The sequence below is a fragment of the Lentzea sp. NPDC037011 genome (assembly GCF_055607425.1).
In genome coordinates this window covers 1-57,221 of sequence record NZ_JBVJRT010000019.1, presented here as the reverse complement: position 1 = coordinate 57,221, position 57,221 = coordinate 1, and the positions used below count along the sequence as shown (strand labels likewise).

Sequence of the window (57,221 nt, the reverse complement as noted above, 5' to 3'; positions counted from 1 at the left end):
CTGCGCGCGAGGTCGGCCAGCGCCCGCGATGGCTGCCCGTATGCCGGCGCCGAACTCGCGACTACGCGTGGCGGAGAACCTCTTTGACATGCCTAGGTGTCTGCCTAATCTCCCTGAAAGACGTGGCGCAAATCCAGCTACACCGCACCTGACAACAAACGCGTTGAGCTTGCTGTCGGCAAGGCGGAAACCGCGATACGGGACAGCGAGGATCCCGACGCCAACACGTTCATCGTCAGCGCGAGCGCCTGTGCGAGGTTCCTCGCCCGCACCAAGTAGGGTGGCTTCCTGCGCCGAGCTGGCGCACGCAGCTTCGTGCGTGAGCTGGGAGAGATCTGCCCGATCGATCACCGCACTGTTGCCTTGTTATCAGCAACAGTGCACAGAGCTAAATTCTTCTTCGAAGAGATTATTGAGCGAGAGTGGAAACTGCTTACGATCACGTGAATCCCCGCCTGACGAGAGAATTCAGCTCAAGCCCGCCAGCGTGCTGCTGTTCATGACGCACTCATCAGCCGTCTGTTCATCGAACAGTCTCCTACCGACTCTGGCTCTCGCAGGGTGCTGGTTTGTACAGAGCCGCATATGAAGGCTATGCCTGATGCTCGCCCCAGGGGAGTTCCCGAACAGTGCCCACTGTCAGATGTCGGCAACGAATTCTGTCATCCAACGACGCCGTAGTGCTTGGAGCGTCGAGCACCCTAAGGAGTTGCTCGCATTCTTCAACGGTACCGGATCTCGGCGTGGCGACAATTAGATGATTATCGACCGCAATAGCGGACTTTCCGACTATCAAAACGCCGCCAGATCGAGCGCCAGAATTTCCTGCCGGGCGAGAAGTTCGCCGAATGGCAACGAACGGAGGAGTGAAAACTCGACCACTGAACCGTCGACGACGCTTAGGGGTAGTACTGGTTCCTGACGCTGGAAGATCGCGAGCAACCAGGAAAGGGTAGTTTCTGCCTTCAAGTGGGTCGCGATTGTCTACAACCGTGCCGACGCGTACATCGAACTTATCCGAGACGGTGACACTGTGATCGACCTTAGGCCACCACTCCACGCTCTTGCCGTTCGGGCCATGCGGCCGAACCTGCAAAACCAGCAGAAAAACATCAATGTCCGTATGTTGATCGAACTGTCCACTGTTTTTAACCAGCTTCACGTCGGCCTTCGCCTCCACGGTTGCGCGCCATTTTGAGAAGTTAGTTCCGCTTCTCAAAGAGTCAGGCAGAATAGCGACGACATGTCCGCCATTGTCGAGGTAGTCGACTGCATCAAGGAGAAACACGGCCGCGCTTGATGTGCTTCCGCTGGCCCACGAGATGTCTGACCTCTGCACTGGAACCCGCACATATGGTGGATTCAAAAGCACGACATCGTGCTTACCGCTCGCGACATGAAGGTTTTTGCTTGCGTCACCGATCTGGACTTGCGTCAAAAAACTGTCGTAATTCGAAGTCTTCCATCGCGCAGAGCCCGTAACGAGAAGATGGCGCCTGGCAGCATTTAGGACGATCCTTCGCTGGGCGGTTTGTATGAATTCCTTATGAAGATCCCAGCCGGCCAAGTGTGAGTTCCACTTAGCAATCGTTTCTCGAAGGGTTCTTCTAATCGGGAGATGGTCTGCCGCAGCAAGGAGAAGGTCGCCTGCTCCGCAAGTCGGGTCCAGGTAATTTTTGCCTGGAATATCACGCAGAATCGCGCTAACCTCCGCGCGAAGCGTGCTGGGCGTGAAGAACGCGCCAACACTGCGGCGAAAATCGAGGGACAACAGACGCCTCGCCTCGGCAGCTGCGTGACCATCGAGGCCGAGGTCGATCAGCTCTGCTCCAATCGGGTGGCCTTGGAGGATGCCTCGAAGCAGTTCATCGAGCCAAACACGGTGCTCAGCGAATGCCGAACTACCAGAGGCGACTGCCACAGACTGCTCCCGAGGTTGTCGAAGCACAGCACGAACCGGCTATGTAACAGTACTGTTGTTCGACGCGCTATCACATGGTGACGCACCGAACGCGGTGCGTCGTGCGAGGCAGGAGGGGGCCATGCACGAAGCAACCCTACGGTTCGCCCCTGACATCCTGCGACGCCTCGGGGAGGAGCTGGTACCCCATCCGGACCTCGGAGTCATCGAGCTCGTTCGGAACGCCTACGACGCTGATGCCACCACTTGCGTAGTCGAGCTGCAGGACGTCGACCAGCCTGGCGGGACTGTGGTCGTCACCGATGACGGTGACGGGATGACCCTCGATGAGATCATCAGCGGCTGGCTGCTCCTTGGTAAGTCGCCGAAAGCTGAGGCTACTCACAGTCGAACTCTCCGAAGAAAAGTAGGCGAAAAGGGGCTCGGGCGGCTAGCTGCACTTCGTCTTGGACGACAGGTCACGTTGACGACGCGTCCTCGGGAGAAACCCGGCGTCGAGCACACTCTGAAGATTGATTGGGACGCTTTCGACGCGGTCGATGCAGTCGAAGAAGTCCAGCTAAACATTGATACATCGGAGACCGATCGCCGCCCGGGAACGCGAATCGAAGTAACAAACCTCGTTTCAACGTTCGAGGAGCGAGATGTCGAGCGCCTCGCGCGTGCTCTTGTTTTGCTTACGGGTCCGTTCTCTGCTCCCGATGTATTCTCTGTACGCCTCGAAGCCCCTGAGTTTCGCAAGCTCGAAAAACTGGTGCAACTCAAATACTTCGATGAGGCCGAGTATATAATTCGAGCGACTTTGGATGAGAACGGTCAAGCAAGCGCCAGCCTTCACGACTGGCGTGGCGTCGAACTGGCTACTGGTGACCATTTCAAAGTTAGTTCTGCAAGTCCAGCCTCACGAGGCGAGCCGACTTTTCGATACTTTGCTCCTGCGGCTGAGTTCGAGCTATGGACCTTCAATCTGAGCGCTGAGTCCTTCGTGGTGCGAAACTCGCGACGCAAGGTCAGCGAGGTGCGTTCTTGGCTTAAAGCTGTCGGCGGAGTACACCTCTACCATAGGTCGCTCCGCGTTCACCCCTACGGTGACGAAGGCCATGACTGGCTGGAGATGAACTTGCGGCGGGTGCGCAGTCCTGAAGTTCGGCCGGGTACCAATACGGCAGTTGGACGTATTTCGCTCGACGACGATGAACAGCAACTCAAGCCCAAGACCGACCGTATGGGATTCTTGGAAAATTCAGCATTTCTTGAGCTGGTCAAGTTTGGTCAGAATGTTCTTGACTGGGCCGCTTTCGAGCGTCTGAAGATCCGAGAGAATCGCCGGAAAGAGGAAAAAGATAAAGCCGGGTCGGAGACTAAGGCTGCATGGGCAAAAGTTGAGGACACAATCCGCACGCTGCCGGCACCGCAACAGCGGGTAGTGCGCGAGGTTACAGATCAACTTCGTCGGGCTTACGACGACAAGGTTCAGACAGTCGAGAACGATTTGCTCCTCTATCGCACGCTTGCGACCGTCGGGACGACTGCAGCTGTATTTGCCCATGAGACGAAGAATCCTGTTGATCTGATCCAGGTTGCTTCACGGGCGATCGATCGGCGAGCCAGGCGACTGCTTACCGAGGATATATTCAAGGCTCAGCTGGCCGAGCCAGTCTGTACGATTGAAGAAGCAGCAGCTTCGCTTCGGACCTACGCTGATATACCGCTCCGCTTGTTGCATCGAAGGAAGCGTCGAGCGCAAATAGTCGGAATTAACCCGGTCATCGAGGATCTAGCCGCTATGTTCGCACCGCATCTAGAAATCGCGAACATTCGGACTGAGCTTCAGCTAGCTAAAGACGGCCCTGCAGTTCGAACCACCGTGGCCTCCATAGAGGCGATCCTTGCAAATCTCCTCGCCAACGCTGTATATGCTTTTACGCATCCACACGAGAATGGTACCGATGAGCGAGTTATTGTCGTGCGCACGGAAACTTTGGATGAGACCATAGTTCTCTCGGTTCTCGACAACGGACCGGGTATTGACGTCTCTCGAATGGCGCTCGACGAAATCTGGCTTCCGGGTAGGACGACTCGTGAAGATGGCACCGGTCTAGGCTTGACGATCGTCAAAGATATTGCGAGAGATATGCAAGGCGAAGTTCATGCCAAGGCGCGGGGTGAACTAGGCGGGGCTGAGTTCATCATTGAGCTACCGCGGACTATTGATTCGAACTAGCCTGGATTCCATCGATGCGAATAACAAGTCGAGGTGGTCATTTTGCCGGTCTTAGATAGGCCATTGCAGAGTGGCGATCGCGTAGCGGTTGTTGACGATAACCCGATGGCGGCGAACGCCCTACGTTGGTTAGTGGATGAAGCCGGTTTCGATCCGGTTCTTATCGCACCGAATCCTCGTGGCGTTGAGGAAATGGTTAAAGAGATCGCAGACAAGGCGACCGCAGCGATCAGTGACCATCGACTGGGGCAGGCCCGGGCTATCTCTTATTCCGGTGCTGAGGTTGTGGCGCGAGCAAATGTAGTCAATATTCCCGCGGTCCTAATTACCAGCTACGCAAACAGTGACGAGAACACCACGATTCGACAATGGCGTGCAGGCATTCCGCAAATGCTGAATCGCGGTTCGGAAGGCAACAGTCCAGATCTAATCACCCAGGCTCTCACTATTGCGGATGGGGAACGTCGTGGAATCTATCTTCCTCAGCGGAAAGCATATCGCACTGTAGTTCGAGTTGAAGACACTCGCCCAGGTCCGGCTGGACTTATTGCCGAGGTTGTCGTTACGGCGTGGCGTCCGCAACAAACGGTCTCCATCCCAACATCCCTTATAGGGGATTTGATCAAAGGTATTACGCCGCACATGCTTAAGAGGCGCAGATTTATGGCTGAAGTCAATATCTATGCAGATACCCCCGGTGAACTCTTCTTCCGTCACTTTGAGTTGGCGCCTGAGGTTCCTTCAGATTGGCTGCCGACAGCATGACAGAAGAGGCGCCATTAGAACTGGCGATCTTGGACGTCGGCCACGGTAACTGCGCTGTCATCCGGGACGGTGTCCGCAGTGTGGTCGTGGATGTTCCTCGTACGCCGCGTGTCGCCGCCGCGCTAGTGAGCAATGGTTGCAGCGACGTAGTTCATCTTCTGCTGTCGCACGCAGATGACGATCATATCGGCGGCGCCGCAAGACTTATCAGCAACAATGACGTTCAAGTTGGAACCATATGGGCGAACCCCAACTCAATTCAAGACTCTGATACATACATAGACCTGCTTACGATCGTACGAGACAAGTTTGATCGAGGGGAGATCGCATTCAAAAGCAATCTCAACGTCGGCGCCAACGGAGATCTCGACTTTGATAGGATCAAGGTAGAGATTATTCATCCGGATGTCTTTTATGCCGGAATCGGGCCAACATCGGGGAAACATAAGCTCGGCTCAATTAGCAGCAATCGGATGTCGGCCGTTCTGAGGGTACATCTTGATGGGCTGCCAGCGGCTTTATTGCCCGGCGATATTGACAGTAAGGCGTTCGAATCGATCCTTGGTCGAGATGTCGACATACGCGCACCTATTCTTGTGTTTCCGCATCATGGTGGCGGCGCCAATACACGAGACGAGCGCGAATTTGCTCGTAGACTGTGTGAGAAAGTTGCCCCAGAGCTGGTGATCTTTTCCCTAGGGCGGACTAAGTTCAAGAATCCGCTGCCGGATATTATTGCGGGTGTTCGTGACGCTGTGCCCGGTGCACACATTGCGTGCACGCAGCTGAGTACGCGCTGTCATCCTAGAACAGATCTGTCCAATGAGCACGGACACTTGCTGAAAAGCTGGCCATCTTCGGCGACAAATGGTGGATCATGCTGTGCGGGCACGGTGGTCGCCGAGTGGCAAAATGGTGCGCTCTCGTATCGGCCAACTCGTACCGATCACTTACCATTTATTTCAGCGAAAGTCAGTGCACCCCAATGCTTGACGAACAACTAATCAGTTGTCCACCGACCTTCCGTCGCTGAAGCATCTTATAGCCATAGTTGTTTGTTCTTGCGGCGCAATCGGATCCGCCTCCACTTGCCCATTGCCTGCGGGTGCATTGCGTCTGCAAGTAGCTCACGTCTAATTTTCGGCGGTCGATTGAAAGATGGAATCTGTGTCTGGACTGTCCGCGAGACGAACCAAAAGCTCGCTCTCGATCTCGTTACCGGTCTTGGTTGAACTATCGGGTTGACGCGTTTGAGCGAGTGGCTCAGCAGTTCGACGGCGAGTAGCAGGGCTAGAAGCTGGTAGGCAGCAACCGTAACCGTAAACGGCGTTAATTCGAGAGCCATGCAATGATGGCGCACAGCGACAGCAAGATGCCGAACCCATGGCAACCACGCCTTCCTGCGAGAGCTGGCGTTACTCTTCCACGGCCCGGCCATCGCGGTGGTGAGCAACCCGGCCACGATCAGCGGCCAAGTCGCAGCTGCTGTTGCATCAGCGCCGTACCGAAAGCGCGAACTCCGGCCATGGCCATACGACGCGTACGCCGCGCCGAGTGCAACCAGCCCCGGCGCAGGCGCATTGGAGCCACAGTAGCCAGTCCGGGCACCCCATCGAGCACCACCGCTACGGCGCCGACAGCGACGCGTGGTCGGAACAGTGGCGAATATCTGCAGTTCACGGTCCATGCGGGTCGAAAATTTAGGGCGCACCATGTCGTGGACAGCAACCCTCACCGGATGACCACCGATGTCACCCAGGTCTTCGACCTGAGCGGATCCACGCCATGCTCCGCATCCCAATCCAATTGATCGCTGATCGCCACTTTGAGTGCGCCACGCGCTGGTGGTGATCACCAGGAACGCCAAGTGCGAGATACAGGTCACTGCATAGGGTTGCCTCCGCTTGTAAGGTCAGCCAACAGAGGTCTGATGACCACAACGATGGACCTTCAGCGCACCGACCGGAACCGGTATTCGGCGGATAACAGCTAGCCTGACGTGGCGAGGGGTGCCGTTCCAGGCCGTCGGCCGGAGGTACCTCGGCTGAGAAGAACTCTCCGACGAGGGGCAGGTGGCCGTGGACGAGGCGCACATCGGTCGGCGGGTACGTGAGATCCGCTCGTTCCGGGGAATGAGTCTGACCGCGACAGCACAGCTCGCGGGCATGGCACCGAGCTACCTAAGCATGATTGAGCGGGGCCTGCGGCCAGTGAACCAGCGGGCCACGCTGGAAGCGCTGGCCAACGCGCTACGCGTGTCGCCGGCCGAGCTGACCGGCAAGCCCTACGCACCGACCGATGCAGCCTCCGAAGAGGCACACGGCCACATCTTCGAGGTCGAAGACGCCATGACCGCATGGCGGATCGGCGAGGTGCCCGACGCACCAGCACGACCGTGGCAGCAGGTGAGCGCTGAACTGGACCTGCTCAACCTCACGCTGCGGCCCAACGCCGACTACGCCGCTCAAGGCGCATTGCTGCCTTCGCTGATCCGGGACCTGCTCGTCGCCGCGAACGACCCGAAGCAGCGTACGGCTGCCCTGGTCGGGCTCATCGCGACCTACAAGGCGGTGGCCTACTTCGCCCACGACCTCGGCGTGGCCGGGCTGCCCGTGCTGGCCGTGGAACGGATGCGTGAGGCCGCCGAGGAGCTCGACGACCCGGTCTGGCTGTCGTATGCCGCCTACCAGCGTGCCCAGCTGATCAGCGGCACCAACCGGTCTCGCCAGTACGACCTCGCCGTGCAGACTGCACAGCTTCCTGGTGCGCGCGTCGAGGTTCACGGCCTTGCGCACCTCACCGCGGCCCTGGCGTGCGCATCGCGGGGAGACGCCGACGCCGCCCAGACCCACCTGGCAGAGGCCACCGCGCTCGCGGATCGGATCGAGCCGGACGTCAGCCCGTGGATGCAGACCAACTTCGGCCGCACCAACGTCGGCATCTGGAAGGTCTCCATCGGTCTGGAGCTCGGCGCGGGCGCGAAGGTCCGCGAGATCGCCTCCACCGTGCGACCAGCCGGTGTGTCCAAGTCCCGTCAAGCCCAGTTCTGGATCGACGTCGGCCGCGGCCTGCTGACCGAGCGCAAGCACCGCGATCAGGGCCTCGCCGCACTTTTGGAAGCGGAGAAGCTTGCTCCGCAGAAGGTTCGCAACAACGTCTTCGTCCGCGAGTCGGTGGCAGGCTTGCTCGCTCAGGCCAGGCGCGAGGCTGGCGGCCGCGACCTTCGCGGCCTGGCCTACAGGGTCGGTGTAGCCCCATCCGGGTGATCCACGCCGCCCGTTCACAAGTTGTGAAATAGCGATCCAGCGTCCCACCTAGCGTCACTTTCCAGATACGGGAGGTGACGCCAGGTGGGATCTTTGCTGTTGATGACCTTGCGGCATCAGCTCGCGCGGGTCTTCACCTTCCGTTCGCATACTGCGGTGTCACGGCCGGTTGCTCCCCGACGCTCTGGCCGTGACACCGCGTCCACCGCATCCTGCGCCCTTCTCGACGCCGACACCGTGCTGATCTGGTCGGCCCTTCCGGCGCAGAGCCCTACGCGCAGCGACCCGCATTCCTCTTCCTCGGGAATGCGGGTGGCGCCGTACGTGAACGGAGACGCCGACCATGTCCTTGCCCAACGCCGATCCCACTCGATCGCCCGGTGGCAGCGGGGCACTCGAATCGCTCGCCACCGATCCGGGCTGGCTGGCCGCTCGTGACCGGCTCACCGCGTCGATCCGCGCAACCAGCCTGCCGACCTACGGCGGGAAGGCTCGCCTTCGCGTTGCTGCGCGCCAGGAAAACCGGTGAGCGGCCACGTCTGGTGGACCTCGCCGCTGGACAACCTGACCCACGCGATCGGGGACAGCGCCGGCCCTGGCGACGGCACGGTGGACACCGAGTGCGGCCGGGTGCTCGACATCGCGAAGGCGGGCAAATCGCCGAGCGGCAGCTTCTGCGACGACTGCCTGCAGAAGGTCGGGTCGAAGGTGGACGACAGCAGCCGCTGGCGGTGAGCGCCGTGGCAGCTCAGCACGCCTACCGCGAGGGCAACCAATGCGGCATGACGGTTCCCGAACTGCTGGAGAACGCCGTCGCCGAAGGACGACCGCTATACCTTGAGTGGAGCAAGGACGGCACCACGTGGGACTGGCCGGGCAACGACTTCGACACCATCGAGATGCCCGTCATCACCCCCGAAATGCTCGCGGCCACAACACCAGAACTGGCGCCCGACACGGACGCCGACACCGAGGAACTGGCCACCGCGACTGACGTACTGCAGGTCGACCAGAGCTGGTGGTTCACCGGCCCAGCGGGGCCGCAACGACTTCCGGGTGCTCGCCCATGAGTTCACCCGGCAAGCCCTGACTCGAATGTCGTTGCGCCACAACGCTTTCAGTCAGGTTGATGTCGAACCGACGAACAAACAGGGATGCCAATGTCATTGATCATGCTCGACGAGCCCACCGCCGCAGACGACCTGTTCGCCTTGGAGCACTTGGAGTTCATCACCGATGTCCCGGCTGACGCCGCGATGAACCCCTGCACCAACGGAACCGACGACGGCTGCGACCCGACCTGCGCGTCAGCGTGTGTGACCGGAGGGGTGTGACACCAGAAGTTCCCGATGCGCCTCGGGGGCCAGACGGTTCTGGTCCCCGAGGCAGTCATTCTCGTTGTCACATCTGGAGGAACGGATGCGTCACGCTGACCACAAGCCGCTGTATCGGCACACTGGGGTCGCACTGCTGCGAGCCTCGGCTACACCGCTGACCAGTGCTCCCGACCAGTGGCCCGACCTGACCGACATCGCTTCCTGCCGGGCATGGCTGGACCGAATGTGGGCACGCGATGACTTGGCTGCGGCTGTGCGGCAGGCCAGCCCGTCGCTGGCCGACCGCGTCGACGACATCCGCGCCGGGCAAGCGATGTCCGACAAACAGGTTCGCAGCGCCACCGTGTCCGCCGTGCGCTACGTGCTGCGCAGCATCGGACGGCCCACGCCCTTCGGGCTGTTCGCCGGCGTTGCTCCTGTGACGTTGGCCGCGGTCGGGCGTGTCGAGCTACGAGCGGGGCACCGGGCCGCGGCACGAGTCGACGCGCAGTGGCTGGCCGACATCATCACGCGAGCCGAAGCCTGCCCACAGCTGCTGGAACGACTGCACGTCACGGTCAATGACCTCGCGGTGCGCCGAGGTGACCGGCTGGAGCTCCCACAGGGAACGGATCGGGCAAGGGTGCTGTGCACCTCCGCGATCCTCGCCGCGTGGCAGGCCGCCGCGACTCCGATGCGCTTCGGCGACCTCATCGACAAGCTGGCCAACGACTTCACCACCGACCGCCTCAAGGTCCGCGACAGCATCACCGCTCTACTCGTGCGTCCGGGATTCCTGCTGACCAGCCTCCGCGCGCCGTTCACCATCACCGACCCGTTCACCCATGTGCTGACCGTCTTGCACGACGCAGACGCCGCCGAAGTGCCCGAGATCGCAGACCTGCTGCGCGAGCTTGACGCGGTGCACGCCAAGCTGCGGCACCACAACGCCCCCACGACCTCGGGTGCTGAGCAGCACGAGGCCCGCGCAGCATTGATTAGCCACATGCGCAAGCTATCCGCAGCAGGACGAACGCCCATCGCCGCGGATCTGTTGCTGGATAACACAGTCGAACTGCCGATCAAGGTCGCGCAGGAGATGGCAGCAGCCGCGAGCGCACTACTGCGCACCACCCGCCACCCCGCTGGTGACCCGGCCTGGCGCGAGTATCAGGCCGAGTTCACTGACCGTTACGGCGTTGGCACGCTGGTGCCGCTGCTCGAGGTCGTGTCGCCCGATGCCGGCCTCGGGTATCCGGCACGCTTCCACGGCAGCCTGCGCTCCGCTCCCGCCATTGCGCTCGGGCAACGCGACGAACGGCTGCTGGCAATGGCATGGCAGGCGATAGCCAACGGCAGCCACGAGATTGTCCTGTCCCGCAACGACCTCGCTGCGCTCACCGACCCGGACTTGGACGAGCGCTACATCCCGCCGCACGTCGAGCTCGCCGCGCGCGTGCACTGCGCCAGCGTGGACGCGCTGAACCGGGGTGAGTTCACGCTCACCGTCGCACCCGCCCGCTCAGCCGGAACCCTCACCAGTCGGTTCACCCCGATGGCCACCGGCTCCGGTCTCGCCGGGGCCTACCGGGCACTTCCAGCCGCGACCGAGGGCGCACTGCGCGCGCAACTGAGCTTCGGCCCGAAGTTCGTGCCCGCAGAGAACGTCTGCCGGGTGCCCGCCTACCTCGATCACGTGATCCCGTTGGGTGAGCACCGCGGCCACGACGACCCCTCGACCTTGATCCCGTTGGAAGACCTTGTTGTCTGCGCGACCCGTGACCGGCTCTACCTGGTCAGTCGCTCACGGCGCCGGGTGGTCGAGCCGCAGGTGTTCCACGCCCTCGCCCTGGACAAGCAGCCGCATCCGCTGGCGCGGTTCTTGGCCGAGCTGCCGCGCGCGTTCAGCGCCTCCTGGTACCAGTTCGACTGGGGTTCGCACGTGACCCTGTCGGCGCTACCTCGGGTGCGCTACGGCCGCACAGTGCTGTCCCCGGCGCAGTGGCGGCTGTCCACCAACGACCTGCCGCCAGAGGGAGCAGGCCCGCAGAGCTGGCCCGATCAGCTCGCCGCCTGGCGGACGCGCTGGAACTGCCCGGACGTGGTGGAGTTGCGCGACGCCGACCGCACACTGCGGCTGAGTCTCGACGAGCCCGGCCATGCCACGCTCCTGCACAACCACCTCGTCAAGCACGGCCAGGCCATCCTCTACGAAGCCACCGATGCGGCCGACCACGGCTGGATCGGCGGCCACGCCCATGAGATCGCGCTGCCGCTGATCACCACCCGCCCAGCCGCCCTTTCCCCGTTGCGCGGTCTGCTACCCGAGGTAACCAACCAGCACGGACAACTCCCCGGCGATCCCGGCGCCACCTGGCTCACCGCGAAGATCCACACCCACCCGGAGCGCATCAACGGCCTCCTCGCCACGCGCCTGCCGCAGCTGCTCAACACCCTTCCCGAGGGCACCGCCTGGTGGTTCGTGCGATACCACAGCCGACACGAGACCGATCACCTCCGGCTACGTCTGCGACCTACAACCGAGCAGTACGCTGCGTGCACGATCGCGGTAGGAGAATGGGCGCAGCGGGTGCGGCAGGCAGGTTTGATCACGGACGTTCGGTTCGCCTCTTACCAGCCTGAGATCGGCCGCTACGGGCACGGCGCGGCGCTGGAAGCGGCCGAGGACGTCTTCGCCGCCGACTCGCGGTTGGTCGCCGCCATGCTCCGTGCCCTGCCGGCCAAGTCGGTCAACCCCACCGCGCTGGCTGTGGCGAACATGGTCGACATCGTCCGCGGACTTCTCGGCACGTCCGCCGTCGCGACCGACTGGTTGATCAACCGCACCGCGCCCGCCGTCACCATCGCGCGGGACATCCTCGACGAGGCAATGCGGCTCTCGATCGACCTCACCGCGCTACGGCAGCTGCCCGGCTGGACGGAGCCGGTCGAGCAGGCCTGGCAGGCCCGCGCCGAGGCCTTGGCCGCCTACCGCGGACACCTGCACTCCGGCACCGGCATCGACATCAACTCCGCGCTGGAGTCGCTGCTGCACATGCATCACAACCGGGCCATCGGCATCAACCCCGACCACGAGCGCCTCTGCAAGCGCCTCACCAGACACGCCGCGCTGGCTTGGAAAGCCCGCTTCCAAGGCGGCGACTCCCAATGACATCAACACTTTCGTCCGCCGCGCCGCCACTGCAGGATCCCACTCCCGCCTGGGGACAGTCGCTGTCCTACGGCGCGGCAGGGACAGCGCTGCTGCATGTTGGCCAGGCTCGCGCCGGCCTCATCGGCTGGCCAGCCGCACGCCAATGGGTCGCGGCGATGACCCGCAGCCCGCTCGCCGCCCACCGCGACGCGTGCTTGTTCAACGGCGCGCCCGCCGTCGCGTTCGTGCTGCGCGCCACGGGAAACCCGGCCTATGCCCGCCCGCTGCACACCCTCGACGAGCACATCACACGCCTGACGCGGCGTCGCCTCGACGCAGCACACCAGCGCATCGACGACGGACTCCCTGCGCGTCTGCGCGAGTTCGATCTGATCAACGGACTGACCGGGATCGGGACCTACCTGCTGCACACCGGCCACGACGCGCTGCTGCACGACGTGCTGTCTTACCTCGTGCGGCTGGTGTGCGAGCCGATCACGTTCGACAGCGAGCAGCTACCCGCTTGGTGGACCTGCAACGAACCCGCCGATCGTCCCTGCCCGCAGTGGCCTGGCGGGCACGCCAACTTGTCGATCGCCCACGGCGTCACTGGTCCGCTGGCCTTGCTGGCAACCGCCAAGATCAGCGGCACCACCGTGTCCGGCCACGCAGAAGCGATCGAGCAGATCTACGGGATGCTTGACCGCTGGCAGCTCGGCACCCGCACCACACCGTGGTGGCCAGGCACCATCAGCCTGCACGAGTGGCGCACGGGCATCACCAGCCAGACCGGTCCGCAGCGGCCGTCATGGTGCTACGGCACGCCCGGCATCACCCGCGCGCAGCAGCTCGCTGGAATCGCCCTGGGCGACCATCAGCGACAGCGCAGCGCCGAGAGTGCGCTCGCCTCCTGCATCACCGACCAATTGCAGCTTGATCAGCTCGACGGCGCATCGCTGTGCCACGGCTGGGCCGGACTGGTCCAGACTGTCCGCCGCGCCGCTGACGACGCTGGCCCCGGCAGCGAACTCGCGACACTCCTGCCACGGCTGCACACCGACTTCCAACAGCACCTGCGCGATCATCGGCCACCGGCCGGGGACGGCCTGTTGGAGGGCGCGACCGGAGTCGCGCTGGCCCTTTACTCGGCGACCGAGCCCGCGTTCCACTGGGACGCATGCCTGCTCCTCGCCGCACCCGACCGGGATACTAAACGCGAGAGGAACGGGATGACCACCACGGAAACCCAGCCCGAAGACCTGCGCAACCGGATGGTCGACCACATCGTGGAGAACAGCCAAGCGACGTCGGCCGAGGTCGAGCGGGTCCTGCGCACGGTTCCCCGCCACCCGTTCGTGCAGGACGCGAGCATCGAGGACGCCTACGCCAACCGAGCCATCACCATCAAGCCCGGCCCTCCCGGAGGCAGGCCCGCCAGCTGCATCTCCGTGCCCACCGTCGTCGCGATGATGCTCAACCAGCTTGACGCCCGCCCTGGCCAGCGCGTTCTGGAGATCGGCGCCGGCACCGGCTGGAACGCCGCCCTGCTCTCCGAACTCGTCGGCGAGACCGGCCACGTCAGCACCATCGACATCCACCCTGACGTCACCGAGCACGCCCAGCGAGCACTCGCCGCCACCGGTTACGACCGCGTACACGTCATCACGGGAGACGGCGCGCTCGGCGACCCCGAGAACGGCCCATTCGACCGCATCATCGTCACCGTCGGCCCCTGGGACCTGCCCCCGGCCTGGTTTGACCAGCTCGCCCCCGGTGGCCGGCTCGTCGTCCCGCTGACCTGGCGCGGCCAGACCCGCAGCGTCGCGTTCGTCAACGACCACGGCGTGCTGCGTGCCACCGACAGCCAGCTGTGCGGCTTCATCCCGATGATCGGCAACGGCCAGAACGGCGAGCAGAAGGGTGAGATCGCCGACGACGTACTGCTGTTCTGGGACCCTGACCAGTCCGTGGATCTCGATGCCCTGCAAGGGGTTCTGGACGCTCCTGCGAGCACCACGTGGTCCGGCACGTCGATCGTGGCCATGGAGTCCACCGACCTCATTTGGCCGCTGGTCACCGCGGTTGAGTCGGGAACGGTGCGCTTCTGCGCTGGAAACGATGCTGTGGAAGCCGGACTGGCCAATCCCGCCTTCCGGTACAGCAGCGTCGCCCTCGTCGATGGCCAATCGTTGGCGTACATGTCGTTGAAGAACCCCGAGCCCGACGCACAGGACAAGCGTTGGGAGCTCGGCGCGATCGGCCACGGCCCTGTCGGAGAGCAGCTCGCCGAACGGCTGTGCACCGCAATCCGTGCTTGGGGCGAGGACCGCACCGCTCAGCCGACGATCACGGCCTACCGCGCGGGAACACCGGACGACGCACTCACCACTGGCCAGGTCATTGAGAAGCAGTTCATCCGGTTGGTCGTCTCACGCTGATGCCCTTTCGGCCCATGACCGCATAGCCGTGCCAACGTCAGCCCCCGTCTCCTGCTGGACGCCATCCAGGAGGAGACGGGGGCTGCCCTACGTCCTCGACCGTCTCAGACGTCATGCCGTTGTGAGTGCCTCAGAGTTAGCTGTCTCCTGCTCAAGGACAGTGAGACGACCCAGCCGGTAGGAGTTGGCGAGTTCTTAGATGCCCGCTTCCAGCCCACCCGACGACGTCATCAACCGCAGACCAGTTACCACGTCTGCTCGCCGCCTTCCCTAAGGAAAGTAGGCATCGTCCGACCCTTTCAAGAACCACTGGCTTGCAGCTCGATCGAGAACGCGTTCTGTCCCATGGTTCGGCCAGCAGGAGGACGCAGAGTATGGCGAAACGTGCGCTGCCAGCGGCATCAGAGTGCCTTCAGGGTTCCATGACACCACCCGCTTGCGCGGGCAACTCGTGTCGTGACTCCATCGACAAGAGCGGCGGGAGTACTAGGCTCACCCGCGCGAGGTCCGATCTTCAGACGTGAGGATGGTTCATGCAGGCGGCAGATGATCACAGCCCCATCGAGATCAACGATGCGATGCCGGACGAGATCTCGCGCGCGGTTGACCCTCGCGTCAAAGACGCCCTGTCGAAGTGGATGACCGACACCGGGACACTCCTTGACTTCGATCGCTGGATCGCCCCAGGGCTGAGTGGAGCGCTCCTTGCGACCGTCGTCATCAACGGTCCAGGTCGCGCTGCCCTTTTGGTGTTGATGAAGGTGTGTCCACCCGGCCGGATCACCGGGAAGGAAGCCGAACGTCATGCTGAGGCGCTCGCTGCTGCCCCAGATTTCGCTGCCGCCCATCTGGTGACATTGCCGGTTCCGCCTGTGATCGGCAAAGGCGGCTGGACCATCATGTTCCAGGAAGTCGCTGGCGGATCACTGCGAACAATTAGGCCGCTTTCGACTATGCGAAGCGGAGACCTCCCGCACGCGACCGCCACAATTGTACGGTCAATCCTGTCTGAATGGAACCCGACCGCCAAGACTGTGCGGCAGGCACCTGTCCCTTTCTTTCGCGAACACTTTGGGACAAGGCTTGTTGAGGGTGGCCCATTGGACCAGTTCGCCCAACAGGTCGTGTACACCCCGTCGATCGGCGCCACACTACCGTCGTGGGTGCGCATCACGACTGGGGAAATAGTTCCAAATGCTATGGCCTGGGCGCGTTCGAACGAATGGCTAGAAAGACTCGAAGCAGAACACTTGATGGTTATCGTTGGCTGCGCCCATGGCGATCTGCACGCCGATAACGTTCTGGTTCCCCAAAAGCCGTTGCCTAACCCTGCAGGGTACCGTCTTATCGACCTTGCAGCGCATAGCAGTAGCGCACCTCTTGCACGAGACCCAATTCACTTGCTGCTATCTATACTTGTCAGAGAGGTTGCTGACCTCACCGACATAAAGCGTCAGGCCGTCTCGGAGTTCCTCCTTGACCCCTCCGTAGATCGACCTGAGCACCTGCAGGTCGCAGGACTGTTGAGTCTCGCGAAGGGCATGTCTGAGGTTGGTGAGGAGTTCGCCAACAAACTCCGACTACTTGACCATTGGCAAGATCAAACCCTGCTATCTCTTGCCGCCAACGCGCTGCTGTTCGCGATCAGGTTGAAAGACCCCTCGATGCAGCAGTGGTGCCTCGAACTTTCCTGCGGTGCGCTAGGCCGCTTCTGCGCTGGTTTGGATGTCGCCGCCCCGGCCGAAGCGCCATTGGTCAGCATCGGCGGCCAAAGCCCCGTCTCCATCGATGTGGCACGAGCGTTCGAAGCCCTGGCTGCAGCATGTACCGACTGGTCCACAGCGCGTAGCACGATCCTGGTCATTGACTCCTCCCAGTTGACGACCCAGGCACGAGCAAAGATCTCAGCCTTGCACTGGAAGGTGATCGTCGACCTCAACCCGTCGACGGATGTCGACGGGGGATGGGCATTTGCCACAGGCGCACCTGGCGACCGACGGTTGTTCACCAAAGACCAGGATCCTTTCTTCGGACGATCGAGCACTGTGTGGCTAGCAGCTGCTGGACTAAGCGATGCAGACCCGGTCGACCCAGGCAAGGATCTACGAGTTTGGCGTCGTAAACATTTCCGATTTGTCGTCAAAGCGATTGAAGCGATGGCGCATGTCTCATCGAACCCTGCCACTGTTGTCTGCATGGGCAAGCCACGGAGCGCTGAACGCGCCATCGTCGAGGCATGTGTCGACGCGCTCGGAGACCGGGTTGATGTCTTTATTGTCGCGACCTCCGACTCCAGCTTCCTGGCAGAATATGATGCTCGCACGATATTGTGCGACCCCAGCGACCTGCTACAGATAGTGCCCGAAAGGCCAGCTATCACCGACGGGACGCGCGTTGCCACGTTGCCAAGCCGCGACGGCCGGATCTCCCTGCCTGACGATTTTGTCAGCCGGTACGCGGATACGATGGATCTTCTTCATTCTGAGGTAGGGATCGTAGGCGAACGGAACCGCAAGCCAGACGCCTTTTACAAAGGTCGTCCGATTACCTGGTATGAGTTGGGCCTGGGACTCGACGTTGAGAGACGCTCCACATCAGAGCTCGTTGACGAAGTGCTGCGCCCAAGTCTGAAGCAGCACACTACCCTCAGAGTAGCGCTCACCCACACACCCGGCGCAGGGGGGACGACGATGGCGCGTCGTGCCGCTTGGGACCTAAAAGACGAACACCCAACGGTGTATGTACGCGGCGACGTCGACGAGAGCGTGTTCATGCAGGCGATAAGCGAGCTCGCGCAACTGTGTGACATCTCAGTGTTGGTAGTGGCGGAACTTGTTCCAGACGTGACTGTACGGAACGTTTTCGAGGCGCTCCGCGCCAACTCTGTACCGGCAGTGATTCTCGTTACCGCTCGTCGCACAACAGCACCGAGTGGGGGCACGAAAAGTCCGGAGATCGGCAACGATACCGAGCGACGCCATCGCAGCGTCCATGTTGGCGCGCTCAACCACTTGCAGGAAAGACTAGACATAGCTCAACGATTCGCAGATCTCAATCCTCAACGAAGTGTCGAAGTGTTTGAACTGGCCGCCAGAGCTAGCGACAACAACGTGCCATTTTTCTACGCCCTTACAGCATTCGGCACAGAATTTGAAGGTCTGCAAGGTTACGTTGCACAGTTCCTGGTCAACCTTTCAGATCAGGACCGGGAAGTAGTTGTACTCATTTGCATGTGCCATCTTTTCTGCGGCGTCCCGGTGCCAGCAGAGCTGTTTGCCAAGTTTCTTGACATCCCGTCCTCCGCAAACGTCGACCTCGCGAAGGAACTCGCTCCTGCACTAAGCGATCTCTTGGTTGAGGATCCAGAGGGCGCTTGGCGGACTACCCATAGCTTGATCGCTGAAGAAGCCCTCCGGCAGATTCTCTCACCTGAAGGGATTACACCTGGACGCGAGGACTGGAAGGCCTCCCTGCCTGGATGGAGCCTGCGCCTCATTAGTCATGCAGCGACCGTATTCGGGCGACGACTTCCAGTTGACATGAAAAGCATCATAGATCGCCTGTTTACGACTCGCGAAAGTCGTGAACCCGTAGATGTCGAAGGAGGTGGCAATGCCACGTATACCGATCTCATGCGCGCTTTGTCATCTGCCGGACGGCTTCAGATCCTCAGGGCGATCGTGTCAGCGTTCCCAGAGGAGCCGCACTACTGGGCGCACCTAGGTCGGCTCCTATCGTACGATGCAAGCGATTTTAGCAATGCATTGGCGGCCGTCGACCGCGCAATCGCACTTTCACCAAAAGACCCACTCCTGCACCACATGAGAGGCATGGTGTTCCGCAACGAGATGCGTGCCCGTATCCGCGAGGCCGGCCTCAATGGTGCCACGGAGCAGGAGGGTCAAGTTCTCGAGCTGTGTCAGTCCGCAGGCGACGCATTCCGAAACGTTTCCAGCATCGATGATTCGACCGAGTACGGACATATCGCGCTTGCTCAGACAAATATTGCAGCAATCGAATACGGCTATACACTATCAGGCTCCACAACGTACGCGCAGTTTCTGTCGCGACCGACGACCGGTCGTTACCGCGACCTGCTGGCCGACGCCGAAGAAAGCATCGAATCTGCCCGAGAGATCCGCGGTTCAGACCGAGCATCCTTTGTTGCAGAGACCGTCGAAATCCAACTTGAGAAGTTGTATGATGACTACTCCGCCCTCCTTCAAGGGTGGCGCAACCTGCTCGACCGAACAGACCTCGCAAAGCCGCCCATCCGGAGGCGGCTCGCTCGGGCCTACCGAAATAGGGCTGGCTCGTGGCGCAAAGCGTCAACCAAGGATGTCCAACGTGCGGTCGGTCTACTGGAAGAGAACCTGCTGGACAACCCGCGCGACGCACACAGCCTGCTGGAATGGCTCTGGGCCGCTCGCTTCACGAACGCATCGCTGGACCAGGCCGCCGATTTGGTGGCCGGATGGGCCAAAACCGATGGAAGCCGTGAAGCTCTGTTCTACGATTACGTCATCTCGTATCTACTCGCAATGGCGGGGCAAGAGGCTGCTGTCGATGACTATCAGCGGAAGGTCGAGCGGTGCCGCGAGCGCGCCACCTGGTTCGGCAATCGAAGGTTCCCTTACGAATGGCTCGGCGGGGGTTCGGGACTTGGCCAGCTGATCCACCATTCGGATCTAACGACCTGGGAACGCCGAAGTGGTAGCCCTGCACCCTCGATCCTCCTACGTGTGCCTGGCCGGGTTCAGTCGATCACGAAGCCGACGGCAGGAACTATCGCCTTCGAGCACGGCCTGCAGGCCTTCGTCGTACCCTCTGCGTCCGACCTACTTAGGGGCCGTGACGAGAACAAGCGGGTGACCGCAATCGTTGCCTTTCGATACGACGGACCGATAGCTTTCGTCCAGAAGACCTCTGACGTGGAAGAACCTGGGCCAGCCCGATAAGGCAATCGGCGCCGTACCTGCTCTCTCGAAGGGAGATTGTCCCACTCATACGGCCTACGAGCGGACGAATGTCTCAACTTCCCGCTTGGGGAACGACACGCTTGGCCTGAACCTCGTCAGTGCGCGCGACCGCTCTTCGGGAAAGTTCGATGCCTCGAGATCGCTCCTATCGACGGTCTTTTGGTAAGCTCACGTCGCGGTTTTAATGGTGTAACTGTCGGCGGCGTGCGGGCTGGCGTTCCCATGCGATACGTGTTCCCCGCCAGCATCTGATCCAGCACGCCGCGGGTGGCCCTCGCATGCCGAGCCGCGACGTGGCGCTGGTGCGCTTCATGCCATGCTGCGATCTCGGCGACTAGCGCTGACACAGCCATCACGAGCGCGATCAACTGGTCAGGTGCGACCCGTTGACGTGCTGGATTACGCACGCCCGCTCTGATCAATTGGTTAGCGGCTGTGCGCAGATCACGCGACACCTTTGCCCATCGACGGGGCAAGACCTGTTCGGGTACACGGCCGGCACGCGCGTATGTCTCCCATGCGTCGACCAGCAGTGCCACTCGATCCGCATCCGCGACAACGACGAGAGCCAACAGCATGTCGCCTGTCGCATGAGCGATGCCCTGCATAGCCTCCTGTCCGAACTCGGTCTTGTTCAATGGTCCGCGGTGCCGCATCCGCTCACGTGCAGGCAGAAGAACCTCATCGACGATCCCCTGCACCGAGGCAGGCACGGTCGTCTCCACCGATTTCCACCGGCTCATGAGCTTCGAGTAGCTGAGATCCGGACCGAGCTTGCCTCCGGCGAAGTACAGCGGATCACCCGACGCTGCGCGGCACGCCGGGTCGGAGGCGTCCGTGACCGAGTAGCCGAGGATCCGGCCGTGGTGACCTTGACGGACGCGTACCGTCGCATTCGCCAACGCCAGGTACTCCACGAACTCGTCCCAGTTCCGCGCGGCAGCAGCGGCGATGGAAACCTGACGACGCAGCTTGATGCGAATCGCGACGTCCGTGCGTCTCTGGCTGGCGGCGTGGAGCCTGGACGCCTTCTCGTTCTCAGCGCGAGTTGGACGAGGTGTCGCCGTCCGATCCGCGGCGCCGGTGCTTGTGAGGCCATACCGCTCCTCGGCCGCGTTGCACGCCTCCTTCACACGCCGGAAGTCGTAGTTGCGGTGCGGGTGCACGAGCTCGCCGGTGTCTTGTCGAACCAGCACTGCGGCGATGTGCACGTGGTCAGGCGCGTGACGAATCGCGACCCATCGGCAACCGCCAGGATCATCGCGCTCGGCGATCCCAGTGCGGTGCAGTACGTCCGCCACCACGTCTGCCCACTGCTCGTCCGTCAGCAGCGGGTCGTCAGGATGGTTGCGCAACGAGCACTGCCACACGGGGCCTTTCGGGACCCGGCTCACAGTGCCTGACCAGTCATCCTCACGCGGACGGCGCTTGGGCACCCCGGCCAGCGCCGCAGGTGCCCGAAGAGCTGCGACCAAGGCACCGACGTCGAACCGGTCGGTTCCGAGTTGCTCGGGCTGGTGCACCTCGAGACGACCGTCCCATGTCGCGAAGACGTGCTGATCCGTGTGTGCTGACTGCTCGGTGCTTCCTGGTCCCATCAAGTAGCGGATGAGGCCGTAGACGTTCCAGCCGCGCGTCACCTTTCCGATCACGTCGACTCGAAGCGGTCGACGATGCGTGCCAGGAGTGCATCGACTGCGGACAGGCGCTCATCCAGTTGAGCCACGATTCGATCGATGTTCGCGATGACGCGAGACGAAGCGAGGCCGACCTCGCCGGTCGTGTTCGCCACAGCCGCCAACTGGTTCAGGTTGTTGCCGTGCAGGACGCTCGCGCGACGCAGCTGCTGAAGCTCCGTCTGCACCTGCATCAGCTGCTGCCCGATCTCCTTCGCGGCTACTCGCCGCGGGTTGTTATCAGCGAGTGCCGCTTCAACGGCTGCCTTTGCGATCCACGCGCCGACTCGGAGCTGTGCTCGCGCTGCGGCCGAAACGACTGCACTCATCTCGGGCTCGTTGAAGCGTGCTGTCTTCGCGATGTCACGCCTCTGCATAGCGTGCGGTCGGTATCCCCCAGTACTTCCGTTACGCGCCATGCCATCCCCCCGGATGAGCCAAGCTTGGCGGCCGCCGGCCAGCAAGGCCAAAGGCTGCTTTTTGTCTACCTTGCTCCTGTCGCCACTCCTGCTGGGAGCGGCGGGGTGCCGGTGTCACAACGCGCACCGGCACCCCGAAAATCAAGCCGATCAACGGCATCCGTCACGCGGACTTGAGGCGTCGCCGGTCGACAAGATCGCGGCAATCCTCAGCCGTTGCCGCGCGCTGAACGGCGGCGCGCTACGCACGATCTCCTCGACGTAGTCGTCGATGTGACGAGCAGGTTTTCCGCGTGTCCTTCTACTGCGGGTCACGGGTCACCCCCGCTACCCGATGAGCCGCCGCAAACGCGTCGAGGTCGTCGACGGCGACTCGCACGAGCCGTCCAAGACGGATGTGCGGGAGCTTGCCGGCCCTGATCGCCCGGCGGATCGTGACCTCGGAGACGGACAGATGTGCGGCCGCCTCCGACACAGGTAGGTAAGCGGGTGGAGTCTTGTTGTCTGCCAAGGTGTGGCCCTTCCGGAACAGGAAGGCCAGCGACGCGCTATGCGGCTACAGCGTTCCCCCGAACGCGCACAGCCCATCCCGGCCCTCGCTGCAACGAGCTGCGAGGGACGCGGCGTCCTGGAGCACGGGCAACGCGCGGACCGGTGACGACAAGTCGACCTGGTGGACGCGCTTGACGCGCGGGTGGCGCGTTCTGCAACGGCTCGGTGGCCGGCGGCGCGACGAACTCACCGGCGAGGAGGTCAAGCAGCCACAGCAGGACCGACACAGGAAACTTCTGTTCGGCAGCCCTGCACAGCAACACCAAGAGCCGGATGAGTCGCATTGCCGCGTCGACCTCAAGCGCGATCGTTGGTCGATCCGCAGGCTTCACGCCCAGGCCAAACGCACGGCCGAAGTCGCGGCTGACGGACCGCTTGAACGGGTCGTGTTCGCTGAGGATCATCAGCTCTTGGTGGACCGTGAACGGAAGATCCATCACCTTCGCGAGCAACCTGAGTCGCTTCGGATGACTCGCGGCAACCCTCGTGTTCGCCGCGTCGATTCGGTCGGCGAAAGCCTCGAAGCCACCGAGCAGACCGCGCGGCAACGCCGTCTCGATGCCCTGCATCTCTTCAGGTGGGAGGGTCTTACGCAGCTCGCGAACGAGGTGCACTAGTCGATGGATCTCACGAGCGGAGTAGCACTCGGCGCGAGCGGCGGGCGCGGTTACCTGACGCACCACTGCGTCCCGCCGCGCCTCTGAGCTCCCCCGAGTACTCATGTGACCACAGTAGACAGCTTAGGAACGAGCTTCCAAGAAATCCGTGGGCAGATTGCGAATCTCTTCGGGCGTGGCTTGATCGTCGTCCCGTTCGAACTGGATCTTGACCGACTCGGGCTTGAAGCCTGGGCCGCCTCGGGACGGCATGATCGTGACCGTGACACCCATCGCCGTGAGGAGTGCCCGGCGCTGAAGCACGGTCAGTTGCTTCCATCGCTCCTGCGCTTGAGGCCCAACCATCTCGGTGACCATGTCGCTGGGAACACCGACAACCAGACGCATGGCTTCTCGATCAGCCTCCTCCAGAGCTGGCCGGAGCTTCGCGTTGATTCTGTGGAACTGCTCGCGATCAAGCAGGTCATCCGCGTAGTCGTCGGCTGCGGCCTGGAGCCGGGCGCGGATGCCAGCAGCGTGCTCTCGCGCGGCTTGCGCGGCGACATCGTCCCGAGTCAGCAGGTCGCGGGCATCAGGTTCCTGGAGCCGTCGCACGACCACGCGCTCCACCAAGTCATCCACCCACTCCTGGCGTCGCCCGACGCATGAGGACGGCGAGTCACAGACGTAGAGCGGTGTCTTGCCCAGCTCTTTGCGTCGCTGGTTCAGCCACCTGTTGGAGACGCGAAGAGCTGATCCGCACTTGCCACAGCAGCCAATCCCGAACGTCAGCAGGTGCTGTCGGGCACCGCCACGTGTCTGCACCCGCGAGGGATCAGTAAGGAGAGCAACGACCTGATCGTGCTTGTCCGGGTCCACGATCGGGGGCCAAGCCGCCGGGCCGAAGTCTTCTCCTCCGCGCTTCCGGCGAGCGATGTTGGACAGCCGAAGAGCCAGCTTGCGGACTGAGCTGGTGCCCCACGATCGGTCGCCGCCGTACGGCGTGGGGACCTTGCGGGCGTTCAAGTCCGCGGTGATCACGTTCAGGGACTCGCGCGCGAGCAGGCGGTCGACGATCTCGCGCACGATGGCCGCTTCTGCCTCGTCTACCTCATCCGTGAAGCTCAAGACGCGACCGTTCTTGTCCTGCTCGTAGACCCGGCGCCACCCGTACGCCACGGCACCGTTAGCACGCCCCTCTTCCGCACGTTGGAGTGCAGCGCGGGCAACGCGTTCGCCTTTGAGCTCCGACTCCAACGTGTCGGCTTCACCGAGGATGCCCGCGACCATGCGGCCGGCTGCGCTCGTGAGGTCGATGTCGGAGCCCTTCACCAACGAGATGGACACACGAGCGCGCGCCAGCAGCTCGATCGCGTCCACGCGCTCCTTCCGATTGCGCCACAGCCTTGCCATGCCGTAGGCGACGATTCGGGTGATCTCACCGCGCGAAGCCGCTTCCATGAGCGCCTGGTACGCCGGGCGTGGGCCTCCACGCAGCGCGCTCAGGTCGTTGTCGACCCACTCGTTGAGGACAGTCCATCCACGGGCCTGCGCGAGTGCTCGCCCGTCCTCGATCTGGCGAGTGACCCCCTTCTCCATCTGCAGCGGGTCTTCGCTGATGCGCGCGTAGATCCCCACGACCTCGGTCATGAGAAGAGGCTACCGATGTTCACCGCTAGTGTGATTTACTCTTCCCGGGGGGTGTGGGCAAGACCACCTCGCCCGACAACTTCGCCTCGCTCATCAACGACGTCGAGGACCGCGTGTTCGCGGTGCTGCCCGACGAGACGTGGTTCTACCCCGGTCACGGCGACGACTCGACCCTCGGCGAGCAGCGCCCGTCCCTCGCGGAGTGGCGCGCCCGCGGCTGGTGACTTTCGGCCTGCCGGAGAGCCTGTTCTCCGGCAGGCACCATCAGACCTCGATGATCGTGACCATGCCGTCGAGACCTCTGAAGTCCTCGGGATTCCTGGTGTACAGCGGCAGCCCGCGCGATGACGCGACGGCGGCGATCATCAAGTCCATCCGCCGAGGCTTCGGGTTTCGATTCGCCGCAATGGTGAGCGCCACCAACGTGCCGTACCTGGCAGCTGCCTGACCATCGAAGGGCAGCGGCTCGAAGTCGACGATCGCCGCACCCAGCTTCTCTGTGCGCGCAGCTCTGGACGCAGCGTCCTTCGCCATCACCACGCCTTGGTGCAACTCGGCCATCGTGACAGTGGTGAGCTCGGGAACCTGCGGCAGACCAGCCGGATCCAGAAGGCCCAGATCGATGTAGGCGCACGTGTCGAGCACCCCCGACTCGGGACGTTCAGCCACGACTGCGCTCCCACGGGTCAGAGTCGCCCACACGATCCTCGTCACCGAAGAACTCGTCAGCTTCCCGCCGCATCTGAGAGTGATCGACCTGAGGCAGGGTCCTGTGCCGTTCGACGAGTTCCTCAGCCGTCATGCGACGGCGACGACGAGGCAGGGGACGGAGTTCGGCGACCTCCACGCCGTTTCGCGTCACGTGGTAGGTCTCGCCCGCCTCCACCGCGTCCATGACAGCGGCGGAGTGGTTGCGAAACTCCCGTTGGCTGATGACCTTCACCAGGCGAGTGTAGCCCCGCGTAGCACCATGAGCTACATCAGGAGGGCTTGTTCACCGTTAGTGCGTTCGCTCATCAACGACGTCGAGGACCGCGTGTTCGTGGTACTGCCCGACGAGACGTGGGTCTACCCCGGTCACGGCGACGACTCGACCCTCGGCGAGCAGTGCCCGTCCTTCGCGGAGTGAAAGCCATACAATCGCAGCCGTGGTGACATCGATTTGCACCGCAGTCATCCTGACCGGAAGGCAGTTGGAGTAACGCTCACCTCTTCACCTCGATGTACCAGTACCGCGGTCGCAACGAGAAGCGATGAGCTCGACCAACTGCTGGAGTGGACATGAACGGCGCCCCTGAACACACACCTCCACCCAGCCTTTCGACTCCACTGCTGCTCCAGGTGGATCAGCTCGTCCGGGCCTTCAGCAGCATCCACGATTCCGGTAGATCGGGCACTGCTGCGGACATCATCCACAACGATCTGGTCAGCGCACTGAGAAAACTCTCCCAAGTACACTTCGATGACTACACTCCGGATTGGCTGGTATCCGCTCCGGACGCCGGACTCGGCCTTCTGTGGAAATCGATCGACGGTGCGGCCGATCTGGAAGTGGACAACCAACTGTGGCTGGTGCTCGCCAATGAGCTGGAAGAATCCGGTCTGCGCCACAAGCTCCAGTCGATATCGGTACCGCACGACGACACCAAATCTACTGCTCAGAGCGCAGATGATCTGGACCGCTGCTCGTTCACCGCAGTGCACGATCCCTCAGGCCGGCAAGTCCGTCTCGACTTCGCCTGCGAGTTCAGCGATCAGAGAGCGCCCGATGACGAACAAGCAGTAGAACACACGTGGAAGCATCGCGTCACGGTAGCTGCCAACGGGTTGCCGAAATCGGTTCTGGACTCATTCGCCAACGGGCTCGACGACGCCATCAAGGTGCTGCGCGACATCGGCTTTTCGGATCTCCAAGTCGCGAAAATCGCGCATGTGACAATTTATCCCGGCACACACCAGACATCGAGACTTCCAGTTCTCCCGGGAAACGCCAGGCTGGTGCTTGCCGTCGCAGCCATAAAACATGCGCTCCAACTTCCGGAGGACTTCAGCCCGGACAGCTCGCTGCGAGACGGCCAGACCGAGGCCGGCTTTCAGCTCCTGCAAGCAAGACTTGCCGAGCTCGGCCAAAAATGGCTGGAGGTCAGACGTGCCGTCGCATTGGCAGGCCTGCACAGCAGAAAATGGGAGCTGACCAGCACGAGCGGGGAGAACGAAAGGTGTGCCAGCACTCCCGAGGGCACACGGCTGAAGGTTGTGACCAGGCAACAGGAGATCCTGGTCAACCACTTCTCAACCAACCCGCACCAGCCGGCCTTGCTCGGAGGAGGCGCAAGCAGCGGCAAAACGACCACGGCTGCCCTCGTTGCCGAGGAGCTCAGCAGCGGAAACCAGTGGCGAACACTCTTCCTGCGCCCTTTGTCCCACACCTCGCTCCGCCCGGGAAACCTGCTGGAAGCAGTGCGCTTGGCGCAGATCGCCGCGCCTCCGAGCCATGCGGAAAGATCCTTGGTCGTAGTGGATGAGGTTGCGCCCACCGAAAACTTCAACGATCTGGCCGATGAACTCGTCAACAGGGATGTTCCACGAGGAACCAGCATCCTGGTCTTGGCCCTGTACGGCGACCACGGCGGAGAGTGGCAAACGGACGGGCTTCGACAGGTCACGATCAACACCAACTCCAAAGATCGAATTAACTTCACAAGGAGACTTTTCGAGCAGAGCCGGCATCGCGAGCAAGAATTTGCGCCTCTTCTCAAGCCGCTGGTGAGCTTCGCGGGAACTGACCGCTGGCTGCTCACTCGTTCTGCCAGCGAGGTGATGGCGGTCATGGCCAGATCAGCGGACTCCCCCGCCGCCAGCAGGAAGGAGCTGCGGAACATAACCGGAGCCAACTTGAAACCGAGTGGCCGGCGGGCACTGAGCGCCAAAGCCCTCAGCGCGCTCGGTCAGGTGATCGGCTTCGACCACGCAGCAGCCGCGCCTGGCACTGCCGGGCCGAATCTCCAAGACACCCCTCAGCACGCTTGGATCAGTGCCCGAGTACCGTCCGAGCACACTCAAGCACTGCGCTACCTCGCACTGCTCTCGATGCTGCGGACAGGCGTGTCCGACGCGGCAGTGGCAACGGTTCCCCCGACAGTTCTGGTCAGCTTGGGAGCCGCTAGGCGCGCATACGGATGGCGGCTCACCAGCGTTCCGATCGCTCGCGCGGTGTACATCCACACGCTGAGCCAAGCAGACTCGTCCAGTTCTGCCGCCCAGTTCAAGGTCAACGACCCTTATCTCAAGAGGCGGATTCTCTCCGACCTCGTCGAGTACCTGGAGCCGATCGCGGTCTCCGAACCGGCCGAGGCTTCCAGGATCGTACTCGCCAGTCGCCTCATCGGAGACTCCGCTCCGCGAAAACTGACCGACAGGTTCAGCAAGAAGATCATCGCCAGCATCAGCTCAGCGCCTACGGCAGAAACGTGCAGCCGAGTGCTGAACGACCTTTATCCTTTTCTCGACCACCCATCCCGTCTCACGCTGCTCCGAATGATGTTCAGAGATCTGTCAGTGGGCGGCTTCGCGGCACTCGACCACGACGTCGCGATGCAGTGCCTGGCTGTCATGAGGCGCGATGAGGAATTCATGCGCAGCCATGACGACGATCAGGCGCTCTTCAACGACGTCGTCAAAGTCGTTGCCGAGGACCTGGAGGCACTGGCTGAACGCTTCTCTCCTCCGGAATCGGTCGAGCTGCTCATGACAGCCCGGAAGATACCGGACCCCCAGGTGGCTGACGCCGCCCTGAACGCGGCGCAGGCGGCATTTTCGTGGTCAGACCCGACTCGGATCGATCACTATCGAGCACTGGTCAGCCTCGTCCGAGCACTGCGCGACGTGGACGACAGCGTCGTTCTCATCTCCGACCTCCGCGGCGCCAAGGGCTGCGCCGACCTGCTGGACGCATCGCCAGGCGACCTCGAGTGCGGCCTCTTCTTGAGCAGGCTGGGGGCGCGCATCGCCGTTGGCGAAGACCCGACCGACAACGCCGCCGCCATGGAGGAGTGGGTCAAACTTCTGGCCTCCGCCCTGCGCACCGCCGACGCACAGGACTTCCTCGCCGGAATTCTCGTGCTGCGCCGCGCGACCCGCAAGGTGCTCGCACCGCTTCTGGGATCACTGGACCTGACCGACCGGCTGCACCAGATGCTCGTCCGCAGCCCGGCCGACACCATCACCGAAGTTCTGCGGCTGTTGTACGAGAACGCTCCCCACCAAGCTTGGCACCTGCTGTACGACCAGTCCGGAAGGATCAGACGAGCTTTCATCTCCGCATGGGTATCGCGAATATCAACCGACGCCGACTTGCGTGAAGTCGGAAAAGCACTTCAGCTCACCGCCAAGATCGATTCCCTGGAAATACGCCTCAGCGAGCAGACTGCCCACCTCGACATCGAATACTTCTCCAGGGCATTGTCCGACTCACTGATCCTCGGGGTAGAAGCCGCTCTCAACCATGAGGATCGACCAGAGGTGGTCCGGCACGTCCTCCAAGGACTAATAGACTGCAACACGCCCGCCGAGGAATTGGAACGCTTGCGGGCGAACTGCTCGCGCATTCTGCTCGACGGCGCCGCCAACGGCATCCAGGAAGGCGCGGCACGGTTGGCTTTGCGCTTGTCCCACGAAGACGCATTTGGCCCTGCCTTCCTCGAACCACTGCACAAGGCCTTGACAGAACGCCCTGCAACCGGGCACCGGAGAGATGATGACTCCTCTGCCGAGAAGCTGGTGGAGATCCTGCTCCGCGTGGGCATGCCCTCCCACATCGAAGCTCTGCACCGCCTGGTGCTGGCCATGAGCCCTGAGGCCGCACAAGCCTTCGAGCGGGATTTCAACGCGAGATCGTTCTTGCGCGGCCTGCCGATCCAACGCTCTCTCGACACGATGCGTGCGCTGACCGCAGTGAGCAAAACGCTCTCCTACGCCGGCCGCACCAGCGCCGGCCAAGAACTGCTGGACCTCACCGGCGGGACCAGGAAGTGGGAGGTGAGACTAGGACAGATCGGGAACATCCACCACTTCATCGAATGTGTCGACCTCCTCGGCGACATGAGCGCCGAGGAGTCCAGGAGAGTGATCGACTTCCTCAACCAGCAGAGATCGACTCGATCTGCCGGACAACTGACGCTATGGCACAACAGCACCCCGGAGCCGTCAAGGCTTCGAACGTTGATGAAACAGGCCAGCTCAAGCATCACAACGTTGCGGATGTTGCGGAGCGTGTCCAAAACAAGCCCTGATGTCGCTCGCAAGCTCGCGAACAGCTATGCCAACGGAAAATGGTGGGAGCACGACATCCTGACGTTGATCGACACGGCAGAGCCCGCGGAACTGGGCAAGCTGCTGAGAGACGCGGCACGCCTCCACATCGAACTGTCCGACGGTGCCGTGAACCGGCTGGCGCAACGCTGGACCACCGAACTCCAGGGCGTTCGTGGTGTCTGGTCGTTGACAGAGCTCCTGCGCGGGGTGCACGCCACCGCGCCCGAGGTGGCGGTCCAGATCACGGAACAGATCAGGTTCGACCTCCTCAAGCGGCGAGTGGAGCAAGGCCGCATCGATGAACTGCTGAAGATGGGGTCCTTGTTGAACGTTCTGCGCCTGATCGGCGCTGAGGCCCAGGCAGGAGACCTCCTCGACGCTGTGCCCATCAGAGCTTTCACCAGGGTCGAAGCCGCCGAACTCGCCGAGTTCGGGGTGACTTGCTCTGAAATGGCGATGGACGGCCATCAGGCGCTTGAACTCTGTGACCTGCTGCAGGAGCGCCGATCCATGCTGATCTCCAGCAGGTTCACCCTCGACCGATCCGAGCTGTCGATCTCGGCCGGTTTCGTCTCCATGGCCTTGATGGCCCTGGGACGTGATCCTGAGGAAGCCGAATGCAGAATGGCGACCAACCACCCGGCCGCTCGCCTGTGGATGCGAGCTTTCTCCATCACCCCTTCGATCAACTCTTCGGACGATGCCCGTGACGACTACGACAAGGTCTCAGGCCAAGATCTGCGCCAATGGGCAGCTGCGGCACTGCTCTGCTGTGCCGCGACAGACGGCACGTTGGGCGAGCTGGATGAAGACCACGCGCGAAACCTGACCACCCGCGCTTTGGGAGCGTCACCGAAGTGGCTGTTCGCTCTCATGCTCTTCAGCGAGAGGTTTTCCGACCTGTCGCGTCTACTGGCTCCCCGTACGTACGAAATCGAACAGAGCCTCGACACTGCTTGCAGGTTCAGCATGGACGGTTCGGCAGCCGCTCGGTCGACTTTGAACAGACTGTTCTCCACACCGCACGATCTCCACGATTTGTGACGGGTGGCAGCTCATCCGTCGATTCCCGTGCTGTGCATGTCCAGTTCAGCAGCTTCACCAGCTGATGCGAACAGTCTCAGGAAATACCGGCCGTACGAGGTCAGGATCCACCTCTGCTCGCCGTCGGCATCACCTGTGGAGGTGTCCGCGATCAGGCCGTGGAGTTGAAGCATGGACAGCACCGGACGGAGCACGCGTTCGACATCAGTCCGTTCGGAGGCTATCTCCGAGAACGTGAGACCGGCGGTTTCTCCTGCACCGCCGGATCCTCCGCTGTCACCGGGGTGGAAGAGGACGTCCAGCACCGCGACGTGGGGCTCCTCCAGCGCGGCCAGAGTCGCTCCTTCGATCACCTCGCGGTTGAGCTTTTCATTTTCTGTAATACCACCGAGCCGATGCAGTTGTCGACCGATAGCGATCAACTTGCGTTGCGAAGCAGTCCGCCCGGCTGCTTCGAGGAGCTGCTCGGCAAGGGTTTCTTTGAGGGGGCTCGCAGTGAGTCGATTGACCAACTGCTCCAAAGACAGGTTCCCGATCTTGCCGGCCATGTCGAGAACGAACCCGCTTTGTCTCTCCTGTCTGATCGCCTGGCGTCTCCGGAGGGCCTCAGCAGACTCCACGGCAGCCTGCGACAGGGCAGATCCGATGCCCGGAATCCATCCGACGATTCCAGCAGCAGCAACACGGACCAACGCGTCCTTGGACTCACGCTGTTTGCTGCTGTTCGAGTTCTTGTTTGCACTCATCGGCACATCGTGCCTTAAGTGGTGGTCGTCGAACCAGCTGATTCAACAAACAGGTGCCGAATCTGCTAGCTGGTGGCTGTGCCACTGGTCCTCGCCCGTCGGTCCAGCACCGCGATGACCACCAACGCAGCGGCAGCCACGCTCAACAACAGGCCCCACACCGGCAAGTACTCGGCTTCCGGCAACTGCCCCCACACCCGCCCGTAGTCGAGCACCGGCTGCACCACCTGCCGCAACCCGTCGGCGAACCCCACCAGCACCAGCCCGAACGCGACCGGCAACACCCGCAGGTGCAGCAACGTAGGCGCGGCGGTCGCCGCCGACGACGTCACCGCCGCCATGGCCAGCCCGATGACCAGCGCCCCCAGCCCGCCCTGCGTCACGTCGGCGTACTCGCCGGTGAGCTCGACCACCGTCACCATGAGCACGGCGAGCACCGCGCACGCCAGCGCCGCCACCACCGTCGGCTGTCGCAGCTGCGCCGCGAGCAACCCGACCCCGACACCGACCAGTGCGGCGGGCGCGTAGTTGGCCACGCTGCCGGCGGACATGTAGATGGCGAGCGTGATCGGCGCGGCGACCGCGAACAGCACGAGCCCCGCCGTCGCGATCCTGAGCAGCGCGCCCCGTCCCAGCGCGATCGCGATCGCGGTGGCACCGGCCAGCAGGAGCACCCCTGCCACCACCGGTGCGGAGGGCTGTCCGACGAGGTGGCCGAGCACCGCCACCACCACCGGCAGCAGCGCGGCGAAGGTGCCCACCACCTTGGTGCGCCGGTCGAGTGACTCGACCGGCACCTTGCCCGTTCGTGCTGCGAACACCGCCAGCACCGCTCCGGCCACCGCGAGCCCGGCCAGCGTGATCTCCAGGGCCGCCGGCCGCAGCGGGCTCGACAGCCACGACAGCCCGAGGAACACCGTTCCCAGCAGCTGCACCGCGACGACCAGCGCCGCCAGCGCGGCGTCCCGTGCCGCCGACAGCGCGCCGAGGACGACCAGCACCGCCCCCGCGGTCCCCAGCGACCCGACGATGCTCGCGATGCCCGGCCGGGAGCTCGTGAGGTGCACGTGCGACTCGGTCGTCGCGACGAGGACGCCGAGGGTGCCCGCCACCAGCAGCCACGGCCACCGCCGCGAGAACCACACCCCGGCGACCGCCGCCACGAGCGGCATCCCGAGTGTCGCGACGGCGTACTTGCTCAGCTCGAACGTCTCGCCGCGGGTGGAGACGAGGTCGGCGTCGCTCACGGTGAACAGGGCGAGGAGCGCCAGCGCGACCGGCCCCCAGAGCCAGCCGAGCTCACGACGGGTGTTCTGCACAGCGCGGAACGTAACCCAGCACGCAGGACGCCGGGGTGGAATCGGATCAGTTGACCACGTCGAGCAGCTCCAGGTACCCGCCGCTGACCCGCCACAACGCGTCCGCGTGCGGTGTCAGCTTGCCCGGCGCCCACCGGTGGTCGGTGTAGGTCTGCTGGGCCCGCCGCAACGCCGCGAGGCTGACCTCCAGCTCCTCCTCGACCCGCTTGCGCAGCTCGTCGGGTGACGGCGCGGCCTGGCGCACCAGCTCACCCGTGCCGTCGCTCACGGCGACGAGCGTCTCCTCGGCGATCCCGCCGGCCGCGCTCCACACCAGCGCGGGTCGCTCGATCCGGTGGTTCCACACCGGCGCGCCCGCCGACCGCCAGTGCGCCGCGAACGGGTTGCGCGACAGCCGCGTCGAGTTCGCCCAGTGCTCCGCCCCGACCGGTTCGCTGCGCCACGGCACCTCGTCGACCGGCAGGTCCACCACGAGCGCGACGTCGATCATGTCCACGTCCCGCGGCACGTCCAGCAGGTCGCCGAAGACCCACAGCTCGACCACCTGGAACCGGAAGAACGAGGTCGGCAGCTCGGCGCACTTCTCCGCGAGCTCTCCGAGGTGGTGCACAGCACGAGTCCACTTCACCCGCACGATCCTCCCCCATGATGTGCGCGGTGCCCGAACTGACCGCCACCGAGATCGCCCGCGCCGTGAACACCGGCGCCACCACCGCCGTGGACCAGGTCGCCGCCGCACTGGACCGCCTCGCCCGCGTGGAACCGCACCTCCGCGCGTTCACCGAGGTCTTCGACTGCCTGGACCACGCCGCCGAGGTGGACCGCCGCGTGCGCTCCGCGTCCCTGCCCCTCGCCGGTGTCCCGATCGCCGTCAAACGCGGTGAGCGGCGCGCGCACCGGGAACGGTTGACGGCCCTGGGCTGCGTCCCGATCGGGCTGACCACCACTCCCGACGGCACCACGCCGTGGCAGACCTGGGGCCGCAACGCGCACGGCGTGACCCGCAACCCGTGGCACCCCGACCGCACTCCCGGCGGTTCCTCGGCGGGTTCCGCCGTCGCCGTGGCGTCCGGTGTCGTGCCGCTGGCCACCGGCGTGGACGGCGCGGGCTCGATCCGCGTCCCCGCCGCGTGGTGCGGCGTCTTCGGACTGAAGACGACCTCCTCCGAACGCTCGGCCGTCGGCGTGTTCGCCCGCCATCCCGACGACCTGGCGCTCTATCTCGGCTGCGCCGGTTCCGCCTCGGTGACCGCGGCCTGGTCCCCCGACCTGGGCTTCGCCACCGTCGACGCCGAGCAGATCGCGGTGGCGCACGCGGCCGCGCTCGCCCTGCGGCCTGCTTCGGCCGACCTCGTCCTGGCGGACCCCGCCGCCGACTGGTTCGCCGGACGCTGTGGCGCGAACCCCGCCCTGGACGCGTTCTTCGAGCACACGGACCTGCTGCTCACGCCGTGCACGCCCGGTCCGCCGCACGGCCACGACGGGCCGGGTGAGCGCGTGAACACCAGCTTGACCTGGGCGTTCAACCTGAGCGGGCATCCGGCACTGAGCATTCCGGCCGGGTTCTGCGAGGGGTTGCCGGTGGGTCTGCAGGCCGTTGCCCGGCACGGCCGCGAGGCCGACCTGATCACCGCCGCCAACCACCACCGCAGCGCTGTCAGACCTCGTCGGTAGCCTCATCGGGCATGGAGGTCGAGATCTACACCGACGGTGCGTGCAGCCCCAACCCGGGACCGGGCGGCTGGGGTGCGGTGCTGCGCTACGGCACGCACGAGAAGGACATCTACGGCGGTGACATCGGCCCGACGACGAACAACCGCATGGAGCTCATGGCCCCGATCATGGCGTTGGAGGGCCTGACCCGGCGCTCAACTGTGCGGCTCTACACGGACAGCACCTACGTGCGCAACGGGATCACGTCCTGGGTGCACGGCTGGAAGGCGAACGGCTGGCTCACGAAGTCCCGCGAGCCGGTCAAGAACTCCGACCTGTGGCGCCGCCTCGAAGCAGCGGCGAACCAGCACGACGTCGAGTGGCACTGGGTCAAGGGCCACGCCGGCCACCCCGAGAACGAGCGCGCCGACCGCCTGGCCGTGCGCGGCGTCGAGGAGGTGACGGGCCGCGAGATCACGCAGCCCGCGGCGAAGCCGAAGAAGGCGGCCAAACCCCGGCAACCGCAGAAGCCGAGCGAGAACCCGTGCGGCGCGCCCACCAAGAAGGGCACGCCGTGCCCGATCACCGCGGGGGCGAGCGGGTTGTGCCACGTCCACGACCCGGCGTTGCAGTGCGGCGCCCTCACCAAGCGCGGCGTGCCCTGCGCGATCGCGACCGGCGGTGGCCGCTGCGAGCACCACCAGGACGCGCTCGAACTGTTCAGCTGAGCAGGTCGTAGCAGGAGTGCACGGCGGGCTGACCCGTGTAGTTCGGGCCGGCCCGGTCGTCCGCGCCCAGGTAGCGGAACGGCAACGCCGGCCGCCCCTCACCGGCGAAGCTGATCAGGCGTTTCCGCGTGTCGTAACCGAATCCGGCCGCGCGCAACGCCTTGGTGAGCACACGGCCGTACGGGCTGCCGTCGGCGCGACGCACGCTGGCGACGTCGAAGTTCGCCACGAACCGGCCACCGGGCGCCAGCCACGACACGGCGCGGGTCAGCACGGCGAGCTTGTCGCCCACGTAGTGCAACCCGTGCACGCACGTGACGAGGTCGACGGCCGCCGCGGGTTCCCACTCGTCGACCGGCGCCACCACGAACCGCAGCCCCGGGCGTTCCGGCACGTGGTGGTCGACCAGGTCCACGCCGGTGATCGCCACGTCGGCGCGTGCGGCCTCCGCAAGCGCTTTGCCCGAGCCGCAACAGAGGTCGACCCACCTCGTGCCGGACGGCAGCCGCAGGTCCAGGCCGAGCTCGCGGCGGTACCCGGCGAGGCCGCGCTCGCGGTTCATGGCGCAGTTCGCCACGACCGACGAGCGCCACAGCGCCTCGTCGTCGAGCAGGCTCACCGCAGCACCCCGGCGAGCCGTGACATTCCCTCCGCGATCTCCTCGGGAGTGTTGGTGGTGAAGGACATCCGGAACGTCGCGTGGTCCGGTGTCGTCGCGAAGAACGGCGCTCCCGGAACGAACGCCACGTCGTGCTCCAGCGCCTCCATCAACAGCACCGCGCTGTCGACCTCGCCTGGCAGCCGCAGCCACACGAACATGCCGCCGTCCGGGTCGCTCCACGTGGTGCCGTCCGGAACGGTCGCGGGCAACGCGTCGATCATCGTGTCGCGCCGCCGCCGGTACTCCGCGCACAACGTCTTGACGTGCGCGTCGAGGTCGTTGCGCGCCAGGTAGATCGCCGCGGCAGCCTGGTCCACAGTGGACGTGTGCAGGTCGGCTGCCTGCTTCACGACCACCAGCGTCCGCAGCAGGTCGCCTGGAGCGCGCAGCCAGCCGAGCCGCATGCCGGGCGCGCCGATCTTCGATAAGCTGCCCAGGTAGATCGTTCGATCGCTGATGGATGCGAGCGAGGCGACGGCGTCGCCGCGGTACCGCAGCTCGCCGTACGGGTCGTCCTCGACGACCCAGAGGTCGTGCGCGGCGGCGATCTCGGCGACCTCGGCGCGGCGAGCGGCGGACAGCGTGCGGCCGGTCGGGTTCGCGAACGTCGGGACCAGGTAGAGCAGCGAGGGGCGATGCGGGCTCCCGCCAGCTGGAAGCATTGCAACGCAGCCAAATACGTCGGTTCCTCCACCGCGACGACGGCGCCGGGCTCCAGCAGTGCCGTCGCGACCAGCGTGAGCGCCTGCTGCGAGCCGGTGGTGACGAGGACGTCCGATGTGGGCAGTCCGCGCGCCGTCAACCGTTCGGCGACTAGGCCGCGCAGCGTGGAATTTCCTTCTGTCGGGGCGTATTGCAGCACCGAGCGGTCCCGCAACGCCTCGTCGTAGGCGGCGCGCAGACCGTCCAGGTCGAACAGTTCCGGAGCGGGAAGCCCACCGGCGAAGGAGATCACCTCGGGGCGGGACGTCAGCGCGAGGAGGTCGCGCACCGGGGAGCTGGCGACGTCGAGGACGCGGTGCATGACCGCCACGGTAACCGCGCGGCCTCCAGCGGATCGCAGATTTTTTGTCAGGGGTCCTGGCTAGTTTGGACCCATGGACATCGAAACCCGGGAAGAGCAGCCATATGCGGCGATCAAGGACACGGTGACGCAGGAGACGTTCGGCAAGGTCGCCGACCGCTTCGCGGACGTCATGCAGTGGCTGGCCGACCGCGAGTTACCGATCCTCGGAGCCCCGTTCTTCCGGTACTCACGCGTGACGGGCACCGAGTTCGAGGTGGAGGCCGCCATCCCCACCATCGCCGAGGTGCCCGCGAACGGCGACGTGTTCTGCTCGACGCTGCCCGCCGGCCGGTACGCCGTGGAGGCGTACGAGGGCCACCCGGACGGCCTCGCGGAGGTGACCGGGCGGCTGCTCGCGCGGGACCTGCCGTTCGACCGCGACGGCGACCGCTGGGGTGCGCGTCTGGAGACGTGCTTCACCGACCCCGCTGTGCAACCCGACCCGACGAAGTGGACGACGGAGGTGGCCATCCGCTTGGCTGACTGACCACAAATATGCCTCATAGGCTATATTGCTGGCATGGCATCTACCTTCGCCGTGCTGGCGGATCCGAGTCGCCGGGAGATCCTCGACCTGCTGCGTGAACGCGAGCGGCCGGTCGGCGACCTCGTCGACCGGTTGACGCTGACCCAGCCGACCGTCTCGAAGCACCTGAAGGTGCTGCGGGAGGCCGGTCTGGTCGAGGTGCGCACCGACGCCCAACGCCGCTGGTACCGGGTCAACCCGCGCCCGCTGGCGGAGGTGGAGGCCTGGCTCGCGCCCTACCGCGCGATGTGGGAGGAGAGCCTGGACGCGCTGGAACGCCGGCTCGACGAGATCGAAGGGGACTGACCCGTGGACGCCGAACTGCGGATGATCGAGGGCAAGCCCGTCCTGCGCTTCGAGCGCCGGCTGCGGCACTCGCCGGAGAAGGTCTGGCGGGTCGTCACCGAACCGGCCGAGATGAAGCACTGGTTCCCCGCCGAGGTCACCCTCGACGGCCGCGCGATGCGCTTCACGTTCCCGGACGCCGCCCCGGTCGACGCCGACGGCGGCGAGGGCGAACTGCTCGAGTCCGACCCGCCGAAGGTCTTCGCGTTCCGCTGGCACAACGACGTGCTGCGCTTCGAGCTCCTGCCCACCCCCGACGGCTGCCTGCTGGTCTTCACCGCGGTCATCACCTCGAAGCTGTCCGCGGGCCGCGACGCCCCCGGCTGGACCACCTGCCTCGACGCCCTGGTCGCCCACGCAGACGGCACGGAGTTCAAGCCCCCGACCGAGCACCTCGCCCGCATCGAGCACCACATCGCCGAGTTCGGCCTCGACGAGGGCACCGACACCCCGGCCGGCATCGTCTTCGTCCGCGACCTCGTCTGGATCCCGCTGCACGACGTCTGGTCCGTCCTCACCGAGGGCACCACCGTCACGGTCCCGCCCCGCGCCGCGCACCACGGCATCACTCCCGGCCGCCTGACCCGCGCCGAGCCCCCGCACCTCCTGGAGTACGAGTGGCTCCACGACGGCACGCCGCAGGGCGTCGTCCGCTGGGAGTTCACCCATGAACACCTGCAAGGCACCACGGTCACCCTCACCCAAGAGAACGCCCACGGCCCCGAAGCACTCGCCGCCTGGCACGTGCACATGGAACTCTTCTTCGCCGCCACCCAGGGCGACGTCCGCTGCCCTTGGCCCACCGACCGCGAACAGGAGCTGACCCACCGCTACGCCGCCCGCCAGCCCGCCGCCGATCACCCGGTCGAGTGAAGCTTGTCCTGATTCCCTCAGAGCGTCGTCTGTCAGATGTCCGAAACCCACACCCTCCACCGCCCCGCAGACAAGGAACGCGGGAGGGGCGGCAGCGACAGCCTCACTTGCGATACCCACGGGCCTGCGACGGTCACCGGCCTGCTCGATGCTCGAACTCGCCGGACGCCCACCAGGCCAACCGGTCGATGCCGAGCGACGCGCGGGTGGCGGGCCGCCCGATGGAACCCCCGCAGGATCCGGACGGGCCGACGACGGCTCAGTCCGCCGAGCCGTGGAGCATCGCGAGCCGGTCCACGCCCACGCCGCTGATCAGCAGCCGTTCCTTGCGGTTGCCGAGCAGGCGCTGGGTCCAGTCGACGAAGCCGCCGTCGCCGATCTCCTCGCCGTGCAGGTAGACCTTGAAGCACAGGCCCTGGTAGTAGCCGGGGGTGCGTGACGGGTCCGCGGGCAGGTCGCCGCGCAGTGCCTCGAAGCGCGGGTCCAGCACGCTCACCCGCACCTCGACGTCGCCGCACGCCTGCCGCAGGAACGCGACGTGCTCGGCGAAGGCCTCGCGTTCGAAGGCGAGGGAGCCGCGGTCGCGGCCGGCCGTCACCGCGCCGAACAGCGTGAAGTGCGCGAAGCGTCCGGCGCCTTCGAACTGTTGGGCGCGCACGACGCGTTGCACGGCCGCCAGCCGAACGACGTCCCCGTGGGGTGCGGAGAGCTCGGTGCGTGCGGGCGAGTCGACGCGTGCGGAAACGTTGGCGCGTGCGGAAAAGTCCGGACGGGCCGCAGCGTCGGCGCGGCGCACCGCCGCTTCCAGGGCGAGCGCGTTGGTCGGGTCGGCGGCCACTTCGGTGCCGCGCACGGTCGAGAGGACGTTGTTCTGGTCCACCGCCGCGACCGCCGAGCAGGTTCCGAGCGGCACGACCGGCGCGAGGCCGACCACCGAGAACGACGGCGGAAGCGCCGCGAGCAGGCGGTCCTCAAGAGCGCGAAGGGCAGCGAAAGGCACGGCGTAAGGCGCCACGAAGCGGTCTGTGCGGTAGCGGCGCAGGACGTCGGCTGGGGAGAGCGCGTCCGCGCGGCGGTGCATCAGGGCGAGGAGGGCGGTGGTGAGTTCGCTGCCGGGGAGGCGGGTCAGGGCGTCGAGCACCGCGGGGCCGCCGAGGGTGCGCAGGACGCGGGTGAGCGGGGTCATGGGATCAATGGTCCCCATCGGGGCCAATGGATTTGAGGTGGCCCATATGGATTTGAGGTGGCCCATGAGGTCGTGGCGTGGACAGCCTGGAGATGCGGCGCGCGGCTGGAGCGGATCGCGATCTGGTCGTCACGGCAGCGGGGACGCGACTGACCTGGCGGCTGAACGGCCGGGGTCACCACGCCGTTCGAGACGGCGGTCGCGGTGCGTGGGCCGCGCACGCGGCGAAACGCTCGCTTGTCGCCTGCGCAGGAGGAAATCACGATCCGCATTCCAGCGGAACATCAGACGGGCGCGTCATCGAAACCGAGGGCGAGAAAGCAACAGCGGAGAAGATCCGGAAAGCGGCCGAACAGTTCCGCACCCCAGAACGACGGCTAGCGGTTCGACAACCACTTCCTGGTGCAGAAACCGGATGGGTCAGGCGGCGAGTGCGGCCTGGCCGGCCGTGGTCAGTGCGGCGGGGCCGGGGGTGGCGCTGATCAGGCCCGCGGTGGTCAGGCGGGTGCCGATGAACTGGTCGGTGCAGCCGAGGCCGTCGACGAGGAGTGCGGTGCCGGAGAGCTGGCAGCGGCCGGCGGCGACGGCGCGCAGAACGGCGCGGTCGCGGTGGGACAGTGTGGCGATCATCTTCTTCTCCTTGCGGGTAAAGCTTCTACTTACTCATACGTCGAAGAAGAAGGCGTTGGTTCGACCTCATCGGCAGAGAATTCTGCGCGAACGCCCAGGAGGCGTACCGGGCGGTTGTGGTCGAAGCAGGCGAGGACGGTCAGGGCGGCGTCGGCCAGGTCGTGAGCGGAGGACGTCGGCGCGGGCAGTTTCATCGAGCGGACGTTGGTGAAGAACGGTGCGAAGCGCACCTTCACGCCGATGCGCACGGCTGGGCGGCCTTCGGCGACCACGTCCGTGGCCACCTCGTGGGCCAGCGCCACGACCTCGCGACGGATGTCGTCCAACGACGTCAGGTCCTGTTGGAACGTCTTCTCGTGCGAGCGGGACTTCACCACCCACGGCGTTGCGCTGACCACGGTGTCGCCGGCGCCGAGTGCGATCGTGCGGAAGTACGGGCCCATGCGCGGGCCGAAGCGGGCGGCCAGTGCGCCGGGGGCGGCGGTCGCGAGGTCGGTGACGGTCGTCAGGCCCAGTTCGGCGAGTTTGCGGGCGGTTTTCGCGCCGATGCCCCACAGCGCGGACGTGGGGCGGTGGCCCATGACCTCGGCCCAGTTCGCCTGGACGAGCTGGAAGACGCCGGCCGGTTTGCCGAAGTCGGTCGCGAGCTTGGCGCGCAGCTTGTTGTCGCCGATGCCGACCGAGCAGTGCAGGCCGGTCGCGGACAGCACCGCCGCCTGCAGGGACCGGGCCAGCTCGAAGGGGTCGGTGACCGAGGCGCCGACGAACGCCTCGTCCCAGCCCGCCACCTCGACGACCACGGGGAATGAGCGCAGCACCGCCATGACGTCCGCGGACGCCGACTCGTACAGGGCGTGGTCGACGGGGAGGAACACGGCGTCGGGGAGCTTCTTGAACGCTGTCCGCAGCGGCATGCCGGAGTGCACGCCGAACGCGCGCGCTTCGTAGGACGCGGTGGCCACGACGGCGCGTTCGGCCGGGTCGCCGTTGCCGCCGACCACCACGGGTGTGCCGCGCAGCGACGGGTCGCGCAGGACCTCCACCGCCGCGATGAACTGGTCGAGGTCCACGTGCAAAACCCAGTCCGCCATGCTGGACAGTGTGAAACGGTCCGCCGGAATCCTCCTGTTCAGGAGAACGTCGCAGCTGGAAGTCCTGCTCGGGCACATGGGCGGCCCGTTCTGGGCGCGCAAGGACGCGGGCGCGTGGTCCGTGCCGAAGGGCGAGTACACCGAGGACGAGACGCCGGAGGCGGCGGCGCGGCGCGAGTTCACCGAGGAGCTCGGGCTGCCGGTGCCCGAGGGGGAGCTGGTCCCGCTCGGGGAGGTCAAGGGGTCCGGCAAGGTGATCACGGTGTGGGCGCTGGAGGGTGACCTCGACCCCGCGCAGGTCACGCCGGGGACGTTCGAGCTGGAGTGGCCGCCCAGGTCGGGGCAGCGCAGGACGTTCCCCGAGGTGGACCGGGTCGAGTGGTTCGGCCTGGACGAGGCGAGCGCGAAGATCGTCTCCGCGCAGCGCCCCTTCCTCGAACGGCTCAGCTCCAGATAGCGGCGACCCACTCCGGGTGGTCGATGAACGGGTTGCGGTTGTGCTGGAAGCGGTCGTAGATCAGCTGGTTGCGGCGCTGCTCGAACGCGTCCGGCGGGTCCTGCCGGTGCCACTGCAGCAGGACCGACAGCTTGCCGTGGTAGGGCTGCGTGCCGTTGTTGACCGCGTCCCTCATCTCCAGGTCGGGGAAGCCGTCGGTGCCTTCGTAGCGCACGGCCATGTAGAACAGCATGCGCGCGACGTCGCCCTTCACGGCGTTGCGGGGCTCCCACGAGTCGGCGTCGCCGTAGTTGCCGGGTGCTTCGGAACGGGCGGTGCCGCCGTTGTCGAAGTCCTTGTTGCCGCGGTCGGCGTTGACGGACACGTCCTCCGGCCGCAGGTGGTGGACGTCCGTGCCGGGGCCGGTGGCGGTGCCGAAGTCGCCGTGCGACTTGGCCCAGACGTGCTCGCGGTTCCAGTCGTCGGCGTTGCCGCCGTTGGAGCTCTTGGACTGCGAGCGGCCGCTGTAGAGCAGGACGACGTTCGCGGGGTTGGCCGGGTCCTCGTCGGTGACCTTCAGCGCGTCCCAGACCTGGTCGTAGCTGAGCTTGGTCTGGTTGCGGATGATGCCGTTCAACGCCGACTTCAGCGCCGGGCCCGTCTTGCCCGCGGCCGCGGCGTAGTAGTCACCGCTCGGCGGCGGCGATGTCGTCGTTGTCGTCGAGGTCGGCGGCGGTGTCGTGGTGCCGGCGAACGCGAACGCCGTGGACGAGGTCAGGCCGGCGTGCGAGAAGTACGCGCTCAACGAGCCCGTCACGTCGACGAGCCGGCCCATGAGCGACGGGTTCGTCTTCAGGCCCCACGCGGACCGGAACGACGACGGGACCTGCACGTAGACCATGCGCGACGTGCCGGTCTCGGCCGCCGTGTCGGCCAGTGCGAGCGCGTAGTCGCTGGGGAACCCGGAGCGGACGACGGTGGTGGTCGCGGTGGGCTGGCCGACGACGTATCCCCTGACCGTCGCGGACGACCCGTTCTGCTGGCTGATCGCCTGCGCGACGGTGAGCGGTGCTGCCGCGGTCGCGGCGGTCGCCCCGTACAGGCCGACCGCCGCCAACAAGCCGATGACTAACGCGAGCGGACTCCACCGTGCCATTCGCACTCCCCGATCGTGTGGATGTTGTGCACACGATCAGGGCTGTGGGTCAACGGACGGTAAACGCAGTGTCACGGCACCAGGACGACCTTGCCGGTGGTGCGCTTCGACTCGACCAGTTCGTGCGCCTTCGCGGCCTCCGCGAGCGGTACGACGTGGTCGAGCCGGACCCGCAGCGGGGGCAGTGCCGCGAGGTCGGCACCCGACGCCGACACGCTCTCGAACAGCTCGAACCGCACTCCGAGCTCGGCCGCGCGCTCGGCGGAGAACCCCGGGTTGCCCGGGATGATCGACACCAGCACCCCGCCGGGCTTCAGCACGGAGGCGGACCGCTCGGCGTACTCGCCGCCGATCGTGTCGAACACCACGTCGACCGGGTCGATCGCGGTGAAGTCCTCGTGCCGGTAGTCGATGACCTCGTCCACGCCGAGGGAACGCAGGAAGTCGTGCTTGGCCGCCGACGCCGTGCCGATCACGTGCGCGCCGCGCGCCTTGGCGAGCTGGACCGCCACGTGCCCGACGCCGCCCGCGGCCGCGTGGACCAGAACGGTCTGACCAGCCGACAGACCGCCGCGTCCGGTCAGGGCCTGCCACGCCGTCAGCGCCACCATCGGCACCGCGCCCGCCTGTTCGACGGTCAGCCACGACGGCCGCGGCGCCAGGTCGGCGGCGTCGGCCACGACGTGCTCGGCGTACCCGCCGCCGGCGCCGGGGAACGGCAGCAGCCCGAACACGTCGTCCCCGACCGCGAACCCCTCGGCGCCGTCCCCCAGCTCCACGACCGTCCCCGCGACGTCCCACCCGAGCGTGAACGGCGGCTCCCCGAGCGCGGGGAACCCGCCGGCGCGGACGTAGGTGTCGACCGGGTTGACGCCCGCCGCACCCACCTGGACCAGCACCTGACCCGGACCGGGCACCGGGCGCGGCACCTCCGCGACCTCCAGCACGGACGCGTCGCCGACGGTCTTCTGCGTGATGACTCGCATGTTCTCCCCTTCGATGCTCTCGACGGGGATCATCATGCAGTTAGCGCAAACTATTAGTAAGTAGGCACCTTGTGGTGACTACCGGCGGAGGTACAGGTCGCGCAGCAGCGCGATCTCCGCGGCGTGGTGGATGAACTCGCGGTTGATGTGCAGCACGAGCGCACCGAACGGCAGGTCCGGGAACGGCTCCGCCGGACCGCACGGCACCGTCAGGTCCGCCTTCGCCGCCCCCGCCTGCCACCGCGCGAAGGCCTCGTCGAGCTGCCGCAGCGCCTCGTCGGCGGTCGTCGCGTACGACCAGGTCAGGTAGTCGGCCGGCGGTCCGCCGAAGTGCGCCGCCGAAAGGGCGTTGAGCACTCCGACGACGACGTGGGCCATCCGCCACGCGATCGTCGTGACCGGCGCGGGTTCCGGCACGGGGTGCTCCCAGTCGATCGATCCGTCGCGGTGCACCGTCCACGCGCCGGGCACGGGCTCCCAGAAGTACTCGTCGTCGGTCAGCCCGTCGAGCCGTGCGCGCAGCTGGTGGCGCCAGTGCCAGTCGAGCTGGTCGGTCAGCTCCTTGTTCCAGTCCATGCCCGGACGCTAAGACCGCTTGCGGACAACCACCGCCCTGAAAGCACCACGACATTCATAAACCGAGCGCTCGATATAGTATTGGGCGCATGACGACGGTGCAGGAGACCGCGGCGGTCCGGTACGGCATGTGGGTGCTGTGCCCGGCCATCGGTGCCGCCGCGGTCTGGGGGCTGAAGCTGGCGGCGAACTGGGTGGCCGGCCTGAGCTGGTTCCCCTTCCAAGGGGTGTTCAGGCTGGTCACGGAGCTTCCCGAGCCGTGGGTGACGATCGGTGCGCCCGTGGTCGGCGCGGGGCTCGGGTTCGTGTTCGCGCTGATCTGGGCCGCGGACATGCTGTCCGTGGACGTCGGGCACGACCGGGTCGCGCTCCACAAGGACGACAGGAGCTTCGAGTTCACCCGCGCCGAGGTCGAGTCCGCGTTCAGCGAGGGCAGGCAGCTGGTGCTGCTGGGAACGAACGGCGCTGAGCTGGCCCGGGAGAGCACGGACATCTCCGCGAGCAGGCTGGAACAGGCGTTCACCGGCCAGGGCTACCGGTGGCGCGACGCCGACCCGTTCGCCGACGACTTCCGGCTGTGGGTGGAGGACACGCCCGGCCTGTCGCCGGACGTGAACGCGCTGCTGGCCGCACGCAAGAAGGCGATCACGCGGTACGAGCACGGCGAGGCCGCCGAGCTGGCGCGGGAGGTCCGCAAACGCGGCGTCTGCGTCAAGGACAGGAAGAAGAGGCAGTACTACCGGTGCGCACCGTAGACCCGGCGAAGCACGCGCGGAAGAAACGGCACATCACCGACACCGCGGCCGGCCTGTTCGCCGAGAAGGGCTTCGAACGCACGACCGTCGCGGACATCTGCCGGCGGGCGGGCATCAGCACGGGCAGCCTGTTCCACTACTTCCCCACCAAGCGCGCGATCTTCGAGGAGATCTTCGAGCAGGACGGCCAGGACAACGCCGAGGTGTTCGCACAGGCGCGCGCGCTCACGCCGTGGGAGGGCGTGCAGCTGGTCGTCGAGCACCTCGCCGCACCGGCCATGGACCGCGTGGTGGCCGGTCTGGTGCTGGAGGTCGTGGCGCAGGCGAGCCGCGACCCGGAGCTGTCCGCGCTGATCAGCCGCAACGAGGTGGTGGTGCGCGACGAGCTCGCCGCGCTGCTGCAACGGGCCCACGACGAGGGCCAGGTCGTGCTGCCGGTGAGCGCGCGGACCGCCGCGAGCTGGGCGCAGGGCCTGGTCGACGTCCTCTACACGCGGCTCGTCGACCCGGACTTCGACCCGGCCGAACAGGTGACGACCCTCCGGTTGATCCTTTCCCGTTTCCTGGGTGCTGCCGCACCATGAGGGCATGGCTTACGACGTCGCCCGAGTCCGCTCCCACTTCCCGGCCCTGCGGGAGGGCGCCGCGCACTTCGACGGCCCCGGCGGGTCGCAGGTGCCGGACGTCGTCGCCGACGCCGTCCGCGACACGCTGCTCAGCGCCGTGTCGAACCGGGGTTCGGTCACGGCGGCCGAACGCAGGGCCGAGGAGGTCGTGCGGACGGCGCGCCGCACGATGGCCGAGTTCCTCAACGCCGGCAGCATCGTGTTCGGCCGCAGCATGACCCAGCTGACCTACGACCTGGCCCGCACGCTCGCGAAGAACTGGCGGCCGGGCGACGAGATCGTCGTGACCAGGATGGACCACGACGCGAACATCCGGCCGTGGGTGCAGGCGGCCGAGGCGGCACGGGCCACGGTGCGGTGGGCGCCGTTCGACCGGGCCACCGGTGAGCTGCCGGTGGAGGCGGTGACGAACCTGCTGTCGGACCGCACGCGGGTCGTGGCGGTCACGGCGGCGTCGAACCTGCTCGGCACCCGGCCCGACATCCAGGCCATCGCGAACGCCGCGCACGAGATGGCCGCGTTCGTCTTCGTCGACGGCGTGCACTACACCCCGCACGTGCCGGTGGACGTCGAGGAGCTCGACGCCGACTTCTTCGTGTGCTCGCCCTACAAGTTCCTCGGCCCGCACCTGGGGGTGCTCGCGGCGGCACCGGAGCTGCTGGAGACGCTGCGGCCGGACAAGCTGCTGCCCTCGACGAACACCGTGCCGGAACGGTTCGAGCTCGGCACGCTCCCCTACGAACTGCTGGCCGGCACGACCGCCGCCGTGGAGTTCATGCGCACCCTCGACGGCTTGGAGGAGCACGAGCTGAAGCTGCGCGACCAGTTGGAGAACGGGCTGCTGGAGCTCGGCGCCCGTGTCTACAGCAAGGCGGCGAACCGCACTCCGACGGTGCTGTTCTCGGTCGACGGCCTGGAACCGGCCGAGGTGTACCGCAGGCTCGGCGCCGAGGGCGTCAACGCGCCGGCCGGCCACTTCTACGCGCTGGAGTGCTCGCGGTGGCTCGGCCTCGGCGACAAGGGCGCTGTGCGCGCGGGCATCGGCCCGTACAACGACGAGTCCGATGTGGACCGTCTGCTCAAGGCCGTCGCACGACTGCGTTGAGTCAGACGAAGAAGAACAACCCGATGTAGCCGAGGCCGACGAACAGCGACGCGTTCAGCTTGCGCGTCACGTTCTCGTGCCGGTGGAAGGCGATCAACGCGCGCGCCCGCGCCCCCATCACCTTCTCGCCCGCCTCGGGGTCGGGCAGCTGCGGTGTCGTGATCACGTCGCCGGTCGGGCCGAACGCGAGCATCAGCTGCGGGCCTGACCGGCGCACGCCGTGCAGCTGCTGCCACGGCACGCGGTAGCTCCAGATCCCGGTGTAGAGCACGACCGCGCCGGCGTCCAGGCGCAGCAGCGGCTGGAACCGGGTCACCGCCGACACCGCGCACTGCATGCCCAGCAGTCCGAGCACGACCCAGTCCGGGTAGTGGTGCACCGCGACCAGTGCCCCCACGGCGGCCAGCGCCAGCACCACGCCCTCGACCAGTCTGCGGTCACCCGGCCAGATGGCGTGCGGCAGCTCGACCGGCGCGGTCCCGGTGACCGGTTCGCCGGGCAGGTGTGCACTGTGGACGATGTGCCGCGGCCGCACGCGGGTCAGCGTGGTGGTCGCCACGACCTCGCCCTCGACCACGACCGCGACCTGCCCGCCGTGGTGCCACTCGCCCGCGATCACGACCTCCGCCGGCTCGTGCTGCGCCGGCGGCGGCTCCTCGCCCCGCCACACCGCGCCGAACTCCTCGGTGTCGTGGTACAGCGGCTCGTCCAGCCCGAGATCGGTCATCACCGCGACGGTGGCGACGTCTTCCCTGTTGTACCGCAACAGAATCCGGCGCACGGTCAGCGGGTGCGCCTGCACCCGCACCGCCGTGACCGGGCCGGTCCACAGCGAGCGGCGGCGCCGTTCCCGCGCTGCGAGCATGATTGCGAAGAACACCGCGGCACCGCCGAGCGTGAGCCACCAGGTGACGTCCTCCGGCTCGGCGACCATCCGCACCCACGGGCCGTCCGCGAGCACCGGCACCTTGTCGCCCACCTGGTAGCTGTCGGGGGCGAGCGGTTCGAACGCCGTCCGCTGCCCCTCCGGCAGCTCCACCCACACCTGGTAGGCGTCCTTGACCTCGACCACCTCGGCGTCGACCCGGCTGGCCTGCGCGACGTGCCCGGCGACCTCGTCGGAGCTCAGGTCGTACTGCACGAACGTGAGGAAACCGAACAGCACCAGCAGAACGGCGACGATGCGCAGCACCCCGCGCGGTGGCGGCATGTCCGGCAGGGTCACCACCACCGGGCCCGCCGCCTGGCGCTGGTCCGCGCGCGACCGGACCGTCAACGCCGCGACGACCGCGCAGGCCGCCGCGTGCAGCCCGAACGCGATGTTCGCCGTCGGGTCGTTGTCGAGCGCGAGCTCCATGACACCGAACAGCACGCCCATCGCGCACCCGGTGAGCACGCGGCCGAACAGCAACAGCAGCGGTGCCGCCAGCAACGGCACCACGGCGAGCGCGAACAGCGGGTCGGGCAGGCAGGGCCGCGCCGTCGTGCACGGAGCCTCCCCCGCCGCACCGGAGACGACGAACGCGAGCACCCAGCCGCCGACCAGCCCTGCCTTGGTCACCCACCACGGAACCGCTGCCGCGTGCCAGCGCTGGACATCCATGTGCGGATCATGGCACGACCATTGCTCCGAACGGTGTGGTTCACCACCGGTCGAGTGGGTATCCGCAGCTCACATCGACCCATGAGGTGGAGGATCACATGCTGGCAATAGCCGCCGCAGTGGCGTTCGGCCTCGCCCTGCTGTTCGATCTCGCGAAGATCTCGCTCGGCAGCGTCGTCACGCTGAACACGCTGGTGACGCTCGGCCTGTTGCTGGTCGCGCTGCACCTCGCCGGCGTCGGCACGGGTACGCGATCGTTGAGCTGGCGGCGCCGTGCCCGCAGGTAAAGCGCCGGAGAGCCCCGCCAAGCTGCCCAAGGGCGCTTGGTGGGGCGTTCTCAAGCGCACGGTCAAAGAGTTCAACGACGACAACCTGACCGACTGGGCGGCCGCGCTCACCTACTACGCGGTGCTGTCGCTGTTCCCCGGTCTGATCGTCCTCACGTCGGTGCTCGCGCTGCTCGGTGAGACGACGACGCAGGAGCTGCTGAAGTACGTCGACGAGGTGGCGCCCGGCGAGGCCGGCGACCTGATCAAGTCGTCGATCCAGGAGCTGCAGAACAGCCAGAACGCCGCCAGCGTGCTCGGCATCGTCGCCCTGCTGACGGCGCTGTGGACGGCGTCGGGGTACCTCGGTGCGTTCATGCGGGCCTGCAACGCCATGTACGACGTGCAGGAGGGCCGGCCGTTCTGGAAGCTCGTGCCGTTGCGGCTCGGGCTCACCCTCGGCTCGGTCGTGCTGATCTCGCTCACCCTCGGCGCGCTGGTGCTGACCGGCGGGGTCGCGGACACCGTCGGCGACTGGCTGGGCCTGGGCGACGCGGTCGTCACCGTGTGGGACGTCGTGAAGTGGCCGGTGATCCTGCTGCTGGTGAGCCTCGCGTTCGCGGTGCTCTACTGGGCGGCGCCGAACGTGCGGCAGCCGGGCTTCCGCTGGGTCACGCCGGGCAGCCTGCTCGCGATCGTGCTGTGGGCGCTCGCGACCGTCGGTTTCGCGATCTACGTGGCGAACTTCGCGTCCTACAACAAGACCTACGGCTCGCTCGGTGGCGTGATCGTCTTCCTGGTGTGGCTGTGGATCTCGAACATCGCGGTGCTGCTGGGCGCCGAGTTCGACGCGGAGCTGGAACGCGGCCGCCGCATCGAGCAGGGCGAGGACCCGGAGAAGGCCTCACCCGAGCCGCGAGATCTCCCGGGGTAGCTCGGCCTTCGTCGCACGCCACTCGCCGTCCGGGCCGGCCTCGATGCGCTCGGTGCCGTCGTTGGGCACCACCACCCACAGCTGGTCCGCCGACGACAGCCACACCACGCCGATGCCGTCGGCCCGGTGGCTGGTGGCGTACTCGTAGGACTTGCGGAACACGTCACCGCCGTTGCGGTCGGTCACCCGCACCTCGCTCGCGCTCTCGGCGTGCGCGACGAACTTGCCGCTGGGCGAGGTCTTCGGCGCGCCGGGGCTCGCGAACCGGTCCTGCCGGTCGTCACCGCACGCCGTCAGCACCAGCAGCAGAGCGAGGACCGCGGTGGCAAGACGGGAAAAGCGGTGCGTCATACCGCCAAAGGTAGCTAGCGTGATCAGCCGTGTGGGACGTTCTTGAACGATTTTACGACTCTGTGGCCCGACCGGGATCTCGCGTTGAGGAACACGGCGAGCTGACGCTGTTCCTCCAGGCAGGCGACGGCTACCCGTACTACGCGCGGCCGCGGTTCCCCGGCGGGCGCCCGTCGGTGGCCGACGTGCTCGCGGTGCGGGAGCGCCAGCGGTCGCTGGGCGTGCCGGAAGCGCTGGAGTGGGTGCACGAGACGACACCGGACCTGCTCGCCGTGGCGCGGGAGGCGGGGATGGACGTGCTGCAGGCGCCGCTGCTGGTGCTCGACCCGGCCCGGCTGCCGGAGCCGCACCCGCACGTCCGCGTCCTGGGCACACGACCGGCCGAAGTCACCGCGGTGGCGGCGCTGGCGTTCTCCTCACCGGGCACCGCCGCGGGCGAGACCGGTGCGGCCGAACGGGACGCGGCGCTGGCGGAGGCGGGAACCACCTCGGCGGACACCCGGCACCGGCACGCCGTGGCCGACCTGCCGGGTGAGGGCGTGCTCGCGGTCGGCACCGCGCAACGGGCCGGTGACGTGGTGGAGGTCGTCGGGGTCGGCACGCTGCCCGCGGCACGGCGCCGCGGTCTCGGCGGTGCGGTCACGGCGGCGCTCGCACGCGACGCCCTGGACCGGGGTGCCGGCCTGGTGTTCCTGTCGGCGGCCAGCGAGGAGGTCGCCCGCGTGTACGAGCGGGTCGGGTTCCGCCGGATCGGGACCGCCTGCATCGCGTCGGCCTGAGCGGCCCCGCGGTCTCGAAAAGGTCCCGAACGCACCCTTCGTCCCGCATCCGGCGCCTCCCGCCGGGGCGGGCCGACTACCCTCGTGCGCGTGATCAAGGACTTCGGTGCCGGTTTCGGACTGCTCCTGCGCGGCTTCCGGCTGGTGTTCAGCTCGCCCAAGCGGGTGCTGGTCGGGGCGCTGCCCGCGGTGCTCACCGCGGTGCTGATGATCACCGGCTGGACCCTGCTGTTCACCAACATCGACTCGGTCGCCGGGTGGCTCACCGGGTTCGCGGACTCGTGGAGCGAGACCTCGCGCAGCGTCGTCGAGGTCGCCGTCGGGATCTCCGTCGTCGTGGTGACGCTCGGGTTGAGCGTGCTGCTGTTCACGGCCATCACGTTGATGATCGGCGGCCCGTTCTACGAGTACATCGCCGAGGAGGTCGAGGACGAGCTCGGTGGTGTACCCGAGGCGGAGCAGGTCGGGTTCTGGCGCGGGTTCGTGGTCGGGTTGCGCGGCACGCTGCTGCTGGTCGGTACCTCGGTCCTGTTCGCGGTCCCGCTGTTCCTCGGCGGGTTCATCCCGATCGTCGGGCAGACGCTGATCCCGGTGCTCGCCGTGTGCATCAACGGCTACCTGCTGGGCATCGAGCTCACCGGCATCCCGTTCACGCGCCGCGGCCGGACGTTCAAGCAGCGCCGCAAGCTGCTCGCCACCCGCCGTTCGCTCGTGCTCGGCTTCGCGGTGCCCACCTACCTGCTGTGCCTGATCCCGCTGGCCGCGCTCGTCGTGATCCCGGCGGCGATGGCCGGTGGGACCGTGCTGTCGCACCGGCTGCTGTCGGGTGAGCAGGCGGTGCGGCCCGCCGGACCGGTCGGACCGGCGGGACCGGGGTACGTCGCCTAGGGCGCTCGCTCGGAACGGTCAGAACGGCAGCCAGGCCTGCTGCGCGAGCCCGTTGCGCGCGACGACCTGCACGCCCGCGGCCGACACCGACCACAGCTGGTCGCCGATCACGATGGTGCGCCGCGCTCCGCCGTACTGCTGCGTCTGCGGTTCGGTGATGCGGCCGGTGTCGCGCAGCTGGTCGCCGTCGACCCTGAGCACGACGGAGGTGGCGTTCTGGGCCGACCTGTAGGTCGTCACCGGGACCACGAGCGTGCCGTCCTGCGGCCAGAACAGGAACGCGTGCGGGTCGTACTGCGCCTCGGAGCTGGAGTCCGGTAGGTGGAACTGGGCGAGCCGCTGCGGTGCCGCGGGGTTGCGGACGTCGAACAGCGACACCTGGGTGCCGGTCGTGCGGCCCTGCTCGGTCGCCTCCTGGCCGACGCCGATCAGCCTGCCGTCGCCCGCGGGGTGCAGGTAGGCGGAGAAACCGGTGATCTTCAGCTCGCCGGTCACCCTGGGCCGCACCGGGTCGCTGAGGTCGAGCGTGTAGAGCGGGTCGGTCTGGCGGAACGTGACGACGTAGCCGGTGCGGCCGATGAAGCGGACGCTGTAGATGCGCTCGCCCTTGCCGAGCCCGTCGACCCGGCCGACCTGGGCCAGCTTGTCGCCGTCGCGGCGCAGCGTCGTGACGGCGCTCTGGGTGGGCGGGGGCTGCGGGCTCCCGGCGTCGCCTGCCCGCCAGCAGCACCGCGACGTGGTGCCCGAGGTCGTCGCGACGCGCAGCACGCCCTCGTGCTCGGACAGCGAGTACTGGTTCAGCAACGTGCCGGGGACCTCACCGGACGCGACGTGCTTCGGCGGGCCCGCCTGGCCGATGTCGAACTGGTGGATCGCCGTGGTGACCGGGCGCGGGACGCCCGGCCGGTCCGGCAGCTCGGGCAGCAGCCGGTGGTCGTCGGCGATGTAGAGGGTGCGGTCGGTGCCGTAGACGGTGTCGCCGTCGGCCACGATCGACACCGGCTGACCGGTGCCCAACCGCCCGGACAGCTCGAACGTCAGCACGGTCAGCATCGACGACGCCGCGTGCACCGCGGGGTGGCTGACGTTCGCGCAGTCGACCAGGGTGCCGCTGGTCTTCGCGCCGTCCTGGACGAGCTCGTAGCGCGGCAGCCAGGACGTGATCGGCTCGTTCTGCAGGATCTCCCGGTTGCGCCGCAACGCACCCGCGTCGTTCGTCGTCTGGTCCGGGTAGACCCACGGCAGGCGCGGCGAGGAGCGGACGACGACGCGGGCGGTGCCGCCGACCTGGCGGGCGTCGAGGTAGCCGCCGTCGGTCTTGAGGCTGCCGATCTCCTTGAGCGCCTTGAGGTCCACGAGCACGATCTCGCTGCCCTCCAGCGCCCCGGGCGGGTACGGGCGGGCGTCGGGTGCGAAGCCGGCGTCGTGGATGGGAACCGGGTTCTGCACCACCAGCAAAGCGCGGTCGCCGGACACCAGCAGCTGCGTGGCGTGCCGGTCGCCGAGGTCGAGCGTGCCGGACAGGGAGCGGCTCGCGACGTCGACGACGCGCAGCTTGCCGTCGGCGATGGAGATGACGCGCCTTCCGTCCGTCTTCACGAGGTCCGGCTCGTCGACGCCCTTCTCGTGGACGTTCGTCGTGGAGTGGCCCTGCTGCTCGGCGGGCGGTGTGGCGGCCTTCGGCACGGCCTCGCGTTGCGCGACACCGGCCGAGGAGTCCGCGGCCATGCCCTCGGCGGCGGTCAGCGGGAAGTTCCGCCTCCCGCCCAGCCCGAACGCCGTGACGTAGGGGGCCATGGCGGAGCGCAGCTCCTCCACCGCGCCCTCGCAGGAGTCGTACGCGACCAGGCGCACCGGGCCGTGGTCGACGATCGGCGCGGGGAAGGTCTCGTCCCGCACGGCGGAGCTCGCACAGACCCCGGTCACGGCCACGACGGCGGCGCCGGCCAACAGCTTTCTGCCGTTCATGCCACCAGGACGGAACGAGGACCGGAAGGGGTTGCTCCGTCGTCGCGGCAACCCCTTCCGGCGTTCTCGGGGTGAGCTAGGAGTTGATCTGCTGCTGGATCTGCGTGGCGTAGGTGGAGACGCGCGCGTACACGCCGGGGTAGCCCGCGGACGCGCAGCCCTCACCCCACGACGTGATGCCGATCAGCTTGCCGCCCGCCACCAGCGGGCCACCGGAGTCGCCCTGGCAGGTGTCCGTGCCGCCCTGCGCGTACCCGGCGCAGACCATGTGCGTGGCGTTGAAGTCGCTGCCGTACGAGCTGCTGCAGCTGGAGCTGCTGGTCAGCGGCACGGTGGCCTTGAGCAGGTAGCGCGAGGCCGAACCGCCGCTGGAGGTGGTGCCCCAGCCGAGGATCGTGGAGCTGGTGCCGGCCGCGTACAGGGCGCTGTCGGCGGAGGTGGCGAACTTGATCGGGGTCTGGCTGAGGTTGCGGTCGAGCGTGAGCACCGAGACGTCGTAGCCGCGGGTCACGTCGGTGTAGCTGGGGTGGATCCAGATGCGCGTGACGCGGGCGACGGTGCCCGCGGTGGAGTTCTTGTCGTCGCGGCCGGCCACCACCCGCACCGCCGAGGCCGAGTCGCCCTCGGTGCAGTGCGCCGCGGTGACGACCTTGTTGGGCGCGACCAGGGTGCCGCCGCAGTACTGGAAACCGCTGCTGGTGGCCAGGTACACGACGAAGGGGTAGGTGGACGTGCTGGCGCGCGTGCCGCCGACGATCTGCGCGCCGAGCTCGCCGTCGGTCACCGGAGGGGTCGGAGCTGCTTCGGCCGCGCTGATCGCCGCCATCGGCAGCGTCGCCGCCACCAGTGCCGCGCCCAGCCATGACCGGAGGCGGTGCAGGGTTGCCGCCATGATCATCTCCTTCTTCTGTTGTGCTCCCGGTGCAGAGCCGGGAGTTCTTCAAGGATCAACAGGGTTTTACGAGACGGGCAAGGGCCGGTCCGCGTAGGCCATTCGGCCGTCCGACCACACGCGTGATTGGATCGGGCGCGAACAACCCCGTTCCGAGAGGAAGTTGTGATGGCCCCCACGAAGCCCGAGGTCGACCCGCACGACGGCCCGGCGCCGGCCGACCTGCTCATCCAGGACATCACCGTCGGTGACGGCGAGGAGGCCACGCCCGGTCAGCGCGTCGTCGTCCACTACGTCGGCGTCTCGCACTCGACGGGCGAGCAGTTCGACGCGTCCTGGGACCGCGGTGAGCCGTTCATGTTCCCGCTCGGTGGCGGCCGCGTCATCCAGGGCTGGGACCAGGGCGTCGCCGGCATGAAGGTCGGTGGCCGCCGCAAGCTCGTCATCCCGCCGCACCTGGGCTACGGCGCCCGCGGCGCCGGTGGCGTGATCAAGCCCAACGAGACGCTGATCTTCGTCGTCGACCTGATCAAGGTCGGCTGACGCACCTCGGCCCCTGATGGCGTTCCACTGGTCCGTCCAGTGGAACGCCATTGGTCTGCGCAGCCGATTTGCTCCACTCGTGGAACGGGACCACCCCCGGCTGCGTCATCCTGTCAGTCCGCCACCGCAGTAGGAGGGGAACCACGGTGCCAGAGGACATCGCCGGGTCGGAGCAGATGCTCGCGGGCTGGGAGAAGAACGTCCAGGAGCGCGCAGCCCGCTACCAGGAGATGGCGACGCGCGTGCAGGGGATGACGATCTCCGAGCGGTCCTCCGACGGCGCGGTGGAGCTCACCATCGGGTCCAACGGCATCCTGCAGCACCTGGTGATCAACGAGTCCGCCGCCGGCCGCCGCATGGCCGAGGTCAGCGGCGAGATCATGAAGCTGCTGCAGCGCGCGCAGTCCCGCATCCCGGAGCTGCTGCAGGCCGCGATGGCCGAGACGATCGGCACCCAGGACGAGACCGCCAACGTCCTGTTCAACGAGGCCAAGAAGAACTTCCCGGCACCGCCCGCGGAGGACCCGCCGGCCGCGCCGCAGCACCGCAACGAGCTGAGCTTCCGCGTGGAGGACGACGCACCGCCGTCCCGTCCCACCCCGCCACCACCGCCGCCGCGCCGCCGTCCGCCTTCGGACGACGACGACTTCGGCGGGGAGTCCGTGCTCTCCTGATCCTGTCCGCTGCTCGAACTTGAGGGGGTTCGATGACTTCCGGTGGTTTCAACGTCACGTCCGACGTCCTGGAAGCGCACGTCAAGGCGCTGCAGGGCCTCCAGGGGAGGCTGCAGGGAGCCGTCGACGCGGCGAACACCGTGTCGATGCCGACCGACGCGTACGGCATCATCTGCCAGCCGTTCCGGATGCTGCTTGACCCCGTCGAGCAGTGGGGCATGGACGCGTTGAAGGGCGTCGCCGAGGCGATGGACGCGACCGCCAAGCGCATCGACGAGACCGCGAAGCACTACCAGGCGGTGGAAGACTCCATCGTGCGGACCCTCCAGGGCGGAGCCTGATGTCGTCACCCAACCCGCTGGTGGCCCAGGCACCTGCTGAGCCGTCGGGTTTCTTCAACGCGGGCACCGGCGACAACGACTGGGCCACGGGCATTTCCATCGCCGAGTCGGCGATGGACACGTTCAACGGCATCAAGGACGGCAACTGGATCGAGGGTGGCCTCGGCATGGTCGGCCTGGTCGCCGACGCCGCCTCGATGGCGAT

General features: G+C 66.2%; 51 protein-coding genes and 6 pseudogenes. 33 read left to right on the top strand and 24 right to left on the bottom strand.

The genetic code is table 11. From position 1 onward, the window contains the following. Window positions 1-132: 132 nt before the first annotated feature. Window positions 133-279: pseudogene (locus ACZ7CH_RS37875) on the top strand (DUF397 domain-containing protein); the annotation flags it as partial. A 313-nt stretch (window positions 280-592) separates the two neighbouring features. Here the strand turns inward: ACZ7CH_RS37875 and ACZ7CH_RS37870 are convergent. After that, complete coding sequence (locus ACZ7CH_RS37870) at window positions 593-1,921, bottom strand: N-6 DNA methylase (RefSeq protein ID WP_470376145.1); 1,329 nt, start codon at window positions 1,919-1,921, stop codon at window positions 593-595. A 121-nt stretch (window positions 1,922-2,042) separates the two neighbouring features. Here ACZ7CH_RS37870 and ACZ7CH_RS37865 point away from each other — a divergent pair, with 121 nt between their 5' ends. The 11 genes from ACZ7CH_RS37865 to ACZ7CH_RS37815 all read left to right on the top strand — a co-directional run bounded on the left by ACZ7CH_RS37865 (window position 2,043) and on the right by ACZ7CH_RS37815 (window position 20,042). Next, window positions 2,043-4,145, top strand: coding sequence for a sensor histidine kinase (locus tag ACZ7CH_RS37865; RefSeq protein WP_470376144.1), 2,103 nt, complete (start codon window positions 2,043-2,045; stop codon window positions 4,143-4,145). Between the two features lie 33 nt (window positions 4,146-4,178). Next, window positions 4,179-4,910, top strand: a complete 732-nt coding sequence (locus ACZ7CH_RS37860; protein WP_470376143.1) for a hypothetical protein — start codon at window positions 4,179-4,181, stop codon at window positions 4,908-4,910. Beyond that, on the top strand, window positions 4,892-5,914 hold the full coding sequence (locus ACZ7CH_RS37855) for a ComEC/Rec2 family competence protein (protein ID WP_470376142.1): 1,023 nt from the start codon (window positions 4,892-4,894) through the stop codon (window positions 5,912-5,914). The genes ACZ7CH_RS37860 and ACZ7CH_RS37855 overlap by 19 nt, the downstream gene beginning before the upstream one ends. 1,068 nt (window positions 5,915-6,982) lie before the next feature. Further along, window positions 6,983-8,176: a helix-turn-helix domain-containing protein gene (locus tag ACZ7CH_RS37850; protein ID WP_470376141.1), complete on the top strand. Its 1,194-nt coding sequence runs from the start codon at window positions 6,983-6,985 to the stop codon at window positions 8,174-8,176. A gap of 343 nt (window positions 8,177-8,519) precedes the next feature. Next, window positions 8,520-8,705, top strand: a complete 186-nt coding sequence (locus ACZ7CH_RS37845; protein ID WP_470376140.1) for a hypothetical protein — start codon at window positions 8,520-8,522, stop codon at window positions 8,703-8,705. Next, the gene (locus ACZ7CH_RS37840; protein ID WP_439660589.1) at window positions 8,702-8,911 is read left to right on the top strand and encodes a hypothetical protein; all 210 of its coding nucleotides are present in this window, start codon (window positions 8,702-8,704) and stop codon (window positions 8,909-8,911) included. Before ACZ7CH_RS37845 ends, ACZ7CH_RS37840 begins: the two co-directional genes overlap by 4 nt. Before the next feature lie 5 nt (window positions 8,912-8,916). After that, entirely contained in the window at window positions 8,917-9,246 is a 330-nt protein-coding gene (locus tag ACZ7CH_RS37835) for a hypothetical protein (protein ID WP_470376139.1), read from the top strand. A 96-nt stretch (window positions 9,247-9,342) separates the two neighbouring features. Continuing rightward, window positions 9,343-9,510: a hypothetical protein gene (locus tag ACZ7CH_RS37830; RefSeq protein ID WP_470376138.1), complete on the top strand. Its 168-nt coding sequence runs from the start codon at window positions 9,343-9,345 to the stop codon at window positions 9,508-9,510. An 85-nt stretch (window positions 9,511-9,595) separates the two neighbouring features. Next, window positions 9,596-12,664, top strand: coding sequence for a lantibiotic dehydratase (locus tag ACZ7CH_RS37825; protein ID WP_470376137.1), 3,069 nt, complete (start codon window positions 9,596-9,598; stop codon window positions 12,662-12,664). Further along, window positions 12,661-15,084, top strand: a complete 2,424-nt coding sequence (gene fxlM, locus ACZ7CH_RS37820; protein ID WP_470376136.1) for a methyltransferase, FxLD system — start codon at window positions 12,661-12,663, stop codon at window positions 15,082-15,084. Before ACZ7CH_RS37825 ends, fxlM begins: the two co-directional genes overlap by 4 nt. A 533-nt stretch (window positions 15,085-15,617) precedes the next feature. Beyond that, window positions 15,618-20,042 carry a tetratricopeptide repeat protein gene (locus ACZ7CH_RS37815; protein WP_470376135.1) on the top strand — a complete coding sequence of 1,475 codons (4,425 nt, stop codon included), beginning with the start codon at window positions 15,618-15,620 and terminating at the stop codon, window positions 20,040-20,042. A 116-nt stretch (window positions 20,043-20,158) separates the two neighbouring features. On the opposite strand, the gene ACZ7CH_RS37810 is transcribed toward ACZ7CH_RS37815, so the two are convergent. The 3 genes from ACZ7CH_RS37810 to ACZ7CH_RS37800 form a co-directional block, all read right to left on the bottom strand. After that, complete coding sequence (locus ACZ7CH_RS37810) at window positions 20,159-21,715, bottom strand: relaxase/mobilization nuclease domain-containing protein (protein ID WP_470376134.1); 1,557 nt, start codon at window positions 21,713-21,715, stop codon at window positions 20,159-20,161. Then, window positions 21,712-22,068: a plasmid mobilization relaxosome protein MobC gene (mobC, locus tag ACZ7CH_RS37805; protein ID WP_439660600.1), complete on the bottom strand. Its 357-nt coding sequence runs from the start codon at window positions 22,066-22,068 to the stop codon at window positions 21,712-21,714. Before mobC ends, ACZ7CH_RS37810 begins: the two co-directional genes overlap by 4 nt. A 391-nt stretch (window positions 22,069-22,459) precedes the next feature. Further along, window positions 22,460-22,633 carry a helix-turn-helix domain-containing protein gene (locus ACZ7CH_RS37800; protein ID WP_470376133.1) on the bottom strand — a complete coding sequence of 58 codons (174 nt, stop codon included), beginning with the start codon at window positions 22,631-22,633 and terminating at the stop codon, window positions 22,460-22,462. A 25-nt stretch (window positions 22,634-22,658) separates the two neighbouring features. On the opposite strand from ACZ7CH_RS37800, the gene ACZ7CH_RS37795 reads away from it, so the two are divergent. Further along, complete coding sequence (locus tag ACZ7CH_RS37795; protein WP_470376132.1) at window positions 22,659-23,327, top strand: hypothetical protein; 669 nt, start codon at window positions 22,659-22,661, stop codon at window positions 23,325-23,327. 123 nt (window positions 23,328-23,450) lie between these two features. Here ACZ7CH_RS37795 and ACZ7CH_RS37790 read toward each other — a convergent pair whose 3' ends face one another. Further along, window positions 23,451-24,956 (bottom strand): recombinase family protein, encoded by a 1,506-nt coding sequence (locus ACZ7CH_RS37790; protein ID WP_470376131.1) that lies wholly within the window; start codon window positions 24,954-24,956, stop codon window positions 23,451-23,453. Window positions 24,957-24,988: 32 nt separating this feature from the next. Here ACZ7CH_RS37790 and ACZ7CH_RS37785 point away from each other — a divergent pair. After that, window positions 24,989-25,180 (top strand): annotated as a pseudogene (locus tag ACZ7CH_RS37785) (MBL fold metallo-hydrolase); the annotation flags it as partial. Window positions 25,181-25,220: 40 nt separating this feature from the next. Here ACZ7CH_RS37785 and ACZ7CH_RS37780 read toward each other — a convergent pair. Beyond that, window positions 25,221-25,625 (bottom strand): type II toxin-antitoxin system VapC family toxin, encoded by a 405-nt coding sequence (locus ACZ7CH_RS37780; RefSeq protein WP_470376130.1) that lies wholly within the window; start codon window positions 25,623-25,625, stop codon window positions 25,221-25,223. Then, window positions 25,618-25,899 (bottom strand): type II toxin-antitoxin system Phd/YefM family antitoxin, encoded by a 282-nt coding sequence (locus ACZ7CH_RS37775; protein ID WP_470376129.1) that lies wholly within the window; start codon window positions 25,897-25,899, stop codon window positions 25,618-25,620. Before ACZ7CH_RS37775 ends, ACZ7CH_RS37780 begins: the two co-directional genes overlap by 8 nt. 66 nt (window positions 25,900-25,965) lie before the next feature. Here ACZ7CH_RS37775 and ACZ7CH_RS37770 point away from each other — a divergent pair. Together ACZ7CH_RS37770 and ACZ7CH_RS37765 are read left to right on the top strand one after the other, a co-directional pair. After that, window positions 25,966-26,085 (top strand): annotated as a pseudogene (locus tag ACZ7CH_RS37770) (MBL fold metallo-hydrolase); the annotation flags it as partial. A 212-nt stretch (window positions 26,086-26,297) separates the two neighbouring features. Next, window positions 26,298-31,313 carry a hypothetical protein gene (locus ACZ7CH_RS37765; RefSeq protein WP_470376128.1) on the top strand — a complete coding sequence of 1,672 codons (5,016 nt, stop codon included), beginning with the start codon at window positions 26,298-26,300 and terminating at the stop codon, window positions 31,311-31,313. 11 nt (window positions 31,314-31,324) lie between these two features. On the opposite strand, the gene ACZ7CH_RS37760 is transcribed toward ACZ7CH_RS37765, so the two are convergent. From ACZ7CH_RS37760 to ACZ7CH_RS37750, 3 genes are all read right to left on the bottom strand, one after another. Continuing rightward, window positions 31,325-32,059, bottom strand: coding sequence for a hypothetical protein (locus ACZ7CH_RS37760; RefSeq protein WP_470376127.1), 735 nt, complete (start codon window positions 32,057-32,059; stop codon window positions 31,325-31,327). Window positions 32,060-32,124: 65 nt separating this feature from the next. Continuing rightward, window positions 32,125-33,378, bottom strand: a complete 1,254-nt coding sequence (locus ACZ7CH_RS37755) for a hypothetical protein (RefSeq protein WP_470376126.1) — start codon at window positions 33,376-33,378, stop codon at window positions 32,125-32,127. 46 nt (window positions 33,379-33,424) lie between these two features. After that, window positions 33,425-34,006 carry a DUF7711 family protein gene (locus tag ACZ7CH_RS37750; protein WP_458430863.1) on the bottom strand — a complete coding sequence of 194 codons (582 nt, stop codon included), beginning with the start codon at window positions 34,004-34,006 and terminating at the stop codon, window positions 33,425-33,427. Window positions 34,007-34,035: 29 nt separating this feature from the next. On the opposite strand from ACZ7CH_RS37750, the gene ACZ7CH_RS37745 reads away from it, so the two are divergent. Next, window positions 34,036-35,052, top strand: a complete 1,017-nt coding sequence (locus ACZ7CH_RS37745; RefSeq protein WP_470372461.1) for an amidase — start codon at window positions 34,036-34,038, stop codon at window positions 35,050-35,052. Between the two features lie 11 nt (window positions 35,053-35,063). After that, window positions 35,064-35,501, top strand: a pseudogene (rnhA, locus tag ACZ7CH_RS37740) (ribonuclease HI); the annotation flags it as partial. 250 nt (window positions 35,502-35,751) lie between these two features. Here the strand turns inward: rnhA and ACZ7CH_RS37735 are convergent. The 3 genes and pseudogenes from ACZ7CH_RS37735 to ACZ7CH_RS37725 form a co-directional block, all read right to left on the bottom strand. Further along, window positions 35,752-36,378: a class I SAM-dependent methyltransferase gene (locus ACZ7CH_RS37735; protein ID WP_360397789.1), complete on the bottom strand. Its 627-nt coding sequence runs from the start codon at window positions 36,376-36,378 to the stop codon at window positions 35,752-35,754. Beyond that, entirely contained in the window at window positions 36,375-37,082 is a 708-nt protein-coding gene (locus tag ACZ7CH_RS37730) for an aminotransferase-like domain-containing protein (RefSeq protein ID WP_470376125.1), read from the bottom strand. The genes ACZ7CH_RS37735 and ACZ7CH_RS37730 overlap by 4 nt, the downstream gene beginning before the upstream one ends. Window positions 37,083-37,114: 32 nt before the next feature. Next, window positions 37,115-37,444, bottom strand: a pseudogene (locus ACZ7CH_RS37725) (PLP-dependent aminotransferase family protein); the annotation flags it as partial. Window positions 37,445-37,517: 73 nt separating this feature from the next. Here ACZ7CH_RS37725 and ACZ7CH_RS37720 point away from each other — a divergent pair. The 3 genes from ACZ7CH_RS37720 to ACZ7CH_RS37710 are packed head-to-tail and all read left to right on the top strand — an operon-like array spanning window position 37,518 to window position 39,230. After that, a complete protein-coding gene (locus ACZ7CH_RS37720) occupies window positions 37,518-37,973 on the top strand; it encodes a GyrI-like domain-containing protein (RefSeq protein WP_360397785.1) in 456 nt (151 codons plus the stop codon). 33 nt (window positions 37,974-38,006) lie between these two features. Continuing rightward, complete coding sequence (locus tag ACZ7CH_RS37715) at window positions 38,007-38,318, top strand: ArsR/SmtB family transcription factor (RefSeq protein ID WP_458430857.1); 312 nt, start codon at window positions 38,007-38,009, stop codon at window positions 38,316-38,318. Window positions 38,319-38,321: 3 nt separating this feature from the next. Beyond that, window positions 38,322-39,230 carry an SRPBCC family protein gene (locus ACZ7CH_RS37710; RefSeq protein WP_470376124.1) on the top strand — a complete coding sequence of 303 codons (909 nt, stop codon included), beginning with the start codon at window positions 38,322-38,324 and terminating at the stop codon, window positions 39,228-39,230. Window positions 39,231-39,489: 259 nt separating this feature from the next. Here the strand turns inward: ACZ7CH_RS37710 and ACZ7CH_RS37705 are convergent, their stop codons facing one another. The 3 genes from ACZ7CH_RS37705 to ACZ7CH_RS37695 all read right to left on the bottom strand — a co-directional run bounded on the left by ACZ7CH_RS37705 (window position 39,490) and on the right by ACZ7CH_RS37695 (window position 42,137). Beyond that, the gene (locus ACZ7CH_RS37705) at window positions 39,490-40,416 is read right to left on the bottom strand and encodes a hypothetical protein (protein ID WP_470376123.1); all 927 of its coding nucleotides are present in this window, start codon (window positions 40,414-40,416) and stop codon (window positions 39,490-39,492) included. Between the two features lie 420 nt (window positions 40,417-40,836). Then, window positions 40,837-41,046 carry a hypothetical protein gene (locus ACZ7CH_RS37700; protein WP_470376122.1) on the bottom strand — a complete coding sequence of 70 codons (210 nt, stop codon included), beginning with the start codon at window positions 41,044-41,046 and terminating at the stop codon, window positions 40,837-40,839. A 29-nt stretch (window positions 41,047-41,075) separates the two neighbouring features. Further along, on the bottom strand, window positions 41,076-42,137 hold the full coding sequence (locus ACZ7CH_RS37695; RefSeq protein WP_470376121.1) for a DNA polymerase IV: 1,062 nt from the start codon (window positions 42,135-42,137) through the stop codon (window positions 41,076-41,078). On the opposite strand from ACZ7CH_RS37695, the gene ACZ7CH_RS37690 reads away from it, so the two are divergent. Further along, a complete protein-coding gene (locus ACZ7CH_RS37690) occupies window positions 42,136-42,594 on the top strand; it encodes an NUDIX hydrolase (protein WP_360397773.1) in 459 nt (152 codons plus the stop codon). The genes ACZ7CH_RS37695 and ACZ7CH_RS37690 overlap by 2 nt on opposite strands. Here ACZ7CH_RS37690 and ACZ7CH_RS37685 read toward each other — a convergent pair. From ACZ7CH_RS37685 to ACZ7CH_RS37670, 4 genes and pseudogenes are all read right to left on the bottom strand, one after another. Further along, entirely contained in the window at window positions 42,581-43,351 is a 771-nt protein-coding gene (locus ACZ7CH_RS37685; protein ID WP_470372475.1) for an endonuclease I family protein, read from the bottom strand. The two genes, ACZ7CH_RS37690 and ACZ7CH_RS37685, sit on opposite strands and share 14 nt — an antisense overlap. Beyond that, window positions 43,337-43,729 (bottom strand): annotated as a pseudogene (locus ACZ7CH_RS37680) (DUF6359 domain-containing protein); the annotation flags it as partial. The pseudogene ACZ7CH_RS37680 and the gene ACZ7CH_RS37685, both read right to left, overlap by 15 nt. A 71-nt stretch (window positions 43,730-43,800) precedes the next feature. After that, a complete protein-coding gene (locus tag ACZ7CH_RS37675) occupies window positions 43,801-44,751 on the bottom strand; it encodes an NADP-dependent oxidoreductase (protein ID WP_470376120.1) in 951 nt (316 codons plus the stop codon). A gap of 42 nt (window positions 44,752-44,793) precedes the next feature. After that, complete coding sequence (locus ACZ7CH_RS37670; protein ID WP_470376119.1) at window positions 44,794-45,291, bottom strand: DinB family protein; 498 nt, start codon at window positions 45,289-45,291, stop codon at window positions 44,794-44,796. Between the two features lie 89 nt (window positions 45,292-45,380). Here ACZ7CH_RS37670 and ACZ7CH_RS37665 point away from each other — a divergent pair, with 89 nt between their 5' ends. Genes ACZ7CH_RS37665 through ACZ7CH_RS37655 form a run of 3 tightly spaced genes read left to right on the top strand, consistent with a single transcriptional unit; the run spans window position 45,381 to window position 47,777 of the window. Continuing rightward, entirely contained in the window at window positions 45,381-46,046 is a 666-nt protein-coding gene (locus ACZ7CH_RS37665; protein WP_470376118.1) for a YqeB family protein, read from the top strand. Further along, window positions 46,034-46,630, top strand: coding sequence for a TetR/AcrR family transcriptional regulator (locus ACZ7CH_RS37660; protein ID WP_360397765.1), 597 nt, complete (start codon window positions 46,034-46,036; stop codon window positions 46,628-46,630). The genes ACZ7CH_RS37665 and ACZ7CH_RS37660 overlap by 13 nt, the downstream gene beginning before the upstream one ends. Window positions 46,631-46,634: 4 nt before the next feature. Beyond that, window positions 46,635-47,777, top strand: a complete 1,143-nt coding sequence (locus ACZ7CH_RS37655; RefSeq protein WP_360397763.1) for a cysteine desulfurase-like protein — start codon at window positions 46,635-46,637, stop codon at window positions 47,775-47,777. 1 nt (window position 47,778) lies between these two features. Here the strand turns inward: ACZ7CH_RS37655 and ACZ7CH_RS37650 are convergent, their stop codons facing one another. Further along, window positions 47,779-49,380 carry a hypothetical protein gene (locus ACZ7CH_RS37650; protein ID WP_470376117.1) on the bottom strand — a complete coding sequence of 534 codons (1,602 nt, stop codon included), beginning with the start codon at window positions 49,378-49,380 and terminating at the stop codon, window positions 47,779-47,781. Between the two features lie 98 nt (window positions 49,381-49,478). Between ACZ7CH_RS37650 and ACZ7CH_RS37645 the strand changes: the two genes are divergently transcribed. Together ACZ7CH_RS37645 and ACZ7CH_RS37640 are read left to right on the top strand one after the other, a co-directional pair. Continuing rightward, the gene (locus ACZ7CH_RS37645; protein WP_360397759.1) at window positions 49,479-49,667 is read left to right on the top strand and encodes a hypothetical protein; all 189 of its coding nucleotides are present in this window, start codon (window positions 49,479-49,481) and stop codon (window positions 49,665-49,667) included. Beyond that, complete coding sequence (locus ACZ7CH_RS37640) at window positions 49,654-50,580, top strand: YihY/virulence factor BrkB family protein (protein WP_458430847.1); 927 nt, start codon at window positions 49,654-49,656, stop codon at window positions 50,578-50,580. Before ACZ7CH_RS37645 ends, ACZ7CH_RS37640 begins: the two co-directional genes overlap by 14 nt. Here the strand turns inward: ACZ7CH_RS37640 and ACZ7CH_RS37635 are convergent. After that, window positions 50,551-50,931, bottom strand: coding sequence for a hypothetical protein (locus ACZ7CH_RS37635; RefSeq protein ID WP_360397755.1), 381 nt, complete (start codon window positions 50,929-50,931; stop codon window positions 50,551-50,553). The genes ACZ7CH_RS37640 and ACZ7CH_RS37635 overlap by 30 nt on opposite strands. Before the next feature lie 62 nt (window positions 50,932-50,993). Here ACZ7CH_RS37635 and ACZ7CH_RS37630 point away from each other — a divergent pair, with 62 nt between their 5' ends. Continuing rightward, window positions 50,994-51,710 (top strand): GNAT family N-acetyltransferase, encoded by a 717-nt coding sequence (locus ACZ7CH_RS37630; protein WP_470376116.1) that lies wholly within the window; start codon window positions 50,994-50,996, stop codon window positions 51,708-51,710. A gap of 90 nt (window positions 51,711-51,800) precedes the next feature. After that, the gene (locus tag ACZ7CH_RS37625) at window positions 51,801-52,598 is read left to right on the top strand and encodes an EI24 domain-containing protein (protein WP_470376115.1); all 798 of its coding nucleotides are present in this window, start codon (window positions 51,801-51,803) and stop codon (window positions 52,596-52,598) included. Window positions 52,599-52,616: 18 nt separating this feature from the next. On the opposite strand, the gene ACZ7CH_RS37620 is transcribed toward ACZ7CH_RS37625, so the two are convergent. Both ACZ7CH_RS37620 and ACZ7CH_RS37615 read right to left on the bottom strand, forming a co-directional pair. Then, on the bottom strand, window positions 52,617-54,566 hold the full coding sequence (locus tag ACZ7CH_RS37620; protein ID WP_470376114.1) for a beta-propeller domain-containing protein: 1,950 nt from the start codon (window positions 54,564-54,566) through the stop codon (window positions 52,617-52,619). Window positions 54,567-54,642: 76 nt separating this feature from the next. Continuing rightward, the gene (locus ACZ7CH_RS37615) at window positions 54,643-55,458 is read right to left on the bottom strand and encodes a S1 family peptidase (RefSeq protein ID WP_360397747.1); all 816 of its coding nucleotides are present in this window, start codon (window positions 55,456-55,458) and stop codon (window positions 54,643-54,645) included. A 168-nt stretch (window positions 55,459-55,626) separates the two neighbouring features. On the opposite strand from ACZ7CH_RS37615, the gene ACZ7CH_RS37610 reads away from it, so the two are divergent. From ACZ7CH_RS37610 to ACZ7CH_RS37595, 4 genes are all read left to right on the top strand, one after another. Next, window positions 55,627-56,001 carry an FKBP-type peptidyl-prolyl cis-trans isomerase gene (locus tag ACZ7CH_RS37610; protein ID WP_360397745.1) on the top strand — a complete coding sequence of 125 codons (375 nt, stop codon included), beginning with the start codon at window positions 55,627-55,629 and terminating at the stop codon, window positions 55,999-56,001. Between the two features lie 146 nt (window positions 56,002-56,147). Next, entirely contained in the window at window positions 56,148-56,675 is a 528-nt protein-coding gene (locus tag ACZ7CH_RS37605; protein WP_458430843.1) for a YbaB/EbfC family nucleoid-associated protein, read from the top strand. A gap of 32 nt (window positions 56,676-56,707) precedes the next feature. Next, entirely contained in the window at window positions 56,708-57,016 is a 309-nt protein-coding gene (locus ACZ7CH_RS37600) for a type VII secretion target (protein WP_360397741.1), read from the top strand. Then, on the top strand, window positions 57,016-57,221 hold a 206-nt coding region (locus ACZ7CH_RS37595), incomplete at its 3' end, for a hypothetical protein (protein ID WP_470376113.1). The genes ACZ7CH_RS37600 and ACZ7CH_RS37595, both read left to right, overlap by 1 nt.

Bases quoted from the DNA above. Each gene is read 5' to 3' on its own strand.
- ACZ7CH_RS37715 (WP_458430857.1), top strand. From the start codon at position 38,007: ATGGCATCTACCTTCGCCGTGCTGGCGGATCCGAGTCGCCGGGAGATC.
- ACZ7CH_RS37790 (WP_470376131.1), bottom strand. From the start codon at position 24,956: ATGACCGAGGTCGTGGGGATCTACGCGCGCATCAGCGAAGACCCGCTG.
- ACZ7CH_RS37815 (WP_470376135.1), top strand. From the start codon at position 15,618: ATGCAGGCGGCAGATGATCACAGCCCCATCGAGATCAACGATGCGATG.
- ACZ7CH_RS37705 (WP_470376123.1), bottom strand. From the start codon at position 40,416: ATGACCCCGCTCACCCGCGTCCTGCGCACCCTCGGCGGCCCCGCGGTG.
- ACZ7CH_RS37675 (WP_470376120.1), bottom strand. From the start codon at position 44,751: ATGATGATCCCCGTCGAGAGCATCGAAGGGGAGAACATGCGAGTCATC.
- ACZ7CH_RS37730 (WP_470376125.1), bottom strand. From the start codon at position 37,082: ATGCTTCCAGCTGGCGGGAGCCCGCATCGCCCCTCGCTGCTCTACCTG.
- ACZ7CH_RS37650 (WP_470376117.1), bottom strand. From the start codon at position 49,380: ATGGATGTCCAGCGCTGGCACGCGGCAGCGGTTCCGTGGTGGGTGACC.
- ACZ7CH_RS37610 (WP_360397745.1), top strand. From the start codon at position 55,627: ATGGCCCCCACGAAGCCCGAGGTCGACCCGCACGACGGCCCGGCGCCG.
- ACZ7CH_RS37825 (WP_470376137.1), top strand. From the start codon at position 9,596: ATGCGTCACGCTGACCACAAGCCGCTGTATCGGCACACTGGGGTCGCA.
- ACZ7CH_RS37620 (WP_470376114.1), bottom strand. From the start codon at position 54,566: ATGAACGGCAGAAAGCTGTTGGCCGGCGCCGCCGTCGTGGCCGTGACC.
- ACZ7CH_RS37695 (WP_470376121.1), bottom strand. From the start codon at position 42,137: ATGGCGGACTGGGTTTTGCACGTGGACCTCGACCAGTTCATCGCGGCG.
- mobC (WP_439660600.1), bottom strand. From the start codon at position 22,068: ATGAGTGCAGTCGTTTCGGCCGCAGCGCGAGCACAGCTCCGAGTCGGC.
- ACZ7CH_RS37720 (WP_360397785.1), top strand. From the start codon at position 37,518: ATGGACATCGAAACCCGGGAAGAGCAGCCATATGCGGCGATCAAGGAC.
- ACZ7CH_RS37865 (WP_470376144.1), top strand. From the start codon at position 2,043: ATGCACGAAGCAACCCTACGGTTCGCCCCTGACATCCTGCGACGCCTC.
- ACZ7CH_RS37615 (WP_360397747.1), bottom strand. From the start codon at position 55,458: ATGGCGGCAACCCTGCACCGCCTCCGGTCATGGCTGGGCGCGGCACTG.
- ACZ7CH_RS37690 (WP_360397773.1), top strand. From the start codon at position 42,136: ATGCTGGACAGTGTGAAACGGTCCGCCGGAATCCTCCTGTTCAGGAGA.
- ACZ7CH_RS37645 (WP_360397759.1), top strand. From the start codon at position 49,479: ATGCTGGCAATAGCCGCCGCAGTGGCGTTCGGCCTCGCCCTGCTGTTC.
- ACZ7CH_RS37670 (WP_470376119.1), bottom strand. From the start codon at position 45,291: ATGGACTGGAACAAGGAGCTGACCGACCAGCTCGACTGGCACTGGCGC.
- fxlM (WP_470376136.1), top strand. From the start codon at position 12,661: ATGACATCAACACTTTCGTCCGCCGCGCCGCCACTGCAGGATCCCACT.
- ACZ7CH_RS37635 (WP_360397755.1), bottom strand. From the start codon at position 50,931: ATGACGCACCGCTTTTCCCGTCTTGCCACCGCGGTCCTCGCTCTGCTG.
- ACZ7CH_RS37600 (WP_360397741.1), top strand. From the start codon at position 56,708: ATGACTTCCGGTGGTTTCAACGTCACGTCCGACGTCCTGGAAGCGCAC.
- ACZ7CH_RS37655 (WP_360397763.1), top strand. From the start codon at position 46,635: ATGGCTTACGACGTCGCCCGAGTCCGCTCCCACTTCCCGGCCCTGCGG.
- ACZ7CH_RS37760 (WP_470376127.1), bottom strand. From the start codon at position 32,059: ATGAGTGCAAACAAGAACTCGAACAGCAGCAAACAGCGTGAGTCCAAG.
- ACZ7CH_RS37700 (WP_470376122.1), bottom strand. From the start codon at position 41,046: ATGATCGCCACACTGTCCCACCGCGACCGCGCCGTTCTGCGCGCCGTC.
- ACZ7CH_RS37665 (WP_470376118.1), top strand. From the start codon at position 45,381: ATGACGACGGTGCAGGAGACCGCGGCGGTCCGGTACGGCATGTGGGTG.
- ACZ7CH_RS37845 (WP_470376140.1), top strand. From the start codon at position 8,520: ATGTCCTTGCCCAACGCCGATCCCACTCGATCGCCCGGTGGCAGCGGG.